General features: G+C 62.7%; 56 protein-coding genes and 2 tRNA genes (2 of these 58 cut by a window edge). 32 read left to right on the top strand and 26 right to left on the bottom strand.

What is annotated here, in order from left to right; genetic code table 11:
- Window positions 1-3,028 carry the 3' portion of a bifunctional proline dehydrogenase/L-glutamate gamma-semialdehyde dehydrogenase PutA gene (gene putA / locus EJ066_RS25230; RefSeq protein WP_126042668.1) on the top strand. The gene continues 584 nt to the left of window position 1, outside the view, so only the last 3,028 of its 3,612 coding nucleotides appear in the window; its start codon lies off the left edge, out of view; its stop codon occupies window positions 3,026-3,028.
- 391 nt (window positions 3,029-3,419) lie between these two features.
- On the opposite strand, the gene EJ066_RS25225 is transcribed toward putA, so the two are convergent.
- The 4 genes from EJ066_RS25225 to EJ066_RS25210 are packed head-to-tail and all read right to left on the bottom strand — an operon-like array spanning window position 3,420 to window position 7,500.
- A complete protein-coding gene (locus EJ066_RS25225) occupies window positions 3,420-3,734 on the bottom strand; it encodes an antibiotic biosynthesis monooxygenase (RefSeq protein WP_126042667.1) in 315 nt (104 codons plus the stop codon).
- A 46-nt stretch (window positions 3,735-3,780) separates the two neighbouring features.
- Window positions 3,781-4,842: a TonB family protein gene (locus EJ066_RS25220; RefSeq protein WP_348629264.1), complete on the bottom strand. Its 1,062-nt coding sequence runs from the start codon at window positions 4,840-4,842 to the stop codon at window positions 3,781-3,783.
- Window positions 4,843-4,894: 52 nt separating this feature from the next.
- Window positions 4,895-5,338 carry a hypothetical protein gene (locus EJ066_RS25215; RefSeq protein ID WP_126042666.1) on the bottom strand — a complete coding sequence of 148 codons (444 nt, stop codon included), beginning with the start codon at window positions 5,336-5,338 and terminating at the stop codon, window positions 4,895-4,897.
- A 5-nt stretch (window positions 5,339-5,343) separates the two neighbouring features.
- A complete protein-coding gene (locus EJ066_RS25210; RefSeq protein WP_245454975.1) occupies window positions 5,344-7,500 on the bottom strand; it encodes a TonB-dependent hemoglobin/transferrin/lactoferrin family receptor in 2,157 nt (718 codons plus the stop codon).
- A gap of 287 nt (window positions 7,501-7,787) precedes the next feature.
- Between EJ066_RS25210 and hemP the strand changes: the two genes are divergently transcribed.
- The 5 genes from hemP to EJ066_RS25185 are packed head-to-tail and all read left to right on the top strand — an operon-like array spanning window position 7,788 to window position 11,952.
- Window positions 7,788-7,994 (top strand): hemin uptake protein HemP, encoded by a 207-nt coding sequence (hemP, locus tag EJ066_RS25205; protein WP_095486642.1) that lies wholly within the window; start codon window positions 7,788-7,790, stop codon window positions 7,992-7,994.
- Between the two features lie 11 nt (window positions 7,995-8,005).
- The gene (locus tag EJ066_RS25200) at window positions 8,006-9,073 is read left to right on the top strand and encodes a hemin-degrading factor (protein ID WP_126042664.1); all 1,068 of its coding nucleotides are present in this window, start codon (window positions 8,006-8,008) and stop codon (window positions 9,071-9,073) included.
- A gap of 11 nt (window positions 9,074-9,084) precedes the next feature.
- Window positions 9,085-9,993 (top strand): hemin ABC transporter substrate-binding protein, encoded by a 909-nt coding sequence (locus EJ066_RS25195; protein ID WP_126042663.1) that lies wholly within the window; start codon window positions 9,085-9,087, stop codon window positions 9,991-9,993.
- Between the two features lie 10 nt (window positions 9,994-10,003).
- Window positions 10,004-11,104, top strand: a complete 1,101-nt coding sequence (locus EJ066_RS25190; RefSeq protein ID WP_126042662.1) for an iron ABC transporter permease — start codon at window positions 10,004-10,006, stop codon at window positions 11,102-11,104.
- A 59-nt stretch (window positions 11,105-11,163) separates the two neighbouring features.
- Window positions 11,164-11,952: a heme ABC transporter ATP-binding protein gene (locus EJ066_RS25185; protein WP_126042661.1), complete on the top strand. Its 789-nt coding sequence runs from the start codon at window positions 11,164-11,166 to the stop codon at window positions 11,950-11,952.
- A gap of 276 nt (window positions 11,953-12,228) precedes the next feature.
- Here the strand turns inward: EJ066_RS25185 and rirA are convergent, their stop codons facing one another.
- A complete protein-coding gene (gene rirA, locus EJ066_RS25180) occupies window positions 12,229-12,690 on the bottom strand; it encodes an iron-responsive transcriptional regulator RirA (protein ID WP_126042660.1) in 462 nt (153 codons plus the stop codon).
- Window positions 12,691-12,904: 214 nt separating this feature from the next.
- On the opposite strand from rirA, the gene EJ066_RS25175 reads away from it, so the two are divergent.
- From EJ066_RS25175 to EJ066_RS25165, 3 genes are all read left to right on the top strand, one after another.
- Window positions 12,905-14,200, top strand: a complete 1,296-nt coding sequence (locus EJ066_RS25175; RefSeq protein WP_126042659.1) for a DUF445 domain-containing protein — start codon at window positions 12,905-12,907, stop codon at window positions 14,198-14,200.
- Window positions 14,201-14,297: 97 nt separating this feature from the next.
- Window positions 14,298-14,726, top strand: coding sequence for a phasin family protein (locus EJ066_RS25170; protein ID WP_126042658.1), 429 nt, complete (start codon window positions 14,298-14,300; stop codon window positions 14,724-14,726).
- A 241-nt stretch (window positions 14,727-14,967) separates the two neighbouring features.
- A complete protein-coding gene (locus tag EJ066_RS25165) occupies window positions 14,968-15,465 on the top strand; it encodes a MaoC family dehydratase (protein ID WP_126042657.1) in 498 nt (165 codons plus the stop codon).
- Window positions 15,466-15,492: 27 nt separating this feature from the next.
- On the opposite strand, the gene EJ066_RS25160 is transcribed toward EJ066_RS25165, so the two are convergent.
- Window positions 15,493-16,896, bottom strand: coding sequence for a PLP-dependent aminotransferase family protein (locus EJ066_RS25160; protein ID WP_126042656.1), 1,404 nt, complete (start codon window positions 16,894-16,896; stop codon window positions 15,493-15,495).
- A gap of 106 nt (window positions 16,897-17,002) precedes the next feature.
- Between EJ066_RS25160 and EJ066_RS25155 the strand changes: the two genes are divergently transcribed.
- Window positions 17,003-17,866: a DMT family transporter gene (locus EJ066_RS25155; protein WP_126042655.1), complete on the top strand. Its 864-nt coding sequence runs from the start codon at window positions 17,003-17,005 to the stop codon at window positions 17,864-17,866.
- A gap of 32 nt (window positions 17,867-17,898) precedes the next feature.
- Here EJ066_RS25155 and EJ066_RS25150 read toward each other — a convergent pair whose 3' ends face one another.
- Together EJ066_RS25150 and maiA are read right to left on the bottom strand one after the other, a co-directional pair.
- A complete protein-coding gene (locus EJ066_RS25150; protein WP_126042654.1) occupies window positions 17,899-18,939 on the bottom strand; it encodes a zinc-dependent alcohol dehydrogenase family protein in 1,041 nt (346 codons plus the stop codon).
- A 31-nt stretch (window positions 18,940-18,970) separates the two neighbouring features.
- The gene (gene maiA / locus EJ066_RS25145; RefSeq protein WP_126042653.1) at window positions 18,971-19,621 is read right to left on the bottom strand and encodes a maleylacetoacetate isomerase; all 651 of its coding nucleotides are present in this window, start codon (window positions 19,619-19,621) and stop codon (window positions 18,971-18,973) included.
- Between the two features lie 143 nt (window positions 19,622-19,764).
- On the opposite strand from maiA, the gene EJ066_RS25140 reads away from it, so the two are divergent.
- The 3 genes from EJ066_RS25140 to EJ066_RS25130 all read left to right on the top strand — a co-directional run bounded on the left by EJ066_RS25140 (window position 19,765) and on the right by EJ066_RS25130 (window position 21,848).
- On the top strand, window positions 19,765-20,448 hold the full coding sequence (locus EJ066_RS25140; RefSeq protein ID WP_126042652.1) for a response regulator transcription factor: 684 nt from the start codon (window positions 19,765-19,767) through the stop codon (window positions 20,446-20,448).
- Window positions 20,449-20,488: 40 nt separating this feature from the next.
- Window positions 20,489-20,866: a VOC family protein gene (locus EJ066_RS25135; protein WP_126042651.1), complete on the top strand. Its 378-nt coding sequence runs from the start codon at window positions 20,489-20,491 to the stop codon at window positions 20,864-20,866.
- A gap of 238 nt (window positions 20,867-21,104) precedes the next feature.
- Window positions 21,105-21,848: a hypothetical protein gene (locus EJ066_RS25130; RefSeq protein WP_126042650.1), complete on the top strand. Its 744-nt coding sequence runs from the start codon at window positions 21,105-21,107 to the stop codon at window positions 21,846-21,848.
- Window positions 21,849-21,936: 88 nt separating this feature from the next.
- On the opposite strand, the gene EJ066_RS25125 is transcribed toward EJ066_RS25130, so the two are convergent.
- Together EJ066_RS25125 and EJ066_RS25120 are read right to left on the bottom strand one after the other, a co-directional pair.
- Window positions 21,937-23,277, bottom strand: a complete 1,341-nt coding sequence (locus EJ066_RS25125; RefSeq protein WP_126042649.1) for a hybrid sensor histidine kinase/response regulator — start codon at window positions 23,275-23,277, stop codon at window positions 21,937-21,939.
- A 9-nt stretch (window positions 23,278-23,286) separates the two neighbouring features.
- On the bottom strand, window positions 23,287-24,282 hold the full coding sequence (locus tag EJ066_RS25120; protein ID WP_245455234.1) for an FIST N-terminal domain-containing protein: 996 nt from the start codon (window positions 24,280-24,282) through the stop codon (window positions 23,287-23,289).
- Between the two features lie 375 nt (window positions 24,283-24,657).
- On the opposite strand from EJ066_RS25120, the gene EJ066_RS25115 reads away from it, so the two are divergent.
- The 5 genes from EJ066_RS25115 to EJ066_RS25095 all read left to right on the top strand — a co-directional run bounded on the left by EJ066_RS25115 (window position 24,658) and on the right by EJ066_RS25095 (window position 30,601).
- Complete coding sequence (locus EJ066_RS25115; RefSeq protein ID WP_126042647.1) at window positions 24,658-25,089, top strand: nuclear transport factor 2 family protein; 432 nt, start codon at window positions 24,658-24,660, stop codon at window positions 25,087-25,089.
- Between the two features lie 256 nt (window positions 25,090-25,345).
- Window positions 25,346-25,846 carry a (2Fe-2S)-binding protein gene (locus EJ066_RS25110; RefSeq protein WP_126042646.1) on the top strand — a complete coding sequence of 167 codons (501 nt, stop codon included), beginning with the start codon at window positions 25,346-25,348 and terminating at the stop codon, window positions 25,844-25,846.
- A 209-nt stretch (window positions 25,847-26,055) separates the two neighbouring features.
- Complete coding sequence (locus EJ066_RS25105; protein WP_126042645.1) at window positions 26,056-28,404, top strand: xanthine dehydrogenase family protein molybdopterin-binding subunit; 2,349 nt, start codon at window positions 26,056-26,058, stop codon at window positions 28,402-28,404.
- 120 nt (window positions 28,405-28,524) lie between these two features.
- Window positions 28,525-29,322, top strand: coding sequence for a xanthine dehydrogenase family protein subunit M (locus EJ066_RS25100; RefSeq protein ID WP_126042644.1), 798 nt, complete (start codon window positions 28,525-28,527; stop codon window positions 29,320-29,322).
- Between the two features lie 259 nt (window positions 29,323-29,581).
- Window positions 29,582-30,601 (top strand): acyltransferase, encoded by a 1,020-nt coding sequence (locus EJ066_RS25095; protein ID WP_126042643.1) that lies wholly within the window; start codon window positions 29,582-29,584, stop codon window positions 30,599-30,601.
- Window positions 30,602-30,611: 10 nt separating this feature from the next.
- On the opposite strand, the gene EJ066_RS25090 is transcribed toward EJ066_RS25095, so the two are convergent.
- From EJ066_RS25090 to EJ066_RS25080, 3 genes are all read right to left on the bottom strand, one after another.
- Window positions 30,612-31,109: a GNAT family N-acetyltransferase gene (locus tag EJ066_RS25090; protein ID WP_126042642.1), complete on the bottom strand. Its 498-nt coding sequence runs from the start codon at window positions 31,107-31,109 to the stop codon at window positions 30,612-30,614.
- A 20-nt stretch (window positions 31,110-31,129) separates the two neighbouring features.
- Window positions 31,130-31,906, bottom strand: a complete 777-nt coding sequence (locus tag EJ066_RS25085; RefSeq protein ID WP_126042641.1) for a copper homeostasis protein CutC — start codon at window positions 31,904-31,906, stop codon at window positions 31,130-31,132.
- A gap of 124 nt (window positions 31,907-32,030) precedes the next feature.
- Window positions 32,031-32,939, bottom strand: a complete 909-nt coding sequence (locus EJ066_RS25080) for a LysR family transcriptional regulator (protein WP_126042640.1) — start codon at window positions 32,937-32,939, stop codon at window positions 32,031-32,033.
- A 127-nt stretch (window positions 32,940-33,066) separates the two neighbouring features.
- Between EJ066_RS25080 and EJ066_RS25075 the strand changes: the two genes are divergently transcribed.
- From EJ066_RS25075 to EJ066_RS25065, 3 genes are all read left to right on the top strand, one after another.
- The gene (locus tag EJ066_RS25075) at window positions 33,067-33,570 is read left to right on the top strand and encodes a nuclear transport factor 2 family protein (protein WP_126042639.1); all 504 of its coding nucleotides are present in this window, start codon (window positions 33,067-33,069) and stop codon (window positions 33,568-33,570) included.
- A 68-nt stretch (window positions 33,571-33,638) separates the two neighbouring features.
- The gene (locus EJ066_RS25070; protein WP_126042638.1) at window positions 33,639-34,619 is read left to right on the top strand and encodes a CocE/NonD family hydrolase; all 981 of its coding nucleotides are present in this window, start codon (window positions 33,639-33,641) and stop codon (window positions 34,617-34,619) included.
- Window positions 34,616-35,170: a nuclear transport factor 2 family protein gene (locus EJ066_RS25065; RefSeq protein ID WP_126042637.1), complete on the top strand. Its 555-nt coding sequence runs from the start codon at window positions 34,616-34,618 to the stop codon at window positions 35,168-35,170. The genes EJ066_RS25070 and EJ066_RS25065 overlap by 4 nt, the downstream gene beginning before the upstream one ends.
- A 48-nt stretch (window positions 35,171-35,218) precedes the next feature.
- Here EJ066_RS25065 and EJ066_RS25060 read toward each other — a convergent pair whose 3' ends face one another.
- Complete coding sequence (locus EJ066_RS25060) at window positions 35,219-36,007, bottom strand: AraC family ligand binding domain-containing protein (RefSeq protein ID WP_245454974.1); 789 nt, start codon at window positions 36,005-36,007, stop codon at window positions 35,219-35,221.
- Between the two features lie 105 nt (window positions 36,008-36,112).
- On the opposite strand from EJ066_RS25060, the gene EJ066_RS25055 reads away from it, so the two are divergent.
- Entirely contained in the window at window positions 36,113-37,285 is a 1,173-nt protein-coding gene (locus EJ066_RS25055; RefSeq protein ID WP_126042636.1) for an amidohydrolase, read from the top strand.
- A gap of 105 nt (window positions 37,286-37,390) precedes the next feature.
- On the opposite strand, the gene EJ066_RS25050 is transcribed toward EJ066_RS25055, so the two are convergent.
- On the bottom strand, window positions 37,391-37,846 hold the full coding sequence (locus EJ066_RS25050; protein WP_245454973.1) for a hypothetical protein: 456 nt from the start codon (window positions 37,844-37,846) through the stop codon (window positions 37,391-37,393).
- Between the two features lie 61 nt (window positions 37,847-37,907).
- Window positions 37,908-38,207, bottom strand: coding sequence for a DUF1236 domain-containing protein (locus EJ066_RS25045; protein ID WP_126042635.1), 300 nt, complete (start codon window positions 38,205-38,207; stop codon window positions 37,908-37,910).
- Window positions 38,208-38,684: 477 nt separating this feature from the next.
- On the opposite strand from EJ066_RS25045, the gene EJ066_RS25040 reads away from it, so the two are divergent.
- Complete coding sequence (locus tag EJ066_RS25040; protein ID WP_126042634.1) at window positions 38,685-40,094, top strand: sensor histidine kinase; 1,410 nt, start codon at window positions 38,685-38,687, stop codon at window positions 40,092-40,094.
- Window positions 40,094-40,768, top strand: a complete 675-nt coding sequence (locus EJ066_RS25035; protein ID WP_126044035.1) for a response regulator transcription factor — start codon at window positions 40,094-40,096, stop codon at window positions 40,766-40,768. Before EJ066_RS25040 ends, EJ066_RS25035 begins: the two co-directional genes overlap by 1 nt.
- Window positions 40,769-40,822: 54 nt before the next feature.
- Here EJ066_RS25035 and EJ066_RS25030 read toward each other — a convergent pair whose 3' ends face one another.
- The 3 genes from EJ066_RS25030 to EJ066_RS25015 all read right to left on the bottom strand — a co-directional run bounded on the left by EJ066_RS25030 (window position 40,823) and on the right by EJ066_RS25015 (window position 44,291).
- The gene (locus tag EJ066_RS25030) at window positions 40,823-41,368 is read right to left on the bottom strand and encodes a hypothetical protein (protein ID WP_126042633.1); all 546 of its coding nucleotides are present in this window, start codon (window positions 41,366-41,368) and stop codon (window positions 40,823-40,825) included.
- 512 nt (window positions 41,369-41,880) lie between these two features.
- The gene (locus EJ066_RS25025; RefSeq protein WP_126042632.1) at window positions 41,881-43,128 is read right to left on the bottom strand and encodes a flavin-dependent oxidoreductase; all 1,248 of its coding nucleotides are present in this window, start codon (window positions 43,126-43,128) and stop codon (window positions 41,881-41,883) included.
- A gap of 908 nt (window positions 43,129-44,036) precedes the next feature.
- Window positions 44,037-44,291 carry a DUF982 domain-containing protein gene (locus EJ066_RS25015; protein WP_126042631.1) on the bottom strand — a complete coding sequence of 85 codons (255 nt, stop codon included), beginning with the start codon at window positions 44,289-44,291 and terminating at the stop codon, window positions 44,037-44,039.
- A gap of 667 nt (window positions 44,292-44,958) precedes the next feature.
- Between EJ066_RS25015 and EJ066_RS25005 the strand changes: the two genes are divergently transcribed.
- On the top strand, window positions 44,959-45,465 hold the full coding sequence (locus EJ066_RS25005) for a hypothetical protein (protein WP_126042629.1): 507 nt from the start codon (window positions 44,959-44,961) through the stop codon (window positions 45,463-45,465).
- Window positions 45,466-45,495: 30 nt separating this feature from the next.
- Here EJ066_RS25005 and EJ066_RS32440 read toward each other — a convergent pair whose 3' ends face one another.
- Complete coding sequence (locus tag EJ066_RS32440; RefSeq protein ID WP_281035439.1) at window positions 45,496-45,630, bottom strand: hypothetical protein; 135 nt, start codon at window positions 45,628-45,630, stop codon at window positions 45,496-45,498.
- Window positions 45,631-45,735: 105 nt separating this feature from the next.
- Window positions 45,736-45,945 carry a DUF2934 domain-containing protein gene (locus EJ066_RS25000; protein WP_126042628.1) on the bottom strand — a complete coding sequence of 70 codons (210 nt, stop codon included), beginning with the start codon at window positions 45,943-45,945 and terminating at the stop codon, window positions 45,736-45,738.
- A gap of 323 nt (window positions 45,946-46,268) precedes the next feature.
- On the opposite strand from EJ066_RS25000, the gene EJ066_RS24995 reads away from it, so the two are divergent.
- Window positions 46,269-47,306, top strand: coding sequence for a Gfo/Idh/MocA family oxidoreductase (locus tag EJ066_RS24995; RefSeq protein WP_126042627.1), 1,038 nt, complete (start codon window positions 46,269-46,271; stop codon window positions 47,304-47,306).
- Between the two features lie 249 nt (window positions 47,307-47,555).
- A complete protein-coding gene (locus EJ066_RS24990) occupies window positions 47,556-47,840 on the top strand; it encodes a hypothetical protein (protein WP_126042626.1) in 285 nt (94 codons plus the stop codon).
- Window positions 47,841-50,214: 2,374 nt separating this feature from the next.
- Here EJ066_RS24990 and EJ066_RS24975 read toward each other — a convergent pair.
- From EJ066_RS24975 to EJ066_RS24960, 4 genes are all read right to left on the bottom strand, one after another.
- Window positions 50,215-50,385 (bottom strand): PIN domain-containing protein, encoded by a 171-nt coding sequence (locus EJ066_RS24975; protein WP_126042625.1) that lies wholly within the window; start codon window positions 50,383-50,385, stop codon window positions 50,215-50,217.
- On the bottom strand, window positions 50,382-50,651 hold the full coding sequence (locus tag EJ066_RS24970; RefSeq protein WP_126042624.1) for a hypothetical protein: 270 nt from the start codon (window positions 50,649-50,651) through the stop codon (window positions 50,382-50,384). Before EJ066_RS24970 ends, EJ066_RS24975 begins: the two co-directional genes overlap by 4 nt.
- 17 nt (window positions 50,652-50,668) lie before the next feature.
- Window positions 50,669-50,941 (bottom strand): hypothetical protein, encoded by a 273-nt coding sequence (locus EJ066_RS24965; protein WP_126042623.1) that lies wholly within the window; start codon window positions 50,939-50,941, stop codon window positions 50,669-50,671.
- 103 nt (window positions 50,942-51,044) lie between these two features.
- A tRNA-Asn gene (locus EJ066_RS24960) sits at window positions 51,045-51,119 on the bottom strand.
- A gap of 225 nt (window positions 51,120-51,344) precedes the next feature.
- On the opposite strand from EJ066_RS24960, the gene EJ066_RS24955 reads away from it, so the two are divergent.
- The 5 genes from EJ066_RS24955 (at window position 51,345) to EJ066_RS24935 (ending at window position 55,442) form a co-directional block, all read left to right on the top strand.
- The gene (locus tag EJ066_RS24955; RefSeq protein ID WP_126042622.1) at window positions 51,345-51,605 is read left to right on the top strand and encodes a hypothetical protein; all 261 of its coding nucleotides are present in this window, start codon (window positions 51,345-51,347) and stop codon (window positions 51,603-51,605) included.
- A gap of 333 nt (window positions 51,606-51,938) precedes the next feature.
- Window positions 51,939-52,012, top strand: a tRNA-Cys gene (locus EJ066_RS24950).
- A gap of 107 nt (window positions 52,013-52,119) precedes the next feature.
- Window positions 52,120-52,788, top strand: a complete 669-nt coding sequence (locus EJ066_RS24945) for a protein-L-isoaspartate O-methyltransferase (RefSeq protein ID WP_126042621.1) — start codon at window positions 52,120-52,122, stop codon at window positions 52,786-52,788.
- Window positions 52,789-52,972: 184 nt separating this feature from the next.
- A complete protein-coding gene (locus EJ066_RS24940) occupies window positions 52,973-54,364 on the top strand; it encodes a TolC family outer membrane protein (protein ID WP_126042620.1) in 1,392 nt (463 codons plus the stop codon).
- A gap of 259 nt (window positions 54,365-54,623) precedes the next feature.
- On the top strand, window positions 54,624-55,442 hold the full coding sequence (locus EJ066_RS24935; protein WP_126042619.1) for a PopZ family protein: 819 nt from the start codon (window positions 54,624-54,626) through the stop codon (window positions 55,440-55,442).
- A 68-nt stretch (window positions 55,443-55,510) separates the two neighbouring features.
- On the opposite strand, the gene EJ066_RS24930 is transcribed toward EJ066_RS24935, so the two are convergent.
- On the bottom strand, window positions 55,511-55,558 hold the final stretch of the coding sequence (locus EJ066_RS24930; protein WP_126042618.1) for a VOC family protein. 597 nt of this gene lie beyond the right edge of the window; only the last 48 of its 645 coding nucleotides appear in the window; the start codon falls outside the window, past its right edge; its stop codon occupies window positions 55,511-55,513.

The following is a 55,558-nucleotide window of genomic DNA, read 5'->3' as shown; positions in this document are numbered from 1 at the left end:
CGACATGCTGGGCGAGGCGGCCCGCACGGAGGCCGACGCCTTGCGCTATCTCAAGGCCTACGCCGACGCCATTTCCTCGCTCGATGCCGGCGCCAACGGTCCCGACATCCGCCAGAACCATGGCATCTCGGTCAAGCTGTCGGCGCTGCATCCGCGTTACGAAGTGGCGCAGAAGGAAAAGATGCTGCCTGTCATGGCCGAGCGGCTTTTGTCGCTGGCGCTGGCGGCGCGCCATTCGCGCATGGGCCTCAACGTCGACGCCGAGGAGGCCGACCGTCTCGACCTGTCGCTCGACGTCATCGAACGGGTGCTGGCCGAGCCGGAGCTTGCCGGCTGGAACGGTTTTGGCGTCGTCGTCCAGGCCTATGGCCCGCGCGCTGCCTTCACCATCGACTGGCTCCATGCGCTGGCGAAGAAATATGACCGCACCATCATGGTGCGGCTGGTCAAGGGCGCCTATTGGGACACCGAGATCAAGCGGGCGCAGACGCTTGGGCTCGACGGCTATCCGGTCTTCACCCGCAAGGCCAACACTGATGTCTCCTACCTGGCCTGCGCGAAGAAGCTTTTGTCGATGACCGACCGCATCTATCCGCAATTCGCCACCCACAACGCCCACACGGTCGCCGCGATCCTGTCGATGGCGACGAACCGTGACTCCTTCGAGTTCCAGCGCCTGCACGGCATGGGCGAGGCGCTGCACGAGACGGTACGGCGGGCCGAGGGCACGCGCTGCCGCATCTATGCGCCGGTCGGCGCGCATTCCGACCTGCTTGCCTATCTGGTCCGCCGGCTGCTCGAAAACGGCGCCAACTCCTCCTTCGTGCACCAGCTCACCGATGAGGAGGTCGAGCCGGAGGAGATCGCTCGCGACCCGCTCGAAACGGTCGAGAAGCAGGGTCCCGCCGCCAACCCGGCGATCGCCCAGCCGTCGGCGATCTTCGGCGCCGGCCGCCGCAATTCGAAGGGGTTCGACATCACCGACACCGTCACGCTGGCTTCGATCGAGACGGCCAGGGCGGCGTTCGCAGGACCGGATCGCTGGCACGCCAAGCCGATCACGCGGGCCGCCGGCTACGGCAAGCAGTGCCCGGTGGTCAATCCGGCAAAGCCCGACGAGGTGGTCGGCACGGTAACCGAGGCCACCGCCAAGCAGGTCGCGACCGCCGTGCGCATCGCCGTGGAAGCGCAGCCGGCATGGGCGAAGCGTGCCGTTGCCGAGCGCGCCGCCATCCTCAACCGCGCCGCCGATCTCTATGAGGCGAACGCCGTCGAGTTCTTCGCGCTCGCCACCCGCGAGGCCGGCAAATCATTGGCCGACGGTGTCGCCGAAGTGCGCGAAGCGGTCGATTTCCTGCGCTATTACGCAGCCGAAGCCGCCAATGCCGAACCGGGCACGCAAGCGCGCGGTGCGATCGCCTGCATCTCGCCGTGGAACTTTCCGCTCGCCATCTTCACCGGCCAGATCGCGGCGGCACTCGTCACCGGCAATTCGGTCATCGCCAAGCCGGCCGAGCAGACGCCACTGATCGCCTTCCGCGCCGTCGAATTGCTGCGCGAGGCCGGCGTGCCGGAAGACGTCATCCAGCTTCTGCCCGGCGACGGCCCCTCGGTTGGTGGCCCGCTGACCGCCGATCCGCGCATTGCCGGCGTCTGCTTCACCGGCTCGACCGAGGTCGCCAAGCTGATCGAAAAGCAGTTGGCCGAGACCGCCGCGCCCGACGCCATGCTGATCGCCGAGACCGGCGGGTTGAATGCGATGATCGTCGATTCCACCGCGCTTCCCGAGCAGGCGGTGCGCGACATCCTCGCCTCGGCTTTCCAGAGCGCTGGCCAGCGCTGCTCGGCACTGCGCGTGCTCTATGTGCAGAAGGACGTCGAGAAGAAAATGCTGGAGATGCTGAAGGGCGCGATGGAAGCGCTCAGCGTCGGCGATCCCTGGCAGATCTCCACCGATGTCGGCCCGGTCATCGATGGCGAGGCCCAAAAATCGATCCGCGACTATTGCACCAGGATGGGCCTGCAAGGCCGGCTGATCGCCAAGCTCGAAGCGCCGAAGAACGGCCGCTTCGTCGCGCCGCATGTCTTTCGGGTCAAGGGCATCGAGGACATGGAGCGCGAAGTGTTCGGGCCGGTGCTGCATGTCGCCGCGTTCGACGCCGACGACGTCGATGCGGTCATCGCCGCGATCAACCGCAAGGGTTATGGCCTGACCTTTGGCCTGCACACCCGCATCGAAGGCCGCGCCCAGCATTTTGTCGACGGCATCCATGCCGGCAACATCTACGTCAACCGCAACCAGATCGGCGCCGTGGTCGGCTCGCAGCCGTTCGGCGGCGAAGGGCTTTCCGGCACCGGACCGAAGGCCGGCGGGCCGCACTATCTCAGGCGCTTCCGCAAGGGGCCGGAAGCGGGCTCGCCTATCCTTGACGGCCGCAAGGTGACGGCGACCGAACTCGCCGACAATCTGCCGGATCCGGCGCTGGGCGACTGGTCGACGCGGGCGGACCGCGTGGCCGTGCTCAGAAAGCACTTGCGCGGCAAGGGTGCTGCGGCCGTCGGTGCCGCCGCCGGCATCGATTTCGGCCAGGTCGACCTGCCCGGACCGACCGGCGAGGCCAACACGCTGTCGCTGTCGCCGCGCGGACGTGTGCTCTGCCTGGGGCCGGACGCCGACACGCTGCTTGCCCAGGCGATCCAGGCGCTCGCGGCCGGCAATGCGGTGCTGGCCGTCGCGCCGGGTGCGCCGGCGGCACTGTCGGCGCTGACCGGCAAAGGCCTGCCGCTGGCGGCCATAGACGGCCGCCCCGACCCGGTCGAGGCGCGCTCGCTGCGCGTCGACGTCGTCGCCTTTTCCGGCACGCCCGAGGCCGCGCGCATCGTGCGGAAAGTTATCGCCGACCGCGCCGGCCCGATCGTGCCGCTGGTCAGCGAAGTGCTCAACCCGGCGGCTTATGCTCATGAAAGGGCTGTCTGCGTCGACACCACGGCCGCGGGCGGCAATGCCAGCCTGCTGGCCGCGGCCTGAGGTTCAGCCAGCTATGTTTCGTTGCTCGTAGGGCATGGCAATTACGTCGCCGGCGAAACTGCCAATCCCCCGGGAGAGGGGGTACTGTCCAGGGTGCTGTCCCTCCGACTTCTCAAGACCTGGGTTCCTCGCCCCCGCCAAAGGCGGGGGAGAGGTGGCCGCGAAGCGGCCGGAGAGGGGGCTTTCGTCGGGCGCGGTTCCCCCTCTCCGTCTCGGCTTCGCCGAGCCACCTCTCCCCCACTTCGTGGGGGCGAGGAACCCAAGCTGGAATGAAGCCGCGATCCTCCCCTTGCCCTGCCGGACATTTCCCCCGCAAGGGGGAGATCGGCAGCTTCGGCCTTCGCCAACCGTTCGGCAAAGACCCGAGGAACCATGGGTCGCCTGAGACTGCTTACGCGCCCTCGACGACTGAAAAACCCTCGAACTGCGGATGGCCGAGATAGTGCACCTTGCTGGTGCCGGCGTTGCGGTGCGCGGCGCGAAAATTCTCGGATTTGGTCCAGGCGACAAAATCCTCGTGGCTCGCCCACACCGTGTGCGAGGCGAACAGCGTGTAGCCTTCGGCTTCGTTGACCGGACCGCGCAGCAGATGAAACTCCTTGAAACCTCTCATCTCCGAAAGGCTTGAATCACGGCCCTTCCAGACGTCCTCGAAGGCGTCCTCAGAGCCGGTCTGGACCTTGAAGCGGTTCATGGCGATGTACATGGTGATCCTTTCACGTGAGCTATGATGATTGTGGGTGCTTTGAGGTTCAGAACGGGCCGATGGCGCCCTCGAACAGCATGCTCTTGCTTGCAGCCTGCGGTGGAATCGGAGGGAACGGAGCTGCCTTGCGTACGAAACCAAGAACGGCTTGATCGAAAGCTGCGGATCCCGAGCTCTCCAGGATGCGCAATTCATCGATATTGCCCTTGCTGCCGATGACGAGCGTGACCACCGTATTCTTGCGAGCTGTCCCTTGCACCGACGGTGGAACAGCGCGATTGACGCGGCTGAGCTTTCTTAGGACATCGCCGCGATAGCTGGCTTCCGCAGCGATGCCTGCCTCGTTCTGTTTTTTGCCTTTGCTGGCCGCCTGCGCAAACTGCTCCTGGCCATCTGCCGTGCCGCGCTTTTCGTTCGTTTCACTTGCGGGCGCGGCTGCAGGACTTGGTCTGGGGCTGGGGATGGGCGGCTGCCCGGTAAACACCGCAGTCGTTTCGGTGCTTTCGGGCGGAACGACCGGCTGTGCCGGTATTTCGGTCTTGCGATTCACGCTCCGATCATCTGGGCGTGGCGCGTCGGCCACCAATATGTCCGGTGTGACCGTTGGCTGTTTGACAGCTTCCGGCGAAGGCTTGGGGGCCTGCGCCGTCGCTTGCGTGGCGGGCTGAGGAGGCTCGACTGGCGGCACAGGCTTTGCCGCCTCAGTCCTTGCCGCTTGCGGTTTGGCCGGCGGCGGGCTGGGCACCAAGGCAACCTTCACCGCCGGCGTCTTGTGATCGAGCGCGCTGCCAGTCACGTCGGCGCCGGATCGATCGCTGCCTTCCGCCTGCGCCCCATCCTCGAAATCGAATGTCCCTGAAGGCGAGATCAGAAAAACAGCCGCCACCGCGGCATGGAGCAGGCAGGAGATGACGATCGCCGCCGTCCATTTGCGGTTCTGGGCCGATGGCCGCGCGGGAGTAAGCGGCTCGGTTGGCGTTATCGCCAGCTCGCCGCCGGCGTCGGGGAGGGGACCGATTTCCTGCATGTCTCGGGACGAGACCTGCAGTGACAAGCGCGAAATTGTCAAATCAAGATCATTTGCCCACGGCGGCAAGACGCCGGCCAACGGCCATGCCACGATGTTCCGTCCGAGTGCGGGCTCCAGTCCCACTGTCTTCTCAGACCCCGAACGCGATGCCGGTCTTGGTCTCGGTCTTCAGCCCGCGTATGCAGGCGTCCGGCTCGATGCCGGTGCCCGCGCATTCCGTCGCGCTGTTGATCAGCACGCGGCTGACCTTGGCGCAGTCGGCGCCGGCAAGATCGAAACGCGTCACCTTGGTCTTGCCCGCCGGCAGGTCCTTGAAGTCGAGCACGCTCAGCCGGTCGACGACGCCGGCCTCGTTGAACAGCGCGATCTCGAACGCCGCCTTCGAGAGGTCGGCGCCGAGAGCGTTGTTGACCACGAATGTCAGGCGGCAGCCCTTTTCGGAGGCTTGTGCGCCGTTGAGCTCAAGTGTGAGAGCAGGGACCGGCGTGGACTCCTGCGCCCACGCCGGACCCACTACAAGCGGCATTGCCAGCACCGAGGTCAGCAGGCGAAGCGATGCCGTCAAGCTTGCCATTGTCGTCAGCCTCCAAACCGCATTGTCGCCGCCAGCTTCAATGTGATGCCTGGCTCGTAAACTACACTCGTGGCCGATGCATTCAACGGATTGGTGTATTTCACGTCGAACAGATTGTCGGCGCGAAAATCGACCTTGAAATTGTCGGTCGCCTGGTAGCTGGCGAAGGCATTGACCAGCGTGTAGTCCTTGGCCACTGCGTTGCCCTTCGGCTTGCCATTGTACTGCACCTCGCCGCCGACGGTCAGCCTGTCCTCCAGGAAGCGGAAGCCGAGTTGCGCGGTGACCTGGGAGGAGGGAACGGTAACGAGGTCTGCCCGCTCGCCGTCATAAGAGATGGTGTGGCCATCGATGATCGAGGCCGAAAGCCCGGCGAAACCCCAGGCGGCGTCATAGACGCCTTCCATTTCAAAACCGCGGATCTTGGCTTTTGCGAAGTTCTGATACTGGAAGCAGATCGGGATGCCGGGGCCGAACGGACAGCCGCTGGTCGGGTCGAAGGCCGACAAGGTGACGCCATCGATGTAGTCGTCGACATCGTTGTTGAAGTAGGCGGCCTTGAAACGAAACGCGTCGCCGGCTTCGAGGATGTCGTCCTGCTTGTAGTTGACGCCGAATTCGACCGTCTTGCCGGTTTCGGGCTTCAGATCGGGATTGGGGAGAAACGGAAAGCTGACGCCTGCCGGATGGTTGCCGCTGATGAGGGTTTCCGACAGCGACGGGGAGCGATAGCCCTCCGCATAGGTGCCGTAGAATTGCAGTCCCGAAAGGCTGGCGGTTTCGAATGGCGAGACGCCGACGGTGATGCGCGGCGACAGCCGGTCGCCGGAGGTTTCGCCGACATCGCTGTCGAGCTTGTAACTGTCGTAGCGCAGGCCGGCGATGACCTCGAGCCAGTCCCAGGTAAGCTTGTCCTGGATGTAGGCGCCGGAAACGTTCCGCTTGCCCGAAGGGGTATAGAAACTGTCGCCGCCCGCGGCGCCGCCCGTATCGACGTCGTCGCCAACCCAGTCGCCACCATAGGTCAGTTCGTGCGCAATGCCGGCCGTCTCGAACCGCGAGGTGTTCCAGATGTCGATGCCCGAAGTGCCGATATCGAAGGTCGACAGCGAACCCGCCGGCAGGACGACGGGAAGACCGGTGACCGGATCGAACCGGTTTTGAGGGACAAGGGTCGTCAGATCGAGATTGGTCTTGTTGTAGGAGGCGTTGATGTGCAGATCGAGCCAGCTCTTGTCTTCGTCGGTGATGTTGTAGCGGGCGGTGAAGGTGTTCGACTTCAGGTCGGCGTCGTTCACCGGGACGCCACCGCTGGTCTCGTTCCATCCGTCGCTCGTGCCATTCCAGCCGAGCTTCAATTCGCTGTTTTCGCTGGGGCGGATGGTCGTCTTGAGCAGGCCGCTCAACACGTCGAAACCGGTTCCGTTGACCGTATCGCCGTCGCCATCCTTGTAGTCGTCATAGTCGCGGTAGACGATGTTGCCCAGCACATCCCAGTTCTCGTTGAAACGGTAGGCACCAGCGGCGCTGGTGGTCCAGCCCTCGCCGTTGCTCTCGTAGCGTCCGGTCGCGGAAGCCGCCCATGTCTCGCCGTCGCGAAGATAGTCGTCCGCGTCCTTGGTCTCGAACAAGACGACGCCGCCGATGGCGCCTGAACCATAGGTGTTGGCGACCGGGCCGCGGGTCACGTCGACGGATTTGATGAGCTCGGGATCGATATAGAAGGTGGACTGCGTGCCATGGTCGGAGCGCTGGAAATTCTGTCGCGCACCGTCGACGATCACGGCGACGCGGCCGAAATCCTGCAGGCCACGGATGTTGATCGAGGAACTGACGCGCCTTGCGTCGGCCTGGACCGCTACTCCAGGCACACCCAGCAGCATCTCGTTCGGCGTCGTCGCCATGCGGCGTTCCAACTGCTCCTGGTCGACATGGCTGGTCGAAGACAGGGATTCGATCGCCGTCTCGCCGGTGCGGCTGATGACCAGGATCTGGTCGAGCAGCGTTGCGCCTGCCCGGGCCGGCCCGGCCGCTTCAGGCGCCTGCGCCTGTTCGGCCTGCTGGTCTGTTGCCGGTTGAACGGCCTGTTGAGCGTTGGCCGGCGGCGTAAGCAGTGCGATCGCCGCAGCACCCGCCAGCAATGCGGCCATTCCCTTTGCCATAGACCGGTCCTTTGCCATAGACCGGTGTGCCTGGCCCGCGTTGCTGTCCGCCAGCCGTCCCCAATTCGCCAACCCCATGCCCCAACTCCAAAAATCCAGGTTCGATGCTGGCTGGCTTGAGGCTTGCTGGCATTTTTGATCGTGTCCGGCGTCTTAAATGTTGACTCACTTAGTCCGGTATTGCACTGACTAGTAAACATGATTATTCAAGTCAAGAAATGAATCGGCATTTCACGCAAGCGTCGAGCCAGCTGACCAAGCCCCGGCCCAGGAAAGGGATCGAACAGATGAACACGCACAATCCCAGTGACTTTCGCTATCGCGTCCGCCGTTCAGACGACAATTCGGCTCGTTTCGATCGGGTTCCGTTGACCGTGAGGACCCTGTCCAGCAACACGCTGTTCCAGGGCGAGCACGAGATCGGCATCGAGCATCACGGAGCGCTCTACCGGCTGAAGATTACCCGCCAGGGCAAGCTCATCCTCAACAAGTAGGTATCAAGACTATGGACCAGCGCGTAAAACCCGCTCCGCACGAGATCCGGCGGGCGCGGGCAGACAATCCGAAGGCGCGCGAGCGCGATCTCGCCGCCCAGCTTGGCATTTCGGAGGCCGAGCTGGTCGCCGCGCATTGCGGCGACGGCGTCGTCCGCGTCGAGCCGCGCGTCAACGATCTTTTGACCGGCCTCGAGGCGGTCGGCGAGGTCATGGCGCTGACCCGCAACGAAAGCGCCGTGCACGAGAAGATCGGCGTCTACGACAAGGTCGTCACCGGCAAGCACAATGCCATGGTGCTTGGCGAGAACATCGACCTGCGCATCTTCCCGAAAGTCTGGGCGCACGGCTTTGCCGTCGAAAAGCGCGACGGCGGCGATATCAGGCGCAGCCTGCAGTTCTTCGATGCGGCAGGCGAGGCGGTGCACAAGGTGCATCTGCGGCCCGCGTCCAACCTCTATGCCTATCAGAAGCTGGTGGCCGAGGTCGAATCGCCGAACCAGGAGCCAACGGTCGCGATTGCAGAAGCGGAGCGCGGGTTTGACTACAAGGCCGAGGCTTCCGACGCTTCCGCTGATGTCGACGATCTGCGCGACCGCTGGAGCCGGCTGACCGACGTGCATCAGTTCTTCGGCATGCTGAAAACGCTGAAGCTCGACCGCCGCCAGGCGATGCGCATGGTCGGCCAGGATTACGCCTGGCTGCTCGACAACGACGCCGTCGGCGCCATGTTCCATCATGCCGCCGAGGGCGAGATGCCGATCATGTGCTTTGTCGGCAATCGCGGCTGCATCCAGATCCATTCCGGCCCGATCAAGTCGATCAAGCCGATGGGGCCATGGATCAACGTGCTGGATGAAACCTTCCACCTGCATTTGCGAACCGACCATATCCATGAAGTCTGGGCCGTGCGCAAACCGACCAAGGACGGCCATGTCACGTCGCTCGAGGCCTATGGCGCCGACGGCAAGATGTTCATCCAGTTCTTCGGCAAGCGCCATGAAGGTGAAAGCGAGCGCGAGGATTGGCGGTTCCTGGCAGAGAACCTGCCGCGCATTCCAAGCCCGACCGCGGCCTGAGGACGACGACAATGGCTGCTTTGCGTAAACGGGCGCGTGTTTTCACAATGGCGCTTGGGCCGGCGATCGGCCTTTCCCTGGCTTTTGCCGCATTGCTGCCGGCCCGTGCCGCCGAGGGCACGCAGGTTTTTGCGGACCCGTCGAAGATCGCGGCCATCGGCGGTTCGATCACCGAGATCGTTTTCGCCCTCGGCGAGCAGGATCGGCTGGTCGCCCGCGATTCGACCAGCCGATATCCCGAGGCGGCGCTCAAGCTGCCTGATGTCGGCTACATGCGCCAACTGTCGCCGGAAGGCGTCCTGTCGGTCAATCCCTCGGGCATCCTGGCACTGCACGGCAGCGGGCCGAAGGAAGCCGTCGACGTGCTGAAGAAGACCAGCATCCCGTTCATCGAGGTGCCCGAGCGCTACGATCATGAAGGCATCCTCGAAAAGATCCACATCGTCGGCAAGGCGCTTGGCGCGGACGCCAAGGCCGATGCGCTGGCAGCCGAGATCGACGCCAAGCTGAAGGCCGCCGAAGAACAGACCGCTTCGATCGAGGACCGCAAGCGCGTCCTGTTCGTGCTGTCGATGCAGGGCGGCAAGATCCTCGCTTCCGGCAGCGATACCGCCGCCGACGGCATCATCAAGCTCTCGGGCGGCGTCAACGCGATCGATGGCTTCTCCGGCTACAAGCAATTGTCCGACGAGGCTGTCATCACCGCCAGGCCTGACGTGATCCTGATGATGAACAATGCCGGTCCCGCCGCATCGGATGACGAATTGTTCGCGAACCCGTCCATCCTGTCGACACCGGCGGGTGCCGCGCGCAAGGTCGTCCGCATGGATGGCGGCTATCTGCTCGGCTTCGGGCCGCGCACCGCCGACGTCATCCACGATCTTGCCGCCTCGCTTTATGGCGGGCAGGCCGCGGACTGAGCAGGACATCATGGCCGATCAATCGATCGCTGGTGCGGGCATCATGGCGACAGCATCCGACGGCGACCGTTCGGCGCGGGCGCGCGTCGTCATCCTGCTTTTGTGCCTGGGGCTTGCCGTTGCCGTCCTGTTGTCGCTGACATCAGGCGCATCCGATGCCTCGGCCATCAGGGTCGTTGGCGACTGGCTGTTGGGCGCAGCACCCGGCGATGAGGCGCTGAGCGCGCGCGACCGCCTGATCGTCTACGACATCCGCCTGCCGCGCGTCATCCTCGGCGTGCTGATCGGTGCTGCACTTGCCGTCTCCGGCGCGGTCATGCAAGGGCTGTTCCGCAACCCGTTGGCGGACCCCGGCCTCATCGGCGTTTCGGCCGGATCGAGCCTCGGCGCGGTGGCCGTCATCGTGCTTGGCGCCACGGTGCTGGCGCCGTTCACCGCGGCGCTGGGCACGCTGGCCTTGCCGCTGGCCGCGTTCTGCGGCGGGTTGGCCACGACATTGGTGCTCTACCAGGTCGCCACCAGGCAAGGCCGAACCTCAGTCGCCACCATGCTGCTTGCCGGCATCGCGCTGGCGGCCTTGGCAATAGCGCTGACCGGTATCCTGATCTTCATGGCTGATGACCGTCAGTTGCGCGACCTGACTTTCTGGCAGCTCGGCTCTCTTGCCGGCGCGACCTGGCAGAAGATCGGTTCCGTCGGGCCGATCATCGTGCTGGCGCTGGCGGCGATGCCGTTCCTGGCGCGCTGCCTCAACGCGCTGGCGCTGGGCGAAGCCACCGCCGGCCATCTCGGCATCCCGGTGCAGCGGCTGAAATATACGGCGATCGTCGGCGTTTCGGCGGCGGTCGGGGCGTCCGTCGCCGTCAGCGGCGGCATCGGCTTTGTCGGCATCGTCGTGCCGCACCTACTACGCCTGGCTATCGGCCCGGACAACCGTTATTTGCTGCCGGCCTCGGCCCTGCTTGGCGCTTGCCTGCTGCTTCTGGCCGATGCCGTCGCCCGCACCATCGTGGCGCCGGCCGAGCTGCCGATCGGCATCGTCACCGCGATCGCCGGCGCTCCGTTCTTCCTCTGGATCCTGCTGCGCAAGCGTGGGGTCATTGACCTGTGAGAGGGAGGGGACCTGTGAGAGGGGACCTGTGAGAGGTTTTTCATGATCGAGGCGCGGGCATGATCGAAGCGCGGGATGTGTCGGTGGCGATCGGCGGCAAGCGTATCGTCGCCAATGTCGATTTCGACGTGCGGCCCGGCGAAATCGCAGCCATCGTCGGCCCCAACGGTTCGGGCAAGACGACTTTCTTGAGGGCGCTGTCCGGCGACCTTGCCTATTCGGGAGAGGTCACCATCAACGGCCGCGACCTGTCGGCGATGAAGCCGGTCGAGGCCGCCACGATGCGCGCCGTACTGCCGCAGGCGACGACACTGTCCTTTCCCTTCACGGTGCGCGAGATTGTCAGGCTCGGCCTGCTCGGCGGGCGCTCGGGCGCGCTGCCCGGCGAGGACGAGCGCCTGCCCGAACGGGCGCTGGCGCGGGTCGATCTCGACGGCTTTGCCGGCCGTTTCTACCAGGAGCTTTCGGGCGGCGAGCAGCAGCGCGTGCAGTTGGCCCGCGTGCTCTGCCAGGTCTGGGCGCCGGTTCTCGACGGCAAACCGCGCTATCTGTTTCTCGACGAGCCGGTTTCCAGCCTCGACATCAAGCACCAATTGATCATCATGACCATCGCCCGCGATTTCGCCAGACGGGGCGGCGGCGTGGTCGCCATCCTGCACGACCTCAATCTGACGGCCATGTATGCCGACCGGATTTTCGTCATGCATCGCGGCCGGCTTGCCGCCACCGGCTCACCGCAGGACGTGCTGAGCGACGATCTGATCGAAAAGGTGTTCGATTGCCGGCTGAGGGTCGGCGTGCTGCCGGCCGGAGACATGCCGTTCGTCCTGCCGCAGTCCGCGGCGTAAGCCGGCCTAGCTGCTCCTCGACGCAGACGTTTGATGGGTGTGCTTGCCTTGGCGATTAGCGCAGACGCCCATCGCTTCGTCATCCTGGGGCGAAGCAAGGAGCGAAGCGACGCGGCGTAGACCCCTGGATCCATGCCGCGACTTCAGAGCGCGGCTGCGGTGCAGAATTCTGTTCCGCTGCACTCTTCGGCTAAGGTTACGGCATGGATCCCAGGGTCTGCGCGACGGAGCTTCGCTCCTGCTCCGCCCTGGGATGACGAAGGGCGGTTATGCCACTCAGGCGGCCGGCGCCCGGCGTTCGAGCATGTCGATGCCGAGAAGGTTGCGCACATTCGGGCGTGCCGCCACCATGTCGGCGATCGTATAGCGCGCAAGCACGGCGAAGAAGGCGTTGAGTGCCTCGCGCAGCGACGAATTCAGTGCGCAACTGTCGACCAGCGGACATTCGGCGGCGTCGTTCTCGAAGCATTCGGCCATGGCGAAGCTCTCTTCGGTCACGCGCACGACGTCGAACAGGCTGATGGATTCGGCCGGGCGGCCGAGCCTGACGCCGCCGTTCCTGCCGCGCACCGTCTCGACCAGACCATGCTCGACCAAAGGCTGCAGGATCTTGAAGAGAAAAAGTTCGGACACCGAGTAGGCGGCAGCGATCTCTGGGATGCGGCTCAGCCGATCGTTATTGGCGGCGCAATACATCAGGATGCGCATGGCGTAGTTGGTCTGGCGTGTCAGCCGCATTTTGTCCTCACGAAGCAGTAGCTCAGGCCTAATATGGCCTATACCTTGGAATAATTCCAGACAAGCATCGCATAATAGATGAATATTTTTGTCAAGTTTGTGTGCGGGGTCGTGCAAAACATCATCCTGGTTCGGCGCGCATTGGGGTGGGCGGAGCACTAGATTAAATCCGCGAGATCGACCAGGAGCAGTTCACCCCAGGAGCAATTCATCCATGTCACTATCAGCACCGACTTCGGCATCCGCCCGGTTCGATGCCGACGCGGACGCCAAGCTTTCGGCGCTTCGGCGCACCAAGTTCGTCGCCACCGCGGCGCTGGGGCTCTGCGTCCTCATCTTTGCCGTGGCCAAGTCGTTCGAGGGCAGCCATGCGTGGCTGGGTTTCGTCGCCGCCTTCGCCGAGGCGGCGACGATCGGCGGGCTGGCCGACTGGTATGCGGTGGTGGCGCTGTTCAGACGGCCACTCGGTCTGCCGATCCCGCACACCGCCATCATCCCGGAGAACCAGAACCGCATCGCCGACAATCTCGGCCGCTTCATCGAGGTCAATTTCCTGGCGCCCGAGCCGGTGCGCGAAAAGCTCGCCGAGGTCGATTTTTCCGCGCTCGTCGCGGACTGGCTGGCCGACCCCAACCGCGCCGCCGACCTGTCGCATTTCGTCGGCCGGCTGGTGCCGCAGACGCTGGCGGCCGTCGAGCAATCCGGCCTGCGCGGCTTCGTCACCAGCCGCATGCTGGAGCAGGTCGAAAAGGTGCCGCTGGCGCCGCTCGCCGCCGAGTTGCTGTCAGCCTTGACCGACGATCGCCGCCACCAAAGACTGTTCGACGAATTCACCAAGGTCGTCGGCCGCTTTCTGAGCGACGAGCAGGCGCTGGCGACGATGCGCGAGAAGATCCGCGAGGAGCTGCCGTCGCTGTTCAACCTGTTCCGCGCCGACGCCTATCTCTTGAAGAAGATCGTCGCCTCCGCCGGTTCGCTGCTCGACGAGGTCAGGGCCGATCCCGATCACCCGATGCGCGCCGAGTTCGACCGTTTTGTCCAGACCTTCGTCGAGCGGCTGAGGACGTCCAAGCAATACGCCAGGCGCGCCGAGAAGCTGAAGCGCGATTTCCTCGCCCGGCCGGAGCTGAAGGCGCTGGCCGGCGACATGTGGGAAAGTATGCGCCTGTTCATCGAGCAGGACGCCAAGGCACCGAATTCGATGATCCGCGCCCATCTCGCCAACATGTTCGTCGAGGTTGGCCGCCATCTTGCCAGCGACGCGCAGATCAGGGCCGACATGAACCAGGGTTTTGTCGTGGCGCTGTCTTCCTTCGTCGAAAGCCAGAAGAGCGGCGTGTCGAAATTCATCGCCGATCAGGTCAAGCGCTGGGACCTTGCCCAACTCACCAGGCTGATCGAGATGAACATCGGCAGGGACCTGCAATATATCCGCTTCAACGGCATGGTCATCGGCGGCCTTGCCGGCGTCGGGCTCCATATGGTGGAACGGCTGTTCCTGGTCAATTGAGCCACGATATGTTGCACCTGCGAATGGACCGTGAAGCTCGGGTGCCCTATTCTTCTCTTCAGGTGAGGCATTCGCAGCAACAGGAGAGAAAGCCACCATGGCAAAGCAACCGGATTCCGACTCCTTCTTGGACATGTTCGGCAGGTTCGGCCGCGACCTGAAGCTGCCGAAGGTCGATGTCGAGGCGATCCTCAGCCATCATCGCAAGAACCTCGAAGCACTGGAAAAATCAGCCAGGGCAAGTGCCGCCGGAGCGTCGTCGCTATTCTCCAGGCAACGCGAGATGCTGCAGGACACGCTGCACGAAATCGCCGACATGGCGCAGGGCTACAGGCCGTCGGGCGATCCTCGAGAGTTGATGGCCAAGCAGGCGGCGTTCGCCAGGAAATCCTTCGAGACCGCGCTTAAGAATGCCGGCGAGGTGGCCGAACTGACCAGGAAATCCGGCACCGAATCGGTCGAGATCCTGCGCGACCGGATCAAGGAGGCCATGGAGGAAATCCGTACCGGCTACGACAAGAAGTAGACCGTCCCCAAGCCACGGATTTTCTCCCGTCTTTCCGGCTTCTGAAAGCCCGCGCTGTCGATCCTCGGTCCTGGCGAGGCGCAACAAAATTTCTCTTGGCTTGGATAAAGCTGTTTCCAGTGCTGGGCACAGGTATTGATGCGATCCGGCCGAAGATGCGGGATCGGAATCGCGCATCGCGAATTGACAGGGGCGGCCGGTTCGTGGTCCGGAGGCGGGGCAAGCGATCGGGAAAGCAGGAATGACGCAAACACGGCTGAGGACGCCGCCGACCTACGAGCAGCTCAGGACAATGACGGGGCAGGAGCTTGGCGTGTCGGACTGGACGACGGTCGACCAGAGCCGCATCGACCAGTTTGCCGAATGCACGGGCGACCGCCAATGGATCCATGTCGACCCAGAGCGGGCGAAGCGGCAAAGCCCGTTCCGCACCACCATCGCACATGGCTATCTGACGCTGTCGATCATCGGCGCGCTGGCGCTCGACATGGGCATCGTGCCCGAAAACACGCAAGCCGTGTTCAACTATGGCTTCGACAAAGTGCGGTTTCTGGCGCCGGTCAGGGCCGGCGCACGCATCAGGCTGCGCATCACGCTTTTGTCGATGGAGGACAAAGGCCCCGGCCAGTATCTGATGAAGGCCGCCAACATCGTCGAGATCGAAGATGAGCGGAAGCCGGCGCTGACGGCCGAAACGCTCGTCATGCTTTACGAACGGCGCAAGCGGGCAGGGGCGTGAGGGGCGAAGCGCCAGGGCCTGCACTTTTCAACGCGACATCGCCTCTTCGAGCGTCCTGAAAATCCTATCGTCCGCCGATTGCGCGACGTTGAAGCGCAGGAAACGGTTGGCTGTTTGGGACAGGCTGAACGCATTGCCGGGTGCCAGCACGACATTGGCTGACAGGGCGCGGCGGGCCATATCCGCCGCATCCACGCCTTCCGGCAGGCTGCACCACAAGAACATGCCGGCCGGCTGGTCGATCCACGGCGAGATGCCGATCGCCTTCAGGCGTGTGCTTGTCTCAACCATGGCGCGTAAAAGCCGCGCGCGCAGCAAATCCATGTGCTTGCGATAGCTGCCGTCCTTCAGCAGCGTCAGCACCAGTTCGGAGGCAAGCCGCCCGCCGCCGAAGGATGTCGCGATCTTGAGGTCGGTCAATCCTTCCATCCAGTCGCGCGGCGCCGCGATGAAGCCGCAGCGCACCGACGCCGAAAGCGTCTTGGAGAAGCTGCCGATATGGACGACGCGGCCAAGGCCGTCGAACGCCGCCAGCCGGGGCGCGGGCGTGTGTTCGAAGTCGGCAAAGATATCGTCCTCGATGATCGTCAGATCGGAGCGATCGGCGAGCTTGAGCAATCGATGGGCAACGACCGGCGACAGAATTGCACCCGTTGGATTGTGAAGCGCGGAATTGGTGATGTAGAGGCGCGGCTGGTGCTCGGCCAACGCCTGCGCGAACAGCTCGATATCCGGCCCCGAGGGCGTATAGGGAACGCCGACCACCTTGGCCCGGTGGGCGCGCAACAGCGCATGGAAGTTGAAATAGCAGGGATCGTCCACCAGCACCGTGTCGCCTGGCTCGAGCAGGAACCGGCACAAAAGGTCGATGGCCTGGGTGCCCGATTCCGTCAGCATGATCTGGTCGGGAGATGCCTCGATGCCGTGCTTTGCCATGCGCCGTGCGAGCAGATGACGCAGCGGCGGCAGCCCGAGAGGAGTGCCGTAATCCGTCAGCGCGACGTCATCGCCGCGTGCCATTGTCCGCAGTGCCCTGCGCAATCCGGCCTCCGGCATCCACGAGGCAGGCAGCCAGCCGCAGCCGGGCTTGAGCACACTGTGGCCGGCTTCCAGCGACTGGCGCGAAACCCAGAGCGGATCGACCGCTCGATCGAGCCTGGGGCCGATCTCGGCCAGAGACAAGGGAGCCAGCGGCCCGGCCGCATAAAAACCCGAACCTGGACGCGAGCGGATGATGCCCTCCGCTGCAAGACGCTCATAGGCTTCGACCACGGTGGATTTGGAAACCCGCATGGTCTTGGCGAAGGCCCGGATCGAAGGCAATCGTGTTCCCGGTGTCAGGCTGCGCGCGGCGATCCTGTGCCTGATCGTCGCCATGACGCTTTCGACAAGCGTCCCGCTGCCCTCAGTTGCCATCGTCTGATCGTCCATCCGTACTGCTCAACTCACCATAACAGTTTTGTCAAATTGTACCTCATTGTCTCTGGTGGCGCCATACGTCCGGCCCGATAGAGGGCGAGAATATCAGGAGCGTGCGATGGACAAGACGGCGGGTGGCTGGATCAACGGATTCGTAGGCGTCCTGATTTTCAGCGGATCGCTTCCGGCAACGCGCGTGGCGGTGATGGATCTCGATCCGGCGTTCGTAACCGTCGCCCGTGCTGCCACGGCGGGCATACTCGGCCTGGCGCTCCTGCTTGTTTTTCGCCAGAAGCGCCCGGAGCGGCGGGATCTGTTGTCACTGGCCATCGTGGCGCTCGGCGTCGTGGTCGGCTTTCCGCTGCTGACGGCGCTGGCGCTCAAGCACATCACCTCGGCCCATTCCATCATCTTCATCGGCCTGTTGCCGTTGGCGACCGCGATCTTCGGGGTCATTCGCAGCGGCGATCGCCCCAAGCCGGCTTTCTGGCTATTTTCGTGCCTTGGCAGCGCTCTTGTCGCCGGTTTTGCGGCGACGCAAGGCATCTCGGTCGCGCCGCTTGGCGACATGCTGATGCTGGCCGCTATCATCGTGTGCGGACTGGGCTATGCGGAAGGCGCCAAACTGTCCCGCAAACTCGGCGGCTGGCAGGTGATCTCATGGGCGCTGGTGTTGTCGCTGCCGGTCATGCTGGCGCTGACGCTCGTCACCATGCCGAATTCGTTTGCGGGTGTCGGCGAGGCCGCCTGGATCGGCCTGGCCTATGTCTCGCTGTTCAGCATGCTGATCGGTTTTGTGTTCTGGTATCGCGGACTGGCGCAAGGCGGCATCGCCGCGGTCGGGCAGTTGCAGCTTCTCCAGCCTTTCTTCGGCCTTGGGCTGGCGGCAACGCTGCTGCATGAGCAGGTCAGTCCGGCCATGATCGCCGTCACCGCCGCCGTGGTGCTTTGCGTCGTCGGTGCGAAGAGATATGCGCGATAGGCGCCGGCCGGCAGGCAGGCCAAGACGCCAGTCTAGAATGTTGTCACCACTCCGATCCCGATACCTTCGAAGCCGCCCATCGCCATCAAGGCCGCGGGCGCTTCTTCGAGGCTGATCTTCTTGCCGACCAGCAGTTCGGGCTTCAGCTTGCCGGTGCGGATCATCTCCATCATCGCCTGGTAGCGGTACGCCTGCATGCCGTGGCTGCCGCGGATTTCGAGTTCGAAGGCGATCACCTTGTCCATCGGGATCTGCGGCCTGGACTGATCGCCAAGCATCAGGCCGACCTGCACATGGCGGCCGCGCCGGCGCAAATTGGCGATCGAGTTGAACGAGGTCGTGGGATGGCCGAGCGCGTCCATCGACATATGCGCGCCGCCATTGGTGATCTGCTTGACCGCCTTGACCACGTTCGGCGTCTTGGCGGCATTGATGGTCGCTACGGCGCCGATCTTGCTGGCGAAGTCCAGCTTCTCGTCGGTCAGGTCGATGGCAATCACATTGGCGCCCATGGCGCTGGCGATCATGATCGCCGACAGGCCGACGCCGCCGCAGCCATGCACGGCCACCCATTCGCCTGGTGTCACCCGGCCCTGGTCGACGATGGCGCGGAACGAGGTGACGAAGCGGCAGCCGAGGCTGGCGGCGGTGGCGAATTCCATCTCGTCGGGCAAGCGGACCAGGTTGGTGTCGGCATGGTCGATGGCGACATATTCGGCGAACGAGCCCCAGGCGGTGAAGCCGGGCTGGGTCTGGTGCTCGCAGACCTGGTGGTTGCCGGAGCTGCATTCGAAGCAGCGGCCGCAGCCGACCGCGAACGGCACGGTGACGCGCTCGCCGGCCTTCCAGCGGGTCACCTGGCTGCCGACGGCCACCACGACACCGGCAAGCTCGTGGCCCGGCACATGCGGCAGGCGGATGCCTTCATCGTGGCCCATCCAGCCATGCCAGTCGCTGCGGCAAAGACCGGTCGCCTCGACCTTGATGACGACGCTCTCCGGTGCCGCCTCCGGATCGGGAACGGTCTGGATCGTCGGCGTTTCACGGAATTTTTCGAAGACGACGGCTTTCATTGGCAATTCCTCATGCTTTTATTCAACTGCTCTATTCGGCATCGATCTGGTTCCCGGGTGCGGCCTTTTGGAAGACCGGCAGCGCCATGCAAGCGGCGTGGATGCGTGCGATCGTCGGGTAGGGCGTCATGTCGAGGCCGAAACGGGCATTGCTGGTGACCTGTGCAGCCAGGCAGATGTCGGCCAGCCCCGGCATATCGCCATGGCAGAATGTCCCGGTTTCGGACGACGAAGCCAAAATCTTTTCAAGCGGCTGGAAGCCTTCGTTCACCCAGTGCCGAAACCAGTTGGCGATGTCCTCGTCGCCGGCGCCGAACAAAGTGCGCAGCGAGGTCAGCACGCGCAGATTGTTCACCGGATGGATGTCGCAGGCGATCATCTGCGCCAGCATCCTGACGCGGGCCCGGCCAAGCGCGTCCTGCGGCAAAAGCGGCGGTTCAGGCCTGGTCTCGTCGAGAAATTCGATGATCGCCAGCGACTGCGTCAAAAGCGTGCCGTCGCCCAGGATCAGTGCCGGCACCAGTCCTTGCGGGTTGACCGCGAGATAGGCGGGCTCCAGATGCTCGCCATGGCGCAGATGATGCGGCACGTATTGGTAAGCCAGGCCTTTCATCTCCAGCGCGATTCGCACCCGGTAGGAGGTGGAGGAGCGGTAGTAGTTGTGGAGGACGATGTCGCTCATCGCGGCACATTCGGCCGATTTGAACGAGCGGGCAAGGCATGGTGGTCGGAATTCCTTCGGCCAGGGATGGCGATGTACTATTTGGCAATAATCTGGCCATGGTCGCTGGGCTATTCTATCCTGCCTGGAATGAAACGAACGCCATGACCGCAGTCAACGATAGCGCCCGGTTTCTGATCATCGACGATCACCCGCTGTTTCGCGAGGCGCTGCACAGCGCCGTGCAAATGGCCTATCCGGACGTCGACACCGTCGAGGCGCGTTCGATCACCGAGGCATTCGAGCTTCTGGCGGATGCGAAGCCGTTCGATCTCGCGCTGCTCGACCTCAGCATGCCTGATGTGCATGGCTTCGACGGGCTGCTGCAGCTTCGGACCCGCTACCCGCGCCTGCCGGTGGTCATCGTTTCGGGACATGAGGAGCCCAAGATCATTGCCGAGGCGCTATCCTATGGTGCTGCCGGTTTCATCCCGAAATCGGCGCGCAAGAGCGATCTGGCCGCCGCCATCCGCTCGGTGATGGAGGGTGCGATCTACGTGCCCGAAACCTATGAAGGCCAGCCGCCGGACGCCGAGAGCACCGACCGTGCCGAGATGGTGCAGCGCCTTGCCAAACTGACGCCGCAGCAATTGCGGGTGCTGCAGATGCTGCGCCAGGGGCTGCTCAACAAGCAGATCGCCTACGAACTGCAGGTCGGCGAAACCACTGTCAAGGCGCATGTCTCGGAGATACTGCGCAAGCTCAACGTCTACAGCCGCACGCAAGCCGTCATCGAGGTCTCGAAGCTCGACAGTGCCGAGCTGTTTCGGGGGCAGGCGGGGTTTTAGCGCCGGCCGCGGACAGGCGTTCCGCTGAAGGACCTCCACGATGAAAGTCACGGCGATCGATCATATCGTTCTTGCGGTCGATGACGTCGAGCGCACTTGCCGGTTCTATGAGCGGGTGCTTGGCATGGAACCGCGGCAGGAGAGGCCCGACAAATGGTCGCTGCATTTTGGCGCCAACAAGATCAGCCTTCAGGACGCACGCGCCTTTCCCGATATCGCACGCAATACGGTGCCTGGCAGCGGCAATTTCTGCGTGCTCACCGATACGCCGATCGATGAGGTGGTGGGGCGGCTCTCGGCGGAAGACATCGAGATCGTCGCAGGGCCGGGCGAACGCTCTGGAGCCGTCGGCGCCATCCTGTCGGTCTATTTCAAGGACCCCGACGGGAATCTCGTCGAAGTCAGCAACCAACTGTAGAATTCGAATTAGAATTACGGTGACAGTGCACTATTTTTCTTTCGCTGCCTGCTTCGTTTTTCTGGCTTCACGGCGACATACCGGGAAGGACAACGCGGGCAAGGCGGGCCATGCGGTCAATCTACACGCAATGACGGCTATACAAACGTAAAAGGTGCTGTCACCGTAATTCTACGGCAAGAAATTGACGCTCTCAAAGCTCGGGTTGTGGCGCTGGAGAAAAAACCAGGGGGGACCGATGTATTCTGACGATACGCTGAAAGAGCTATCGCAAAATAAAAAGAAATGGTCGTCATCCGCTAACGGTCTTTTCCTGCTGTTCTTAGATCGCAAATATAAAACAGATCCAGCATCCGAGTATGCAAGGCACGGTCTTTCCCGACGCATTCAGGCTTTGGTGCATTTGACTGATCGCGTGTTTGCGATCATCCCGCCGAACTCGGAAAAGTCGCCCTCAAAGGAGGTGCGCCACGACGCCGAAGCATTTGTTCAATCGTTCCTAGTCAACGTCTATGGAGCGATAGACAACATGGCTCGGATTTGGTGCGTGGAAACCGATCTACGGAATGCGAAGGGTGTCCCGATTTCGGATGGCATGATTGGGTTTGGGCCGAAGAACATTCGTGTGCGGGAGAGCCTGCCGGACGATTTGCGTGACTATCTGGTGAAGTGTGATCCGTGGTTCGGGTATATCGAAAACTATAGGCACGCGGTAGCGCATCGCATTCCCGTCTATATTCCGCCGGCCACGCTGAATGACAAAGATGCTGAAGAGTATCGGCGCATAGAGGATGAAATCGGCAAAGCTATACGTGCGCGCGATTTTGAACTCTGGAGCGAATTGATGGCTAAACAGAGAACACTAGGCACCTTCAAGCCAGTAATGATGCATTCCTATGGCGAAAATGCTCGTCCGGTCACCGTCCATGGACAGATGATTTGTGACATTGCGACGGTAGTGGAGATAGGGAGCATTTATTGAAGGCGCTCCCCGATCCATAAAGTGTCACCCTCTGCGGAATTACGGTGACATTTCTCCTGCCGCTCGCCACTGTCTTTGGGAGAAGGGATCAAGCCAACAAATGCGCCAGCAGCGCGCGCAGTTGTGCCGGTTTCAGCGGCTTGCGCATCAGCTCGATGCCGGCCGTGCGGGCAGCTATGGCAACGGTTTCGGAGCCGTCAGCGGTGACGATCAGCGCCGGTACGGCGCGGCCGAGATAATCGCGGACCTCGGCGATGGTCGTGGTGCCGAGATCGCCGCCGTCGAGATGCTGGTCGGCGATGACGATGTCCGGCACCCAGTCCGTATCGCCAAGCATGTCGAGCGCATCCCCGGTCGAGGTGGCGGGGCGCACCAGGCACTGCCAGCGCTCGAGCAGGAACGTCATCGCCTGCAGCACCTCGATATCGTTCTCGACCAGCAGCACCTTTGTGCCGAACAGACCGTAGCCGCGCGGCCGCTCCATGTCGGCGGCGTTGGCGATGACGTCGGCCGTGGCGCCGATCCCGACCGGAACGTCGATATGGAAAATCGTGCCGTGCCCGACCTTCGACGAAAACGTCACGGGATGGCCGAGTGCGGCGGCGATACGGCGCACGATGGCCAGGCCCAGGCCCAGCCCGCCGCCGGCAAGCCCGGCATCGCTCGAGATCGTGCCGCGGTGGAATTCCTCGAACACGGCCTCGCGCTGGTCGTCGGGGATGCCGCAGCCGGTATCGGCGACATCGATGCGGATCGTGTCGCCGCGATGCCTGGTGCCGACCAGCACGCCGCCGGAGCGGGTGTAGCGCAGCGCGTTGGAAAGGATGTTCTGCAGGATGCGCCGCAGCAAGGTGCGGTCCGAGCGCACGACGGCGTTGACCGGCCGGAATTTCAGCGTCAGGCCCTTCATCTTCGCGACCGGCTGAAAGTCCGAACGCAGCGACGAAAACAGCGTCTCCAGGCTGACGTCGCCGATGTCGGGCTGCACGACGCCGGCGTCGAGCTTGGAAATGTCGAGCAGGGTGCGGAGCAGATCCTCCATCGTCTCCAGCGACCGCTCAACCTGCCGGACCAGCTTCTTGCCCTCGTCGCTGGTTTGCACTTCGGCCAGCGCCGAGACGGAGAGATGCGCGGCGTTGAGCGGCTGCAGCACGTCGTGACTGGCGGCCGCCAGGAACCTGGTCTTGGACAGGTTCGCCAGCTCGGCGCTTTCCTTGGCAGCACTCAGGTCGATGTTGGATTGTTCCAATCTACGCAGTGTCGAGTGCAGTTCCTCGGTGCGCGTACGCACTCGATTCTCAAGGGAGATCGCGGTCTGGAACAGCGAGAACGCGTTGCCCTGCTGGTCCATCGAGCGCTCGACGCGGCTGACAAGGGCCGCGTTGATCTTCTTCAGCTTCTCCAGGTCGTTGATGTCCCTGAGCGGCATAAGAACCTCCTACTCCGCCGCCTGCCGCTCTCCGAAGGCGATGCCGGTGAAGGTCTGGTTCAGATGCATCGACCGGTACTGTTCGCCATAGGTGCCGAAGCCGATGACGTTGTTGACCTTGTAGAGTTCCGAAATCTCTCGAAAGACCTGCCGGTTGCGCGCGTCGAGCCGGCGCAGCACGCAGTCGAAGCCGAGGATCATGTCGATGCCGCCAAGCCTGTCCTCGACGTCCCTGAGGGCGGCACGTGTCGATTCAACCATGCCCTTGGGCTGGGCGATGGAAAGGACGACGCCATCGTCGATGGCGCAGAAGAACGACAGCGAGCCGTCCGCGTGCATCTTCTGGATCGAGCGGCAGTAGAATTCGCCGCCCACTTTCACCACCACCGGGTGCGAGGCAAAACTGAGCGGCGTCAGCATCTGCGGGATGACGCCGACCGAGGCGGCATATTCCTCCGCGGCATTGGTGGCGTTGAATTCGCGCACGGTGCGCTGATCGGGATCGGACGCGGTCACCACCAGCTTCTCGTCGGTGGGGACGAAATTGTCGGTCTTGAACACGTGGAAAGGAATTTCCGTGGTGATCAGCACGATGATGGCGCTGTCGGAGGTAACCCTGCCGTTCGAGATCAGCCGCGTCGTCTCGAACTTCAGATCGTCTCCGGCCGAACCGCCGATCAGCGGAATGTCGTCGAGGCCCCAATGGATGGCCGAGGTCACCGCTTCCTCGGCATAGGATAGCCCGTCGATGAAGCAGAGCGCGAAGGTGGTGTTGGTCCGTTCGTACCCGACGCGGCCCTGCAGCGAGCGGCGCAGCGCCCCGACTTCATCGGTGATCCTGTCCATGCCCGACGAAGAGAGACTGTCGACCATGGTGCTTGCGACCGAAAACGACGCCGACGGAAGCAGCAAGGCGAGGATCTGGCCTTCCTCCAGACCGCGCGGCGTGATTTCGCCGGCGGTGGAGCAGCCGGCATAGGCAAGTGCCGGCGCGTTGATCTTCAGCGCGTCCGAGAGGGCGGCCGCATCGACGAGGCTCTGGGAGAAAAAGAGCAGGGCGAAGCCGGCATCGATGGCCGCGGCTTCGGCCGCGATCGCCCGGGTAAAGGCATCGGCGTCGGGCTCATCCGTGGTGAGCGCCGACAGGCCGCATGCATAGCGCGTCCGTGAACTGGCCAGCGGCTTCCTCCTCCATTCCTCCGACGCTCTTTTTGTGCGCGGCTCTTTTTGTGCTCCTGGCGCGCCGGCGTCGACGTCATTGTTGTCTTCAAGTGCTACTTTGGCAATGAGCCAACATGATGGATTTGAAGTTTCCTGCTATTTCGACGGCATCGGCGCTCGGAAACTTCAACCCCAAACCACACCGGAAGGGAGCGATCCATGGAAGCCCAGGTCCAGAAGCTGTTCGAAAGGTACGAGCAGCTTTTCCAGAAATCCCTCGCCGGCGGTGCCGACATGGATGAAGTCGCATCGGTCTACGCCTCCGCCTTCATCGCGGCGTCGCCTACCGGCGTCATGGTCGGAAAAAACGACGACCAGCTCAAGCAGGCTATGGAACAGGGCTATGCTCATTATCGAGCGATCGGCACCAAGGCGATGCGGAAACGGGATGTTCGCATCTCGCCGATAGACGAGCATCATTGCGTTGCCCACGTCGCCTGGACGGCGACCTATGCCCGTAAAGGCCAGCCGGACGTCACGATAGATTTCGACGTCCACTACCTCGTGCAGAAGCTGGGCGGAGAGCCCAAGATATTCGGATGGGTGTCAGGCGACGAGCAGGAGGTTCTCAGGAAACACGGCATCGGCTGAGATCGGCTCGCAGCCGCTCATGGCCGGAAGGCGGCATTCGCACGGCGATCGAAGCTCTCGCTTCATCGTGCCGTTTCCGCTGTCTTTGCGTGACCGAAAGTACAATATGCGGATTCTGGGACGAACTGCATTCTCGCAATCCCGGCATTTCGCGGCACTTTTTCCCGTGCATAATGCGGTATAAGAATGGCGGACAGACAGAGGGCTCGGGCACCACCGACGCCAAAACGACCAAGGTAGCACCCAGGGAGGTTTTATGTCGGACATATCGTTGACGGTGAACGGAAGGCGGGTCAGCGGCGCTGCCGAAGACCGTACGCTTCTGGTTCATTTCTTGAGGGAGAATCTCGGCCTGACCGGGACGCATGTCGGCTGCGACACCTCGCAATGCGGCGCCTGTGTGGTCCATGTCGATGGCAAGGCGGTTAAATCCTGCACGATGCTCGCGGTGCAGGCTTCCGGGTCGAGCGTCGTGACGATCGAAGGGCTGGCCGACGGCGCCGACCTGCATCCGGTGCAGGCGGCGTTCAAGGAGCATCACGGGCTGCAGTGCGGTTTCTGCACGCCGGGCATGATCATGGCGGCGACGGACATGATCGCCCGCCACCCCGAAGGCCTCGACGAGGCCACGGTGCGCGCCGAACTTGAAGGCAACATCTGCCGCTGCACCGGCTACCACAACATCGTGAAAGCGATCCTCGCCGCATCGAAGACGATGGCCAAGGGATCGAAGGGCAAGGCCAGGCAAGCTGCGTGAAGGACTTAAGGGAGTAAGGGAGTAGGGCAGTAAGGCAGTAGGAAGGGAGCCGATTTTCCCCTACTGCCTTACTCCCCTAATGCCCTACTCCCCTACATTTTGGGAGTAAGGGAGTAGGGCAGTAAGGCAGTAGGAAGGGAGCCGATTTTCCCCTACTGCCTTACTCCCCTAATGCCCTACTCCCCTACATTTTGGGAGGAATTTCTGCGATGGGCATTGAGGGTGTTGGCGCTCGTGTAGCGCGCAAGGAAGACAAGCGGTTCATCACCGGCGCCGGGCGCTATGTCGATGACATGGTGGTTCCCGGCATGAAGCATGCGGCCTTCGTGCGCAGCCCGCACGCGCATGCGCAAATCAAGAAGATCGATGTCAAAAAGGCGAAAGGCATGCCGGGCGTCATCGGCGTGCTGACCGGCAAGGAGCTCAAGGCCGACGGCATCGGCAATCTCATCTGCGGCTGGATGATCCATTCCAAGGACGGCACGCCGATGAAGATGGGGGCGTGGTCGCCGCTGGCCTTCGACAGGGTCCGCTATGTCGGCGACGCAGTGGTCATCGTGGTCGCCGAAACCAAGGGCCAGGCGCGCGACGCGGCCGAAGCGGTCGACATCACCTACAAGGAGCTGAAGGCGGTCGTCGATGCGCCGAAGGCGCTCGAGAGGAGCGCACCACAGATCCATCCGGAAGCCGACGGCAATCTGATTTTCGACTGGGAGCTCGGCGACAGCACGGCGACCAATGCGGCGATCAAGGCCGCTGCCCATGTCACCCGCATGAAGATCGTCAACAACCGGCTGGTGCCCAACGCCATGGAACCGCGTGCCGCGCTTGGTCATTACGACAAGGCCGAGGACCACTATACGTGCTGGACGACCTCGCAGAACCCGCATGTCGCGCGGCTGGTGATGAGCGCTTTCTACAATGTCGCGCCTGAAAACAAGCTGCGCGTCATCGCGCCGGATGTCGGCGGCGGCTTCGGCTCGAAAATCTTCATCTATCCCGAAGAAATCATCTGCCTGTGGGCCTCGAAGAAGACCGGCGTGCCGGTCAAATGGGTTGCCGACCGCACCGAGAGTTTTCTCACCGATGCGCATGGCCGGGACCATGTCTCGACAGTGGAGATGGCCTTCGACAAGGACAACAGGATCACCGGGCTGAAGGTCGACACCATCGCCAATTTCGGCGCCTACATGTCGCTGTTCTCGTCCTCCGTGCCGACCTATCTCTACGCGACGCTGTTGTCGGGCCAGTACGATATTCCGGCGATCCACGCCAATGTTCGCGCCGTCTATACCAACACCGCGCCGGTCGACGCCTATCGTGGGGCAGGGCGGCCGGAGGCCACCTATCTGCTCGAACGCACCATGGAGACAGCCGCCCGCGAATTGGGCGTGTCGCCGGCGGAGCTTCGTCGAAAGAACTTCATCACCTCGTTCCCGCACCAGACGCCGGTCATCATGAATTATGACGCCGGCGATTATGGCGCCTCGCTCGACGCGGCGATGAAGGCTTCGGACTACGCCGGCTTTGCCAAGCGCAAGGCCGCTGCAGCCAAGAAAGGCAAGCTGCGCGGCATCGGCATGAGTTGCTACATCGAGGCCTGCGGCATTGCGCCGTCGGCGGCTGTCGGCAGTCTTGGAGCGGGTGTCGGTCTTTGGGAAAGTGCCGAGGTGCGTGTCAACGCCGTCGGCACGATCGAGGTGCTGACCGGTTCGCACAGCCATGGCCAGGGCCATGAGACGACCTTCGCACAACTGGTCAACGAGCGCTTCGGCGTGCCGATCGATAGCGTCTCGATCGTCCACGGCGACACCGACAAGGTGCAGATGGGCATGGGCACCTATGGCTCGCGCTCGGGCGCCGTCGGCATGTCGGCCATCGTCAAGGCGCTCGACAAGGTCGAGGCCAAGGCCAAGAAGATCGCCGCTCACCTGCTCGAAGCCGACGAGGGTGACATCGTCATCGAGAACGGCGCGCTGAAGGTCGCCGGCACCGACAAGAACGTGCCGTGGTTCCAGATGGCGCTTGCGGCCTACACGGCCCACAATCTGCCTGGCGGCATGGAGCCCGGGCTGAAGGAAACGGCATTCTACGATCCGTCGAACTTCACCTTCCCAGCGGGCTGCTATATCTGCGAGGTCGAGATCGATCCGGAAACCGGCGTGACGGAGATCGTCCAGTTCGTTGCCGCCGACGATTTCGGCAACATCATCAACCCGATGATCGTCGAAGGCCAGGTGCATGGCGGTATTGCGCAGGGCGTCGGCCAGGCCTTGCTGGAGGGCACTCGCTACGACGCCAGCGGGCAGCTTTTGACGGCGAGCTACATGGACTACACCATGCCGCGCGCCGACGATCTGCCGTCGTTCAAGATATCGACCTCGAACACGCCGTGCCCGGGCAATCCGCTCGGCATCAAGGGCTGCGGCGAGGCCGGCGCCATCGGCTCACCGCCGGCGGTGATCAATGCCATCACCGACGCCATCGGCATCACCGATATCGCCATGCCGGCATCGCCGTCCACGGTCTGGGCAGCGATCCGGGCGACGAAACATTGAAACAGGAGTGAATGGTGAATGGTGAATGGGAGGACACTTCGAGAAACTCGGCGCCAATCCAACCATTCACCATCGACCATTCACCATTCACTACTTCACCATTCACCACGGGAGCATCCCATGTACGCAGTCAACTATCACCGCGCCGCCTCCGTCACTGAGGCCGCCAAGCTGCTCAAGAGCGGCGATGCAAAGCTCCTGTCGGGCGGCATGACGCTGATCCCTGCCATGAAGACGCGGCTTGCCGCGCCTTCCGATCTGGTCGACCTGTCGCGGATCAAGGAACTGCAGGGCGTCAAGGTGTCGGGCAAGACCGTCACCATCGGCGCTGCCACCACGCATTACGACGTCGCCAGCGATGAGAAGCTAAAGAAGGCCTGTCCGGCGCTCGCCCATATGGCGTCCCTGATCGGCGATCCGGCGGTGCGTCACAAGGGCACGATCGGCGGTTCGATCGCCAACAACGATCCAGCGGCCGACTATCCGGCAGCACTGCTTGCGCTCGACGCCACCATCGTCACCAACAAGCGTGAGATCGCGGCCGGCAAGTTCTTCACGGGCCTGTTCGAGACGGCGCTGAAGGACGGCGAGATCATCACCGCGGTAACCTTCACCGCGCCGGCCAAGGCGGCCTATGAAAAGTTCCGCAACCCCGCCTCGCGCTACGCGATCGTCGGGGTGTTCGTGGCCAAGGGCAAGGACGGCGTCAGGGTCGCCGTCACCGGGGCCGGCGACGACGGCGTCTTCCGTTCGAAGGACATCGAGGCAGCGTTGACCAAAAGCTTCATGGCTGCCGCGCTCGACGGCGTGAACGTTTCGACGAAGAATTTGATGAGCGACCTCCACGCGTCGGCCGACTACCGGGCCAACCTGATCGCGGTGATGGCCAAGCGCGCGGTGACCGCCGCCAACGCCTGAAGGCATCGATTACCGGTTTTGGGATTACCGGTTTTGGGGTTGCCGGTTTTGGGATTGCCGGCTTTGAGGAAGGGGCCTTCGCGGCCCCTTTTTCGTCGCACTCGGGTCTGACGGCCGGACATGCGAGTGTCGCCAATCTCGCGCTTGCGCAACGCTCTATTGCGCCGCAATATGCCTGGAGGAATGCGAGCGGGGGCTCGAAGCGTATCGTCTTGGCCTGCAGCCCTTTCGCATTCGTTCAAATGCGAGGGGGGCGGGCATGACGGATATTTCCGCGACGCAGCTTGTCGTGTCCCGGTCCGCCGGCACATCGTCAAGAACAAGGCTGTCCTATCTCGACGGATGGCGCGGCCTGTCGATCGCACTGGTGCTGATCGGCCACTTCTTTCCCATTCCCGGAATCAACCTCGGCGTCATGGGCGTCGAGTTCTTCTTCGTGCTCAGCGGCCGGCTCATGGCCGAGATTCTCTTTGTCGAACGCTATCCGCTCAAGGCATTCTTCAAGCGCCGCTTCTCCCGCATCTATCCGGCGCTGCTGGTTTTCGTCGTCGCTTCGATGGTTGCCTTGTCCGGCACGTTTGTCGCCTTCAAATGGAAGGCGGCGCTGACGGCGCTGACATTCACCTACAATTATGCCGGAATTCTCGTCAACCGCGCCGGCGCACTGGACCATATCTGGTCGCTGTGCGTCGAGGAACACGCCTATGTCATCCTGGCATTGATCAGCTTTGCTGTTTCGGGGCGTGCCCGCGTCGTCATGCTGCTCGGCGCGCTGTCGGTGCTGGCCATGGCGAACGGCGCCATTTCGTACTGGGTCCTCGGAATGGATTACGAGAGCACCTATTGGCGAACCGATGTGCACATCGCCTCGATTCTGCTGTCGGCGGTGATATGCCTGCTCAGGGCCGACGACAGGCTGCCGGCCTTGTTCAAGGGGCCGCATGTCGCGGTTGCGGCGTCCGCCGGTGCGGTTCTTCTGTTCCTGGAGTCGGTGCCGACGCCGATCCACTATCTGGTCGCGGTGCCGCTGTTGGCGCTCGCCGTCAATTCGCTCGACTTCGGCACCCGCTACCTGACCGGATTCCTGTCCTCCTGGCCGATGGCTATGCTGGGCCTGTGGTCGTATTCGCTCTATCTATGGCAGCAGCCGTTCTACAAATTCGTCTATTCGCAGGGCAGTGCGCCGCTGCCGATGCTGGCCGGCGTGTTCGCTTGCGCCCTGTGCAGCTATTACATCGTCGAAAAGCCGGCCCGCACCTGGCTGAACCGCAACTGGTAGGGCTGTCGCCTCAGCCGGTGATCCGCCTGGTATAGTAGCGCACCGCCTTCTTGCCGCCGTGGATCACCGCGTCGCCGACCTCGACGAAGCCGAGCGCTGCGTGAAAGGCATCCGAGACCGGGTTGGGCGGGTCGGCATTCACCTCGCAAGTGACGATGGTCTGGCCGGCGCGCGAGACATGGTCGAACAGATCCTCATAGAGCCTTCGGGCATGGCCGCGGCCACGCGCTTCTCCCGCGACGACGACACGGTCGACATAGACGAAGCGCTGGTAGCGCTCGCGGAACCACAGGAAATTCGGACTGTCGTAGCGGGCGTTCTGATCGAAGGTCATGATGAAGGCTTCGAGCGCACCGATGCGGCGTGCATAGAAGGCCTCACCCAGCAGGAAGGACAGGCGTTCAGGCTCGAGCCACGACAGTTCGGCCGCGTGCTCGTTATTGAGGGCGAGGATGGCGGGCTCGTCCTGCGGCGAGATCCGCTCGATCGGCAAACGCGCTTCCGTCATGTGTTTTCTTCGTTGCGGGATCATGCTTTCGCCGCCGCAATCGTCGTCGCCACCAGCGCCGCGTCGGTTACGGTGTTGCGGTACTCGCGGTCGAGGTCGGTGCCGCCCATCCCGACATGGGGATTGCGGTAGCGCATGGCGCTCGGCACCTCCTTGAGTGCGGCGAAATGCATTTCGGTCAGTCCGGTTCTTTCCCGTACCTCGGCGATATTCCCGGGATCCAGCCCGCCGCAGCCGAGGATGACGATGCGCTTGCCGGCCTGCCGGACGAGGCCCGCCAGCAGGGCCACGCCCTCCAATGCGGTGTCGCGCTGGCCGCTGGTCAGCACGCGGCCGACCTTGCAGCGGATCAGCGTTTCCAGCGCCTCGGCCGGATCGCGCGTCATGTCGAAGGCACGGTGGCAGGTCACGTTCAAGGGCCCGGCCGCCTGCACCAACTCGCCCATGCGCTTTTCGTCGATGGCGCCGTCGGCGTTCAGGCAGCCGACGACGACACCGGCCACGCCGAGCTCGCTCAGCGCACCGACATCGGCGAGCATCGAGCTGTACTCGGCGTCGCTGTAGAGAAAATCGCCGCCGCGCGGCCGCACGATGACGTGGAACGGGATCGTTGCCAGTTCGAGGGCCACGCGCACGGTGCCAAAACTCGGCGTGATGCCGCCCTCGACGAGGCTGGCGCAGAGCTCGACCCGATCGGCGCCGGCTGCTTGCGCGGCCAGCAGGCCGTCTATGCCTTCGACACAGATTTCAATCAGCGGCAGGCGAGGGCGTTCGGCGTCGGTCACAGGGCGATCCATTGGTCAATTCGGCTGATCCTGCCCTAGCATTGGGTCCATTGCCGTGAAAGCCGGAACTGTTGGCTCAGCCGGCGCTTTGGCTTGAGCGGGACCGGCTCGCGATCCGCGGCAGCGCAATGACACATCAGATCCGCAAACTGTGAGCGTTCGCGCGCACGAAGTCGATGAAGGCCCGCAGCTTCGGCGGCACGAGGCGGCGGCTGGGATAATAGAGGTGGAGCGGTTCGTAAGTGGGACAGAAAGGCTCCAGCACCTTGACCAGCGCGCCTGAGGCGAGAAGCGGCGCAGCGAGGCCTTCGACGGCGAAGGCAAGGCCATGCCCTTGCGCGGCAGCGGTAATGCAAAGCGGAAGTGCATTCGCGATCAGACGTGCGTCGGGCGTGAACTCGACCTGGCGTCCATCCACGACGAACTCCCAGGGCGAGATGGCGCGGGTGCGGGTAAAGGCGAATGCGATGCAGCGGTGGGCGGCGAGATCCGCGGGCTGCTTCGGCGTGCCGTTACGCGCCAGATAATCCGGGCTGCCCAAAACGACCGTCTGCAGCGGCCCGCCCAGGCGCGCGCCGATCATATCCTTATCGAGAAGCTCGCCGATCCGCAGACCGGCGTCGAAGCCCTGGGCGGCGATATCGACGAAGCTGTCGTCGAAGATCAGGCTAAGCCGCACTTCCGGGTAGGCGTCCATGAACGGCCCCATCAGCGGCTCGATCAGCAGCGGCGCGGCGATCCACGGCAGGCTCAGGCGCAGCGTGCCGGCGGGGCGATCGCGGGTCTCGCGCAGCGCCGCGCCCGCCGCCCAGACCTCTTCGGCCGCCGGGCGCACGTGGTCGAGGTAATAGGCGCCCGCCTCGGTCAAACCGACGCTGCGGGTCGTGCGGTTGAGGAGCCGCACTCCCAGACGCTCCTCGAGCCCCTTGACGGCCTCGCTCAACGAGGCAGGAGCGACGCCGAGCTCGGCGGCGGCGCGGGTGAAGCTTTTGGTCTGCGCGACCTTCACGAAGGCGACGATGCCGCTGAACTGGTCGAGGCGCATTGTGAGGATATTCCAAATAGCCTTGTCGAACTATACGGGTTTTTCCAGCGAACAAAAAGCCTCATCTTGGACTCGACGAATGGGTCTCGCTCCCGCGACGGCTCAAACTGACGAGGAGACAGAACCGATGACCAGGCTCGTTTCGCTCGCTGCCGGCGCTTTCCTGGCTGCCGCCACAGCCCCCGCGAGCGGCGGTCCGCAAGAAGACCGCAATATCCAGCTCATCAAGGACTATTACGCAGCTTACGCGACCGGGAACCCGGATGCCGTCCGGCCCTTCCTCGCGCCCGACATCGTGTGGCGCATTCCCGGTCACCATCCGCTCGCCGGCGACAAGCGCGGGGCAGACGAGGTGGTCGCCTTCTTCCACGGCCTGGCCGACGGCAAGTTCAGGGCCGAGCCGATCTTCTTCCAGGCGCAGGGCGACCTCGTCGTCGACGTCCATCGCGGTTGGTCGAACATCGGCTCGGATCCCGAGGTCGACCAGCTCTATGCCCTGATGTTTCGCATCGAGGATGGCAAGATCGCCGAGGCACAGAATTTTTTGACCGACATGTATCAGTCGGACGCCTTCTACTGGGCGCACTACAGGCTGAAGCCACTGCCCGGCCGGCTGGCGGACGACCGCTGAGACGGCGGCCCTTCCCAAATCCGTCGCGCCGCCGCACTTCTCGCCTCCCAAGCCAAAGGAGACTTGCGATGCTGAAAACCCTGACGCTAGCCGCGGCAACCGCCGTCGCGCTCGCCTCCAATGCCGTCGCCGCACCGCGCGGCGAGCGCGTCACTTTCGCCTCGCACGGTGAGCAGATCGTCGGCGACCTCTATCTGCCCGAGGATATGGACGCGGCGAAGCCTCGGCCTGCGCTGGTCGTGACCGGCGCCTGGATGACGGTGAAGGAACAAATGCCGGCCCGCTACGCCCGCGAGATGGCCGACCGCGGGTTCGTCGCCTTGACCTTCGACTTCCGCGGCTGGGGCGAGAGCGGCGGCGCCCGGCGCCAGTACGAGGATACCAGCACCAAGATCGCCGATATCGAAGCGGCGGTCGCCTATCTCGCGACCCGGCCCGAGACCAGCAAGGACCGCATCGGCGGGCTCGGCATTTGCGCCAGCTCCGGCTATATGGTCACGGCCGCCGCTAAGGATGCCGCGATCAAGTCGGTCGCGCTTGTCGCGCCCTGGCTGCACGATGCCGAGGTGGTCGAGCAGACCTATGGCGGCAAGGACGGCGTGGCCAAGCTTGAAGCCGCGGGCGATGCAGCCGAGGCCGCGTATCGCCGCACCGGCAAACAGGCATTCCTGCCGGCCGCCAGCCTGACCGACGACCGCGCGATCATGTTCAAGGTGCCTTACTATACCGAGCCCGGTCGCGGGATGATCCCGGCCTGGCGCAACGAGGCCGATCCGGCCTTCTGGCGGGGCTGGCTGACGTTCGATGCGATCCAGGCTGCTCCGCGCCTGCATCAGCCCTTTCTGATGGTGCATAGCGAGGCGGCTGCCATCCCGCAGGGCGCGCACAAATTTTTCGCGCGGCTGACCACTTCCAAGCAGGAGCTGTGGCTCGACGACGTCACCCAGTTCGATTTCTACGACCGTGCCGCGCCGGTGAAGGTGGCGAGCGACGCTGTCGCCGCGCATTTCCGCGCCACGCTGGGCAATGCGGGGGAGGCGGGGCAATGAACCCGGTCACCCGTCGGCACGTCTTGGCCTCGGCAGTGTTCACCGCGACGCTTGCCGCCATTTCCGCGCCGGCCTTGAGCGCCTCGCGGGCTGCGCTGACGGTCGAAGACAGGGTCGCTATCGCCGAGGCAGTTGCCGGAATCGGCCTCTATGCCGACCTGCGCGAATGGAACCGGGTCAGGTCCTATTTCGCGGCCCGCGTGACGACCGACTATACCAGCCTTTTCGGCGGCGAGGTCGCGACCAGCGACCGCGACGCGTTGATTGCCCAGTGGCAAAGCCTGCTGCCGGGCTTCGACGCCACCCAGCATGTCATCACCAACATCGTTGTCGAAGGCACGGAGAACGATGCGATTGCGCGCAGCCATGTCCGCGCGACCCACTGGATCGGCGCGCGGTTCTGGACGGTCGGCGCCAGCTATCTCCACCGGCTGGTGCGCACGTCAGAAGGCTGGCGCGTCCGCGCCATCGCCATCCATCGTTTGTACGAGGAGGGCGACCGCGCCGTGCTGGTTACCGCTGCGGATCGGGTGAACGCGAGGAGGGAATGAGCCGTCGGCTGGTGAGCGCTCAGCTGCCTCTTCTGAACATGCCAGGCGTCATGCCGCGCGTAGCCCGGAACGTGCGGGAAAGATGGCTCTGTCGGCGAAACCCGCCGCGATTGCCGCGTCGGCGAGGCCAAGCCCCTGTTCGATCAGCAAGCTGGCGCGACGCAATCTGCGGTCGCGGATATAGGCGGCGGGCGTCAGGCCAATCGCCTTCTTGAAATCCCGTATGACCTGGAACCGGGTGACGCGCGCGGCGTCGGCAAGCCGCTGCAAGTCGAGCCGCGCACCAAGTCCGCTATCGACAAGGTCCTCGTAGAGCGAAAACCTCTGCGGCGATCCGGAGGGTTCGACCTCGTCGGCCCGCCCGCTCCAATCGCCATGCCGAACGATGAGGCGCCTCAATGCGACGAGAAGCGACGCCTCCGCTTTCGTCGCATCCTGGGACGTCGAGCCTTCATGAGCCGCCGCCAACGCCGCGGCGAGATGGCTGTCCTCGACGATCGCGCGTGAGAAGACCGGAGCGCGGTTCTGGCCCAGCTCGCGGGCGACCGCCGTCATCAGCGGCACCGAGGGATAAAACGTGCGGTAGGCCCAGCCTTCATCGGCACCTTGTTCCCCGTCATGCCACTCCTCGGGATTGACGACGGCAACGGTGCCTGCCGGAGCGACAACGGTATGGCGGCCGATGCGGATGCGTTCGCAGCCAGCCGTGATCAGCGCGATCACATAGGTCGGATGCGTGTGCAGTTCGTAGCGATGCTTGGCGAAGCGCGCCTTGAACAGGCCAAGGTCAGGAAAGCAGGGATGGCGCCAGTATGTCCGGGTCTCCGTTGCGTGCACGTCTTTCGTCCCTGCTGTGGTCAATCTGGTTCAAGACGCCTGTTGTGCAACCTTCTAATCCTGCTCCTGGATCAACCGCCTTTGCCGGCGCGGAAGGAGAGCATCATGCTGCATAATGACCCCATCGCCGCTTTGACGCCAGAGGTCATAGCCTGGCGTCATCATATCCATTCCAATCCCGAACTCGGATTCGATGAGCACGAAACGGCACGTTTCGTTTCCGAGAAACTGCGCGCCTTCGGCTTCGACGAGGTTCATGAGGGGATCGGCGGCACCGGGGTCGTCGGTGTCCTGCGCAGTGGCACGGGCACGCGCGCCATCGGTCTTCGCGCCGAGCTGGACGCGCTTCCGGTGGTGGAGAAGACCGGCTTGCCCTATGCGTCCCGAAACGAGGGGGTGATGCACGCCTGCGGTCATGACGGGCACACCGCCATGCTGCTCGGCGCCGCAAAACTGCTCAGCCAATCGCGCGCCTTCGACGGCACCGTCTATTTTGTCTTCCAGCCAGCCGAAGAAAACGAAGGCGGCAGCATGCGCATGATCGAGGACGGTCTGTTCGAGCGCTTCCCGGCCGAGGCTGTGTATGCCGTCCACAACTGGCCGGGCGTCAAGCTCGGCACGATCGCCGCTCGCGTCGGAGCGCAGATGGCGGCCGTCGACAATTTCGAGCTGACCTTCGAGGGTCTTGGCGCGCACGCCGCCATGCCGCAGCTTGGCGACGACCCGATCCTGGCCGCGGGGGCATTTGTCCAGGCTGTCCAGCGCATCGTCAGCCGCTCGGTCGATCCGCAAACCGCGCTTGTCGTCAGCCTTACGCAGATCCACGGTGGCAATGTCGGCAACATCGTGCCGGGCAAGGTCCGGCTGCAAGGCACCTGCCGCTTTTTCGAGCCCGGTCATTCCGATCACTGCCAGACGCTGATCGGCGAGATCGCTCGGGGTATTGCCGCGGCCCATGCGCTCAGGGCCACGCTCGATTACAAGAAGGGCTATCCGCCGCTCATCAACACGGCTGACGCGACGGCCCGCGCCGTCGAGGCGGCGGCCGCCACCGTCGGGAGGGAGAACGTCTCGACCGAGTTCAGCCCGAGCCTCGGCTGCGAGGATTTCGCCTTCATGATCCGCGAGGCCGGCGGCTGCTACGCGTGGATCGCCGCCGGCGATGTCGGCCCAGGCGAGGGGCTGCACGGCGATCGCTACGTCTTCAATGACGAGATCGTGCCGACCGTGATGCGCTACTACGTCAATCTGGTCGAGCAGACGCTTCCAGCCTTGTGAGCCGTTAGTCCCAGAGGGAAGACTGAAGGCGCTTCGTGGCCACAGGCTGGGAAATGCAAGCTTCGCACGTCAACGCCGGTCTCGCGCGTACCAGCCCGGCGCATCTCACCCGGCCGTGGCCACGAGTTGCCTTACGTGAGCGGGACGTTCGAGCACTGCCTGCGCGATGCCAGCCTGCTTTTCATCGACTTGCACCATCACAAAAATGACGCCTTGTGCAACATTCGGCTCATCCGGCTTTTTGGCAGGATCGGCGGATGCCCGGAGAAGCCTGCCGGCAAAGCTGCCGCAGGCCGCGCCGACGAGAACCATGCCAGCCGCTGCTCCGACAGGATCAACGCCGGTGGCTCCAAAAGCACCCAGGCCGATCAACAGACCAGCCGCCGCGCCAAAGGCAGTACCGCCCGGACCGCGCAAGACTGCGCCGATTTCGTCGTCGTAAGGTCCGATGACGCTGATCTGTTCGTGAGAAACTCCTGCCGCCTGAAGCGCGGCAACGGCATGCGCTGCCTGGTCGCGGGAATCGAAAAGCTTGCTGATTGTTCGCATTTGACGGCCCATAGCACAGACGTCGCCCGCCGCTCATTTCGAAGCGGCGGGCTCTCCTCCCCACGTGTTCGGGTCACTCAATGATTTTGACGATTCTGCGCGTGCCTGGATCAACGATGACGGTTCGATCGTCGACCACAACGTAGCGGTATTCGACATCGGGAACTTCATAAAGCTCGACCGTGTCGGGCAGCGTTGAGCCGATATTGAGCTCCACCCCAGGGATTTTCACCGATGCGAGCGGCTGCTTTTCCACATACTGTCTGATGACGGTCTCCTGTTCAGGCGCGATGATCACGTCCTGAGCGGCAGCGGCGCCGACACCTGCCAGCAGCAGAACCCCAGCGGCTGCAGTGGAAAGACGCATTCTCATAATTGCCTCCTGTTATGTGATCTCTCTTGGCATCATCTTCGCGCCAGACCCACTCAACATGAGACCGCTGCAAACGTTCCTTGGCTGGGCTTCGGTCCCATCCGCGACGTCTTGCCGTTGGACTTAGGTCTGGCCTGCTGCGCGCAATGGGTCCGGATATCGAGCCGTCCGGAACCGCGATCGGACTCGAGCGGTGAGGGCATTGCGCGACCGGAAGTGAAAAAACCGCAGCACCTTTCGCCGCGATGGGCGATCAGGCGTTGCACCATCATCCATGCCGGTAGACCGAAGCATCGGAGCTGGCATGTGATGGCCTGCTGCCTCGCTCAACAAGAGCGGTGGAACTTGCGCAAAAAACCGCCTCGACCGGTTTCCGTCCGGTCCATAAGCCCTAAGTTCCTAGCAATAGATCGGTTGCAACCAACGAGGGCGTCGCTTAGCGTCGCTCGACAACAGATTGGCCGGTTCGCTGCGAATATGGCGCCATACAGAGCGACAAGACTGGTCGACCGATGGAATGCACTGTCGCTGGCCACTCAGTTTCTGCTCGCGGGCGGACTGTTCTCGCTGTCGGCGATGATCGTGGTGGGCATGTCCGTGACAAGCCAGATAGAAGCCGCGGTCACCCGGAACTCGGCTTCCGCTACCGCCCTTTACGTCGACAGCGTTATCGCGCCACTGCTTCCCGACATGCGCAGGAGCGAAGTGCTGGAGGAGAGTGTCGCCCATGCGCTGGATGAAACGCTGGGGCAAGGCGCACTCGGCACGAGGCTCCAATCCTTCAAGCTCTGGCGCCGCGACGGAACCATCCTCTATTCAACCGATAAAGCCTTGACCGGGAAGCGCTTTTCACCCAGCGACAACCTTCGGACTGCGTTCGCAGGTCGCATGGTCTCGGAGTTCGACAAGCTTGATGACCTGGAGAGCCAGGCTGAGAGAGACAGTGGTTTGCATCTTCTTGAAATCTACAATCCGGTGCTTCAGCCGTGGTCGGGCGAAGTCGTAGCTGTTCTGGAATTCTACGAGATCGCCACCGATTTTGAAAAGGACCTCAGGCAGGCACTCGTTCGAACTTGGTTCGATGTCGCTGCCGTTACCGCTATTTTCTTCCTCGGGCTTTCGGCGATCGTTTTTCGTGGCAGCCGTACGATTGACTCCCAGAGCCGCTCATTGAAGCAGCGCATTGCCGAACTTTCCGATCTGCTTGCTCAAAACAGACTGTTGAGGTTGCGGGTGCAGCGCGCTTCGCAGCGCGCCACGGCGCTTAACGAACGTTACCTCAGGCGCATCGGTGCGGACCTGCACGACGGGCCGGCGCAACTGGTTGCCCTCGCTGCACTGGGGATCGACAGCCCCGTGCTTGCCGATCCTGCCACGCCGGCTGCGGCGCGCGCCCGGGAATTGCGGGCCGTCAAAGCCAATTTGGACGACGCCATGCGCGAAATCAGGAACATCAGCAAGGGCCTTGTGCTGCCGCATGTCGAGAATGCGGAGTTGACGGAAATCCTTGGGCTTGCCGTGCGAGCGCACGAAGAGCGGACTGGCGTCAAAGTAATGCTGTCCACGGCCGGGGGGCACACACCCTTGTCACCGGCGGCCAAGATCTGCATCTTTCGCTTTATCCAGGAGGCGCTGAACAATGGCTTCCGCCACGCCGGGGGTGCCGGTCAATCGGTCGCGAAACATTTCGACGGGGAGCGCGTTTTTATCGAGGTTTCAGATACCGGCCTAGGTTTCGACCCAAAGATCGTCCATCCTGAAAGGCTCGGGCTCGTCGGGCTGCGTGAGCGGGTAGAAAGCCTTGGCGGCCAATTTGCAGTAACATCTTCACAGAATGGCACAGTGGTGAAAATGGTTCTCAACATAGCTGAAATGGGACAGGCATGATGCCAGCGGCCATAAAGCTCGCCGTCATCGACGATCATCCGCTGTTCAGGGAAGGCGTCGTGCGCACTCTCGATCAGATCGGCGGATTCGAGATCGTTGCCCAAGGCAGCAGCAGGGACGACGCCTTGCGGATATCGGAAGACCAGCAGCTCGATATCCTTCTGATGGACATCTCGGTGCCTGGAGGGGGGCTGAGCGCGATCGAGCCGGCTCTGCAGCGGAACCCGGATCTGAAAATCGTGATGCTGACCGTCTCGGAGGAAAACCAGGACGTCGTGACCGCCTTGCAGAGCGGAGCAAGAGGCTATGTCCTGAAGGGTGTCGGGTCGAGAACACTGGCCGCCATATTGCGCACGGTGGCGTTGGGCGAACGGTATGTTTGCCCGCAATTGTCGGCGCGTGTGCTGGTCGACTTGTCTGCGCAGTCAACCGCAATAGCGAAAGCCGACGTGCTGGCCGAACTCACCAGTCGTGAAAGAGAGATATTGACCCTCGTTGCCGCGGGATTGAGCAACAAGCGGATCGGTCTTCAGCTGAACCTGCATGAGAAAACCATAAAGCATCACATGACGCGCATTCTCGCCAAGCTCAACGTGAGCAACCGGACCGAAGCCGCGATGACATTGCGCGACGCGACCGAGCGTCTGCATTCGCCTGTCCGCCATCCTGCATGAAGTACGGCAGCCTTGCGGTGCGGCCAGATGGCTTGCCGCTTGTAAAACCTGCCATCACTCGATCATGGCGAGCAGTCTTGACCGGTCGGAGCGTGTTGCCGCGCGCCGAATGATGGTGCGGCCCTTAGCATCGCGCATTTCATAGTGGCCGTCGTCGATGCGCTCGCTGAGCCCGTTGGAATGCACCACGCCAAGGCTCGATCCGCGCACCTCAATCCGATCTCCCGTAGTCGCGTTGATATACAGTTTTGGCTTGCCCTTGGGGGTTATCACGGTGACCGGAGTTTGAGGGGGACTGTCTTCCGGTGATTTTGCTTTGTTCTTGCCCGCATTGCTGTTGGAGTTCGAATTCCCAGCATTTCCAGAATTCCCGGCGTTTCCGGAATTCCCAGCGTTCCCAGAGTTTCCGGAATTCCCAGAGTTTCCCTGACCACCATCCTTTGCCCATGCGGCCTGCGGGCCGAGCGTCGGTGACAATCCGTATTGTGCTACACGGTAGGGACTCATGGTGAGAATGGAGGTCAGTGCAGCAAGGCAGATGGCAGCCCGAACCCTTGGTTGCCGTGTGGCCGGTGCCTTCAATAAGCTTGCCAACAGCATGTTAGAATATCCTCTAACCGTTACCGCGCGTTGCATTCTGCCTGCTGTTTCGAATTCGCCGAGCCATCCTCTATGCTCAGCGCTGACACGCTTCCTTCATCATCAGGCGGTGTCAAGACCCACCAGTCTCATGGGGGGAGAGACCGGTGGGTCTAGCTGGCGCAGGAAGGGACTAATTGCTGCGCAAGTGTGTAACTTCAACGATCAGGCCCCAATCAGCCGACAACAAGCCCGACGGCCGCGACCCCGAACACCAAGCCAAATACTGGAAAAAGCAGCCAACGTGCCTGGTGAATGCTGAGGGTCCATTGCAGCCTCCTGTCACAGGGTCGGCATCGCAACGGCACCTGCAGGAGATCGGTTCCTGAACTTCCCCGCCTAGGGCTTTTGCGATAGCAGTTTCGGACCAAAGCACTGCCTGCGCCGGCCCATGGTCGGCCAGCTCACAGACTGAAGTCCTGCCTTGGACTCTTTTTGGAACATGAAGCGCACCGTCGAAGAACTGGCCAGGCTCAGCCCCGGTTCACCTGGTCGCGCGCATAGCCGGCCATCGATGCGTATCCACGCACGATCGCCTCGCGCTCGGGATAGCTCGCGACCTCATCGATGTCGTCGAAACCGTCTGGAGCCCGCGCCTCCACGACATCGATAACCCCTTCCGGTCCGCCTTTTCGGTTCGCCAGTACGATCTCCCCCGTCGGCGGCCGCCGCTCGGCATCGTAGGCGGCCAACGCCTCCGGCACCGACGCCGCCGATGCGAGATAGCGTGCCAATGCGCGCGCATCCAGTATGGCCTGGCTGGCGCCGTTGCTGCCGACCGGATACATCGGATGGGCGGCGTCGCCGAGCAGCGTTGCGCGGCCGAACGACCAGCGAGCCAAGGGATCGCGGTCGCAGCAGGGATATTCGTAGAATGTGCCGGTCGTCTCGATCAGGCTCACGGGATCGACGAATCCAAGGCGGAAGCGGTCGCGCACGAAGGGCAGCGCCTCGTCCAGGCGTCCCGGACGGCTCCAATCCTCGCGCCGTGGCGGTGGAGCTCTGCCGTCGCCGATGCGCGCCATGACTGCCCAGTTGGTCAGTCGGGTCTTCGGTTTCGATGGATCGAAATGGATGGGGTAGATGACGAATTTGGCGGCATTCCCGCCGGCGATCATCATGGTCCGGCCATCGGCATAGACCGGCCATTCGGCCGCACCCCGCCAGAGCATGAAGCCATTCCATGCGGGCGGGCCCTCATTGGGGTACAGTATCGAGCGGACCGTCGAGTGGATTCCATCCGCGCCGATCAGCGCATCGCCGGCGGCTTCGATACGCTCGCGGGTGTCACGGCGCTCGAAGGCCGCGACGACCCGATCTGTCCGCTCGTGAAAATCCACCAGCCGGCAATCCGTATGAATTCGCGCCGCACCCAGCCGCTCCAACGTGGCGCGAAGGAGCACGCCATGCAGCTTGCCCCGATGGATGCTGACCTGCGGCATTGCATATCCGGCATCGGTGCCACGCAATTCCTGCCAAACGGTCTGGCCGAGCCGATTGGCATAGACGAGCTCGCGTGTGCGGACGCCCGCGAGATCCAATGCGGGCAGCAAGCCAAGCGATGCCAGCTCCTTGACGGCGTGCGGCAGCATGTTGATGCCGACGCCAAGCTCGCGCAGCTCGCGCGTCTGCTCGTATACCTCGGCTTCCACGCCGAGCTCGTGCAGGGCCAGTGCCGTAGCCAGGCCGCCGATGCCGCCCCCAACGATTACTATCTTCATGGCAACTCCATCGAAAAGGCAACTCCGGATTCAGCTGTTCCCCGGAGAACGCCGGTCATTGGCCGCTCTCAAATCAGCGAAAGGGCAGGGCGAGACTGAAACTGAGCGCACCTGCAGGTTTCGCCGGGCACGCCACAGGCGCGGTCCAGCCGACATGGTCAAAGGACCTGAAGGGACGGGTATGGTCTTCACTGCTGTTGGGGGGTCGTACCAGAGGGGCGTTCGGCTGTTGGCGATGTGCCTGCTGTGTTTGCCGGGAACAGGTACGTCGCCGCAGCGCTCAGGATGAGCGTAGCCGCGGCCTGGATTTCCGGCGAAGTCAAATTGGGCGGCAAGGCGTATTTCGAGCCGAGCCAACCCACTACGCCCAACGATTGAACCGATCAGTTTCGAGTAATTTCCCATGATGACCCTCTCTGCGCGAAAATCAGACAACCGTCGTTAACGCGCGTCCGTCCGTGAGGTTGCACAGCACAACGAACATCGCCTCGCGGCGAGCCGTCAGGGCAGGACCGTCGGCAATCGATCATTCACGGATATCGTGACCACGGATTTCACGGGGTAGCGGTGGCGTGTCGGGATACCCGATGCGAAAGATGGCCGGCGCCGCAGGGGCGGGGGAAGGTGGGGTTGCCTAGGTGGCGCCGGCCACGCCGCGTTGGGATTCGCCGCGAAGAAAGAATAGCAAAATTCGCCGGATTGATTATGGCGTGATCGCGGAAGTTCACCTAGCCTAGCCTGCCATAGCAGACGTACCTCGACCCCTTATGACGTAGGACGATAGCCCGCCGATTGCGGTGGTTTGTCCGGTGAGCCGTGGCCGGTCTCAGACAGGTCGACTGCTGACGGGCCAGTTGCTCGCCCGTCGGCTGTAATGCCTGAACAAGGCCCGACCTGACCGCGCCGGTCTAGACCTGTTCGCCGAGCAGGATCCTTGCATCCTTGGCCGCGATGATGAACGCTTGGCGCGCGACCCTTGGCGGCTTCTCGCCGCGGATAACGGCAAGGCAGGCTTCGATCGCGGCGAGCCGCGTCTGCGAGGCTGGCGCCGGCCAGTCCCTCAGCAGCACTTTGGCCGCGTCGGACACCGACAAAACAACCCTGTCGCGATCGATCCGGCCAGGTTGAACGACTATCGGCTTTCTGAAACGTCTCGTACGCACGATACTCTCCAAAGCAACGATACGTTAGCTGCGTCTGATCTTTTTCGCCACCCCAAATATTAAATGCCGTCGGACTTGCCGCTGCGCTGTGCAAGGTGACGCTAAGAAGGTGATCTCCCAACCACATTGTCGGCTGGATTTGGCTATCAGGCGCCAACCAAGGAGCAGACCGACGCTGTGCTTCAAGGAGGCCAGGCAATCTTATGAAATCACTGATTGCGGCAGCAGGCTGCGTGGTTCTGTTCGTGTCGGCTTGTACCTCATCCGATGAACAACAACAGAGTATATCGAGCACGCCGGTGAAATTGGCGGAGCCGCGGGTCGTGATCGAGGCCGACCCTGCGCCGCCGTTCACGTATTGGGCGCCGGAGGGCTCCACGATACGCAACCATCCGCGAAATCCCGCGATTTGGGTCGCGCAAGTCGCTGGCCAGCCGGAGCGATACTACTACGGAGATCAGTGCCAGGCGTCCCGTTACCAGCATCTTCTCGGCCGACCGCTCACTGAAATGCCGGATCCGCCGGAGGAAGCTATCTGGCGCACCCACTGCTCGAAATGCGCCGAGCGCCGGCGAGACCGAGGCAAGCTGGAGCCGCTGCTTGCCTGGCGGATGGAACATCTGCCGATAATTGCCGTTGATATGCTCATCAGGCGAAAGGGCTGCATATGTCAAAACTTCAGGCGGCAACCCCAGAGCAGTTGCAGCGGCTAAAGCTCGAGGCGTCGGCTTACTTTGGCCCAAAAATGCTCAACGAAGCACTATTGCGCCTTTGCCAGGCTTGCGGAAGCGATAGCCTTGGCCAGTTCGAGAAAGCAATGGTCGACCGTATCGAGGCAATGCATGATGACGGTAGAGCCAACTTCGAAACACTGAAGGAATTTGCCATCGAACAGCTTTATGCCTGTGTTCGAGAGGTCAAGTCTTCACCGACGATGAAACAGCCGCCGAAGGAAACAAAAGCCCGAAGGACACCTGGTCGGTCGGAAGAGCCGGAAATCTTGGAAGACCAGTTGCAGGCCGGCCTTGAGGATTCCTTCCCCGCGAGCGACCCGCCTGCCGTGGTGTCCACAACGATATCCGGCGGGTCGAAAAAGCTGGTCGGGACTGACGAAGTCCTGAAAAGGCAGCGAGAGCAGGCGGCTAAGAATAACGGAGGGTCATCTTCGGGGTAGCGGGAGATCGCGGCCACCCGGCCGTTCGCCTCATTCGCTCTGATCTATCGCATGAGGCGCCGGCTGGCTTTCGCTGCTGTCGGGTCTTTCGTCGCGCCCGATCCAGATCCAGGCGGCAAAGACCACCACCAGTACAATCACAATCCAGGTGACGAGACGAGGCATTGGCTCTCCTTTCGGTCAAGAACAGTCCGGCCGGTCAACAGCGAGACCGATGACGAAGCAGGCCGGCACGCCATTTTGCGCCGATTTCGCCGATGTCGGATCGCGTCATTTCCGAGGTTTGGCGCCACGCAGGTCCGGGTCGGAGCCGGCTCCGACGGCCGGATCGGGTACGACCGGGCCGCGTTCGTCTTCGGAACCCTCTGCCTCGATCTCCTGCACCGCCTGATCCCAATGCTCGCGCTCCCTGCCTTCCGGTCGGCCTTCGCGCTCCCAGATTTCATGGGCTCGCCGCCTGATGCGCTCTATACGGTCCATGATCATGCCTCCTGATGTCCTAATTCAGCGATCGGTGGTTTGTTCCGTGGGAGAAGTTGCCATTCCGGGCACGTTCGCCTGGATAGGCTTCACTGCGCGTTGCGGAAGGATCCCTCGACACGGCGATGTCGTCGATTGGCTCAAGCCCGACCAGGCTCGGTTCGGCGCAGGCGGTGACGATCGCACTCGGCTGCATTGTCATCGCTATGGCGGCTTGTATCATACCGGCATGGCGCCATACGGCAGCTTCGACGCGGTTGCGCAATCGCCCGCACCGAGGGTATCGGCACGCCTCGCCGTATCGAAACAAGGACCATCCTCCCGTGAAGAAGACGCGCATCGCAATCGTGGGCCTCGGCATGGCGGTGACGCCGCATGCCCGCGGCTTGATGGACCTGTCGGACAGGGTCGAGGTGGTCCACGCCTTCGCTCCGAGCGAGGCGCGGAGACGTGCTTTCGGCGAGAAGTTCCCGTTCCCGCTCTGCGACAGTCTGGACACCATCCTGAATGACGGCAGCGTCGAGGCGGTCGCCGTCTTCACGCCCGCCAACACGCATCGCGACATCGCGATCCGCTGCGCCGAGGCGGGCAAGCACGTGCTGATGGAAAAGCCGCTCGACATTACGACCGCCCGCGCCGAAGAACTCGTCGCCGCCTGCCGTAAGGCCGGCGTCAAGCTCGGCGTCGTCCTGCAGCACCGCTTCCGGCCGGCGGGAGTGAAACTGGCCGAGATTCTCGCGTCCGGCGAACTCGGCGCGATCGTCGGCTGCTCGACGGTGATCCGTCTTTGGCGACCGCAGAGCTACTACGACGAGCCGGGGCGGGGCTCGTTTGCGCGGGACGGCGGCGGCGTGCTGATCTCGCAAGGCATCCACACGCTCGACCTGATGCTGAGCCTGGTGGGACCGATCGCCGAGGTGAGAGGATTCGCGGCGACCACGCCCGTTCACAGCATGGAGACAGAGGACATGGTCTGCGCGGCGGCGCGCTTCGTTAACGGCGCCTTTGGCACCATCGACGCGACGACGGCCGCCTATCCCGGCTTTCTCGAGGAGATCGTGCTGACCTGCGCCAAAGGCACGGCCCTGGTGCGCGGCACCGAACTCTTGGTGCAGTTTCAAAACGGCCAAAAGATCGTGATCGAGCCGGACCGCTCAGGCGGTGGCACCGGCGCCGATCCGATGGCCTTTCCACACGACCACCACCGCGCCGTGATGGCCGACTTCGTCGAGGCGATCCGCGGCGGCCGCGCGCCGAAGGTGACCGGCGAGGAGGCGCTCAAGGTGCACCGGCTGATCGATGCGCTGATCGAAACCGGCAAGTCGAGCGGTTCTGTCCGCGTTGCCGGGGCGCAAGCATGAGCCGACCGTCCAGCAATCGTGAGGGGATTGAAAGCGGCGGCGGTTGGGGTGGCATTCTAATCCAATTCATGCGCTTCTGCTAATATAGTAGGGCGGTGCGGCGTGCGAGATTCTTCTCCCATTGCAGGTGGCGGCTACCCCCAATCTCCAAGTTGATCAAACGACAGTTTCTCCCTTAGCCTGCAAAAATTGCAGGGTGTAACGCCTGGTGTTGGAATCCGGCAATTGGGGCAGTTGGGGAGACGCATCATGACCGATCCCATCATGGACTTAGTCGAAACGGCCATCATTCCTGATGTCTTCATTTCAGGGATGGCCGACATGGAAAATTTGGGAGACGGGAATTTCCGGTGCACATTTTACAGCCGGCAGCGAGCGATCTACGAGCGTGGAAAGTTCGAGCACGTGATTGTGTGCCGCCTCGTCATGTCGGCTGGCGCGGCTCATGCGATGCTGAAACAAATCGCACATGCCGTTGAACGAGGATCGGATAACACGGATTCCATCGGCTTTCCTGGTGGGGCACTGCAATGACAATCCTTCGTCTGCACTTCGCCATTAGGTCTCACTTGGCCTAAGCATGGGTGCGCCATCATTCGGCTGAAGGCCCGGCCCGCGGATCAAAGGGCGGCCGCAGAATGCGCCTGGCATTTCAGCGCGCTCTCACGCGGCGCGCGCAGGCCGGCCCGGGGCCGCGCATATAGTGGAGCTCTGGCCGGTAGCGCGGTGCAACGAATTCGCGAAAGGCTGATGCCAACCGAGTGATCAAAGCCCACCGCTCCATGACACAATCTCTGCAACTCGCCGCTGCAGGAAGCGGTTCATTTCCGATTTTTGTCTGGGCTATCCACAGTCTCGCGGCCATCGAAGCGCTCCCTATGACCTTGTGACGGCCGTCGGACATGAAGGCAGAGTCCGCGACGTCGACGCCGATGCGGTCTCTGCTGATAGACCGCTTGAACAAAAGACCGAATCGGATTGGGTCGCAGTCAGAAATCCCCATGAGGTCTCGGACGACCAGAGGGCTACTCCCACGGCCGCGGCCAAGAACGCTACGAGAAGGCCGAACAGAAGCTTACGCGACATCATTTGTCCCAACCTCACAGGCCGGTATCGATATGGAACAGCGTGTTTTTTGCGCCCGGCATGTCTGAATCTGTGGAAGCAAGAACCGTGCCACGCTTGACTGCTCCATTGCACCGGGAAGGCGGATCAACTCATCGCTCATCGGAATGTTGTCGCTTCAGTTTGGGCTAGTTCTCTGCGTCAAGCGATTTGCGCGCCAACTGCCATTCGACCCACACGTTCTCAGGATCAATGTCGTCGTAGCCCCGAACTTTTATGACTGCCCGATATGCATGCGCGGGCATCGCGATGGACGGAGCATGATCTCTGAATCTGAAGGACTTCTCCTTCTGTTAGGCGCGCCTTTTCCCGTTCCGCAGCCAGAAGAGTCGCTACCAGCGCCGGGGACAATGAACAATTTTTCCGCCTGATCAGTCATTAGGTGTCGCTGTCAGCGAGGCCTGGTCCACCAACCGCTGGCACGGGCGGCCGCGAAGCACACTTTGCTAGGGTCAGGCCTTAGCCCGGCTTTTAAAGAGGCAAAGCCACGCTCGTACAAGGTGACGCCAAGCGCCAACGCAGCAAACCGACATGCGAGCAATACGAACGTAGTTCATTGTTTCCTCCCCGGACCACAGAAGACTGCCGCAACCGTGGCGCGCGCAAGCATTCGCCCCCGCACACGGCGCGCTTGACGACTTCGCAGGGGGCAGCGGGGGGCTGGGCAGTAAACGGATGATCGCATCGAGGGTTCTGCAATTTGCGGTATGCTCAATTCTATGCGGGTTCCTGTTACAATCCCCCATGGCCGTCCGAATAGTGGTTGTCCTGGCGCTTCTTTTCGCCTTCGCCTACGGATTCGCAAAGCTCGTGGAACGTTATGGCGGCGTTAGCGATCAGCCCTCTCCGTGTGAACAATTGGCAGACGTTGATTGCGCCGATCCGAATGCGCCGCCTCCTGAGCCTGAGCCTTCCTGAGCCTTGCGCCTGGACCGCGGCCATTCTCCGGGATGAATTTCCCAACCCAGTATAGCCCGCTGCCACGGTGGCGGGCTTTTTAACCGTGCACCGGAACGGAAGAGCTGGCGATACGGTTTCAGGATTGGAGGAAACCGAACCATGCAAGGCAAAATCAAAGATCCGCTGCCAAAGCCAAAGCCGAAGCCCCCCGAGCGTCGTCCCGACAAGGAAGCATCGCCAGAGCCTAAACATATCGATCCGCCACCGCGAGACGTGCGAGAGGCACCGGCACCAAATCCAAACGGCGATAAGAATTCTTAACCGCGCCCAGTACGCGGCTACCCAGCGCCTGCTGCCTCACGGTGGCGGGCTCTTCACCAGGCAGGGAAAACCCATTGCCACGGGTCGGCAGCATTCGAGTTCCGAGAGGCCGGGCCGAAGAAGCCTTAATGAACGAGGTAATTTTTGACTATGGTCATCAAGCAGACCAGTGAAATAACTCCAGCGATCGCTGCTTGAGCGCGCCCAACCTGGATGATCATCTCCTCCGTCCAGCCGGCCTCTTTTGAAACCCCTGAAATGGTCCTCGAATTTGGCCCGACCGTAACGGGTAAAAAAGACCATGATGAGCAGGAATATCGTGCAAACAACGCTTGATTCAGAAGGCTCGTCATGATTCCGGAGGACAAAGGTAAACACCACGCCGGCCGAAAAGCAGGCTATCGAAAAGAAAAAACCGATATCCTGTGGCCATCTTCTGTTGGCGGGTCGGGTTGTCATGGGCGCGCTCGCGCTTCCTCAACGCTAATTATCCATATCCACGTGGACCTACCGATAGTCGCGGGAAGGAGCAGAAATGCAAGAAAGCAGCAAGGGGGCCGGTCTACGGTTTGGTGCGAAGGTCGCGTACAGCGCAGCCGTTGACCGTGGCTACCTTTGTCAGCGCTTGGTCATTTGTGATCAGGAGAAAGCCGTTCTGGAGGCAGGTATCGGCGATCAGAGCGTCATTCGTGTTGCTGGGGCGCTTCTTCTCGGCATCCAGTTGCGTCTTCAAGGTATTGTACTGCGAAGCTGGACCTGCCCACTTAGCCTCTCCCCATCGAGATGTGCCCCACGCTGCCGATTCGGTCGCACCTTAACCGTCACGACGGCGATGACCATGGCTTGCAGAGCTTTGCGCTTTGAAGGATCTGCAGTTCTTTCGATCTCGTCGTTCTGAAGATGCGTGATTACCGGCTCCCAGTCGCTAGGAATCGAGGCCGGATCGATCGACCCTTCAACCAGATGGTTGAAGACGTTTGTGTCCAGCATCACTTTCACGAGGCGGCTACCTCTTTTCAGTGCGTGATCCAGCCCGCCGCGCGTCCCGCCTCGATGACAGCCATGACACCTGTGGCGATTGTAACCGCTAACGCCAGTCGGCGCTCATAATTGGCGAGACGTTTCTCAGTGACCACCGCTTGCCCGTCCCAATATAGTTCGCCGGTGCTCTGATGGATGCCGAGCAAGGTGACACCTTCAAGGCTTATGGCTTTGACGCCTGCTGGCCACTCAGGTGGCGAGGATTCCGTGACATGGCGGAACTTTCGTACCTGGTTCCAATCGATCATTTTCCCCTCCCGAAGAGTCGCAGTTGTTGCCCCAGATGTTGCCCTGGCGCCAGTATCGGCAAATTTGCCGAACCTTCAAAATCAGTTAAGTCTTTGAAATTGTTGGCTCCCCGGGCCGGATTCGAACCAGCGACCAACCGGTTAACAGCCGGTTGCTCTACCACTGAGCTACCGGGGAACAGAGGCTCTCATGTGAGTGGCGCAGCCTATAGCAAACCCGTTTCGGCTTTGCAAAGAAGCATTTCGTATTTTTTTTCGACGCTTTTTCGCCGGGCGCTTTCTCGCAATCGCGTGCTGGCGCCCTCATATTAGCCGTCTGGCGGGGAGCGCGGAACCGAAAACGCGGTTGCGGCTTTCGTCAGGTGGTGTTTTTTACTTTGCCCGAAGGGACCGCCAACCAGACATGAGCGCAGCAAGCCACAACCATCCACCGGCACGGAAAATATCGGTCTTCGGCCGTCAGTTCACCATGCCGCGCTCGCGCGGCCTCAGGATTGCGATCGGCGCGGTGCTGATCTTCGGCGGCATTCTTGGCTTCCTGCCAATCCTGGGTTTCTGGATGATACCAGTTGGGTTGCTGGTGCTTTCCTACGAGTTTGCCTTGGTGCGCCGCCATCGGCGCCGGCTCGTCGTGTGGTGGGAACGACGGCGGCGGCCGAACTGACGGGGTTTGTACGTGGCAAGTGACAAGCCTATGGGAAGGGACGGTTTTCCGGCTTGACTCAATCTGGGCCAACGCCGGGGTGCTTTTCCAGGCGCTCGCAAATCTCCTTGGGAATGGCGGCCCTCCCGCTTCCCCAGGTAAGGTCCATGCCCAGCGCTTCCCGTCGCCATATTCTACTTAACAATTAACTAATATATTAATTGCAGCATACGTATCGACGATTCGACGTGTGGCAACGTGGACCCTGAGGAAACCGTCCGGAATGCACCATGGCCGCTTGACGGCATTTTCGCCGCAACCTATTGGAACCGGGTGGAACGCCGGGAGCAATGAGGCCTCGTGGCGGAGTGGTTACGCAGAGGACTGCAAATCCTTGCACCCCGGTTCGATTCCGGGCGAGGCCTCCAAATGCTCAAGCTCCCGCGCACCGGCGCCGGGGGCTCGAGTTTCCGGTCGAAACGAGTCGCGGTCCTGGCGCGGCAAACAGATTGGTTTTGGGCGGATTGGTTGGAACATGAGCGCTGATTTTGCCGAACGTCGGGTGAAAATGGTCGATGGCCAGATCCGCACCACCGACGTGACCAGCGCGCCGCTGCTCGAGGCGATGCTTGTCGTGCCGCGCGAGGCCTTTGTCGCCCCCGGCCAGCGCGATCTTGCCTATATCGACGAGGACATCCGCATTGCCGATGGAGCGGACGGCCCACGCTACCTCATGGAGCCTTCGCCGCTGGCCAAGCTGATGCAACTGGCCGAGATCGGTCCTGGTGATTCGGCGCTCGATGTCGGCTGCGGCACAGGCTATGCGGCGGCGATTCTGTCGCGGCTGGCAAAGTCCGTCGTCGCGCTGGAAAGCGACCCGGTGTTGGCCGAAACCGCCATGTCGACGCTTTCGGCGCTGGGCTGCGACAATGTCAGCGTGGTCGAGGGACCGTTGCCGGAAGGCCATGCCGCGCGGGCACCCTACGACGTCATTTTCATCGGCGGCAGTGTGGAGAAAGTGCCGGGCTCGCTGCTCGACCAGCTTGCGGAAGGCGGGCGCCTCGTCGCCGTCGAGGGGCAGGGGAATTCGGGTGTCGCCCGATTATTTATTAAAACAGGGGGGGTTGTAACCGGAAGAGGCGCATTTAATGCGGCAATTAAGCCACTACCCGGATTTGAACGTATTCGTGCGTTCGAGTTCTGAGTGATTTTGGCTTGCAGCCGAGGCGTTGTCATGTTCGCTTGGGTTTGAACAATCGTTGCTGATCCGCATGACTGGGGTACTCTTGGGGGCTGACAGCAGGGAACCTGAAACACACCGCGCCGGCCGCTCGAATGGGAGAAGCCGGCACGGTGTGGTTCCCATGCAAAACGAATGAGGGAATTACGTGCCGTCTTTACGCAAGAGTCTTTTTGCCGCCGTCCTTGTTTCGGCGACCGCGCTTTCTCCAGTGACCGCCTCGGCGGAAACTATCCTTGGCGCACTTTCTAAGGCCTACCAGAACAATTCCTCGCTCAACTCGGCCCGCGCCGGCGTCCGTGTCACCGACGAGGGCGTCGCCATCGCCAAGTCTGGCTGGCGCCCGACCATCACTGGTTCCGCGAGCATCGATTACTCCAGCAGCCATAACAATCGCTCGAATCGAAGCACCGCCTTGACCACGGGTAATTTTGGCGTCCAGATCGACCAGACCCTGTTCGACGGCTTCCAGACCAGGAACAATGTCGCCGCCGCCGAATCGCGGGTCCGCGCCTCGGTCGAGAGCCTGCGCAACACCGAAGAGAACATATTGTTCAACGCGGCAAGCGCCTACATGGACGTGATTCGCGATCGGCAAGTGGCGGTATTGACGGAGCAGAACCTGCAATTCCTGACCGAGCAGGCGCGCGCGGCGCGTTCGCGCTTCGAGGTCGGTGAAGGCACCCGCACCGACGTGGCGCAGGCCGATGCCGAGCGCTCCTCCGCCGTAGCGCAATTGGCTGCGGCCCGCGCGCAGGCGCTGGCGAGCGCTGCGACCTATCGCCAGATCGTCGGCGACGAGCCGGGCAAGCTCAGGGGCGCTTCGCCGCTGTCGAAGCTGTTGCCGCGGAACCTCGATGCGGCGGTCGCGATCGCATCCAGCGAGCACCCCGCCATCCTTGCCACTCAGCATCTGGTCGACGCGGCGGCGTTTTCGGTGAAATCGGCCGAAGGCGCGCTGCTGCCGCAGCTCTCGGCTTCCGCCGGCGTTTCGAGCGCCTACCGCAACACCGTGCCGGGTGTCATCAATTCGGGGCAGGAGGGCACAACCAATTCGGCCAGCATCGGCGCCACGTTGACCGTGCCGATCTACTCCGGGGGGCGAACCTCGGCGACGGTGCGCCAGAACAAGGAATCGCTCAGTCAGGCGCGGATCGAGGTCGACGTCAGCCGCGATACCGTGCGGCAAGCCGTGACCTCGGCGTGGACGCAGTACACTGCCGCCCAGCAAACCGTAGTGGCCAACAGGCAGGTGATCGCCGCCGCGCAGCTTGCGTTGAGCGGCGTCATCGAGGAGCGCAATGTCGGCCAGCGCACCACGCTCGACGTTCTCAACGCCCAGGCCACCCTCATCACCGCCAAGATCAACCAGGCCAGTTCGGAACGTGATTTGGTGGTGGCGAGCTATGCCATCCTCTCGGCGATCGGCCATCTTTCGGTCGATCGTCTCGCCCTTCAGGTGACGAAATACAGACCCGAAGAGCATTACAATGCGGTCAAGGACAAGTGGATCGGCCTGCGTACGCCGGATGGCCGCTGATCGCATCAGCAGTTTCAAGTTCCGCCCAGATTAGAAGTGCTGAAACGCCGCGTGTCCTAAAGGACGCGCGGCGTTTCAGTGTATGGATTCAAGCCAGGCCGGCTGAATATCAAAATACCCTAATCTGTTGAAATCCAATCTGCTCTCAGATTGGGGATTCTCGTAGGGCGATCCGTCGGTTACGCTGTCGCCATGATTCGAATCCGGTTTTTGCCGGACAGGAAATCTGCAACGAGTCACAAGGGCGGCGGATGTGACGATGGCTACGGCAAGCAGCGTGCAGCGCGAACCTTCCATGGAAGAGATACTGGCTTCCATCAGGAGGATCATCGAGGACAGCGATACCGGCCGCAAGCTTCCGGACGAAGCGGAAGACCTGCGCCAGGATCTGGAGCCGGCGCCGGCGGTCGTGCCGGCACCGAAGGTCGATGCTTTTCGCGTCGAACTGCGAGCCGCGCCAGACACCGGAAAGCCGGCTACGCAGGCGGAGGCGCAACCATCGGCCGTCGAGCCTGTGATTGCGCGCATGGAGCCGCTGGTGCGCTCCAATCCGACTCCGGCCGAAGCGCCGGTGACGCTTGCGGGTGACAAGGCCGCTGCCAAGTCGGCAGTCAAGCCGGATGCGCCTGCGACGGCAAGGGCAGCGGAGACGACCGATAGCATCGTCGCCGATTGGCGGCGTGACATCGCCGCAGTCGGCGAGGCGATGACCGTGACCAAGCCCGACAGGGCCGAGGTGTGGCAGACACCGGACGCTGAACCGAAGGCCGAGGTTTTCGAGGAAGCGGCCGAACCCGCTTTCGAGCCGGCCCCGCCGCCAAACGCGCCGGCCGGCCCGGCGGCAAGCGAGGCACCGCCGGCTCGTCCGGCGATCCTTTCTGAGCATACGGGCCGGCAGGTTGCCGCCGCCTTCGGCGAGCTTTCCGATGCGTTCGCCAGCCGCAGTAAGAAAACCTTCGACGAGATGGCCGAGGAGATGCTCAGGCCCATGCTGCAGGACTGGCTGGACAACAATCTGCCGACGCTGGTCGAGCGGCTGGTGCGCGAGGAAATCGAACGCGTGGCGCGCGGCGCGTAGTAACAATTTCCGTCGGTCAACGGATGGGAACGCCGCCGCGCTGGCGGCGTTTTTGTTGGCCCCGCGGCTCAGCGGCCCTGGGCCGATGTAGCGAAGGCGATCAGGTTTCCGTCGGG

Source organism: Mesorhizobium sp. M9A.F.Ca.ET.002.03.1.2, assembly GCF_003952365.1.
In the GTDB taxonomy this organism is placed as follows: domain Bacteria; phylum Pseudomonadota; class Alphaproteobacteria; order Rhizobiales; family Rhizobiaceae; genus Mesorhizobium.
Note: the sequence above shows the minus strand (reverse complement) of the source record. Positions and strands in the feature narration are given on the sequence as shown.

Coding starts and splice junctions, on each gene's coding strand:
- EJ066_RS25005 (WP_126042629.1), top strand. CDS start 44,959: ATGTCAAAACTTCAGGCGGCAACCCCAGAGCAGTTGCAGCGGCTAAAG.
- EJ066_RS24955 (WP_126042622.1), top strand. CDS start 51,345: ATGAGCGCAGCAAGCCACAACCATCCACCGGCACGGAAAATATCGGTC.
- maiA (WP_126042653.1), bottom strand. CDS start 19,621: ATGAGCGACATCGTCCTCCACAACTACTACCGCTCCTCCACCTCCTAC.
- EJ066_RS25215 (WP_126042666.1), bottom strand. CDS start 5,338: ATGGCAAGCTTGACGGCATCGCTTCGCCTGCTGACCTCGGTGCTGGCA.
- EJ066_RS25140 (WP_126042652.1), top strand. CDS start 19,765: ATGACCGCAGTCAACGATAGCGCCCGGTTTCTGATCATCGACGATCAC.
- EJ066_RS25065 (WP_126042637.1), top strand. CDS start 34,616: ATGAACCCGGTCACCCGTCGGCACGTCTTGGCCTCGGCAGTGTTCACC.
- EJ066_RS25150 (WP_126042654.1), bottom strand. CDS start 18,939: ATGAAAGCCGTCGTCTTCGAAAAATTCCGTGAAACGCCGACGATCCAG.
- EJ066_RS25130 (WP_126042650.1), top strand. CDS start 21,105: ATGTATTCTGACGATACGCTGAAAGAGCTATCGCAAAATAAAAAGAAA.
- EJ066_RS25225 (WP_126042667.1), bottom strand. CDS start 3,734: ATGTACATCGCCATGAACCGCTTCAAGGTCCAGACCGGCTCTGAGGAC.
- EJ066_RS25035 (WP_126044035.1), top strand. CDS start 40,094: ATGCCAGCGGCCATAAAGCTCGCCGTCATCGACGATCATCCGCTGTTC.
- EJ066_RS25160 (WP_126042656.1), bottom strand. CDS start 16,896: ATGGACGATCAGACGATGGCAACTGAGGGCAGCGGGACGCTTGTCGAA.
- hemP (WP_095486642.1), top strand. CDS start 7,788: ATGAACACGCACAATCCCAGTGACTTTCGCTATCGCGTCCGCCGTTCA.
- EJ066_RS25085 (WP_126042641.1), bottom strand. CDS start 31,906: ATGGATCGCCCTGTGACCGACGCCGAACGCCCTCGCCTGCCGCTGATT.
- EJ066_RS32440 (WP_281035439.1), bottom strand. CDS start 45,630: ATGCCTCGTCTCGTCACCTGGATTGTGATTGTACTGGTGGTGGTCTTT.
- EJ066_RS25165 (WP_126042657.1), top strand. CDS start 14,968: ATGACGCAAACACGGCTGAGGACGCCGCCGACCTACGAGCAGCTCAGG.
- EJ066_RS25000 (WP_126042628.1), bottom strand. CDS start 45,945: ATGGACCGTATAGAGCGCATCAGGCGGCGAGCCCATGAAATCTGGGAG.
- EJ066_RS25125 (WP_126042649.1), bottom strand. CDS start 23,277: ATGCCGCTCAGGGACATCAACGACCTGGAGAAGCTGAAGAAGATCAAC.
- EJ066_RS25040 (WP_126042634.1), top strand. CDS start 38,685: ATGGCGCCATACAGAGCGACAAGACTGGTCGACCGATGGAATGCACTG.
- EJ066_RS25200 (WP_126042664.1), top strand. CDS start 8,006: ATGGACCAGCGCGTAAAACCCGCTCCGCACGAGATCCGGCGGGCGCGG.
- EJ066_RS25075 (WP_126042639.1), top strand. CDS start 33,067: ATGACCAGGCTCGTTTCGCTCGCTGCCGGCGCTTTCCTGGCTGCCGCC.
- EJ066_RS25030 (WP_126042633.1), bottom strand. CDS start 41,368: ATGCTGTTGGCAAGCTTATTGAAGGCACCGGCCACACGGCAACCAAGG.
- EJ066_RS25195 (WP_126042663.1), top strand. CDS start 9,085: ATGGCTGCTTTGCGTAAACGGGCGCGTGTTTTCACAATGGCGCTTGGG.
- EJ066_RS25050 (WP_245454973.1), bottom strand. CDS start 37,846: ATGGGCCGTCAAATGCGAACAATCAGCAAGCTTTTCGATTCCCGCGAC.
- EJ066_RS24945 (WP_126042621.1), top strand. CDS start 52,120: ATGAGCGCTGATTTTGCCGAACGTCGGGTGAAAATGGTCGATGGCCAG.
- EJ066_RS25110 (WP_126042646.1), top strand. CDS start 25,346: ATGTCGGACATATCGTTGACGGTGAACGGAAGGCGGGTCAGCGGCGCT.
- rirA (WP_126042660.1), bottom strand. CDS start 12,690: ATGCGGCTGACACGCCAGACCAACTACGCCATGCGCATCCTGATGTAT.
- EJ066_RS25210 (WP_245454975.1), bottom strand. CDS start 7,500: ATGGCAAAGGGAATGGCCGCATTGCTGGCGGGTGCTGCGGCGATCGCA.
- EJ066_RS24935 (WP_126042619.1), top strand. CDS start 54,624: ATGGCTACGGCAAGCAGCGTGCAGCGCGAACCTTCCATGGAAGAGATA.
- EJ066_RS25135 (WP_126042651.1), top strand. CDS start 20,489: ATGAAAGTCACGGCGATCGATCATATCGTTCTTGCGGTCGATGACGTC.
- EJ066_RS25055 (WP_126042636.1), top strand. CDS start 36,113: ATGCTGCATAATGACCCCATCGCCGCTTTGACGCCAGAGGTCATAGCC.
- EJ066_RS25115 (WP_126042647.1), top strand. CDS start 24,658: ATGGAAGCCCAGGTCCAGAAGCTGTTCGAAAGGTACGAGCAGCTTTTC.
- EJ066_RS25170 (WP_126042658.1), top strand. CDS start 14,298: ATGGCAAAGCAACCGGATTCCGACTCCTTCTTGGACATGTTCGGCAGG.
- EJ066_RS25185 (WP_126042661.1), top strand. CDS start 11,164: ATGATCGAAGCGCGGGATGTGTCGGTGGCGATCGGCGGCAAGCGTATC.
- EJ066_RS25105 (WP_126042645.1), top strand. CDS start 26,056: ATGGGCATTGAGGGTGTTGGCGCTCGTGTAGCGCGCAAGGAAGACAAG.
- EJ066_RS25190 (WP_126042662.1), top strand. CDS start 10,004: ATGGCCGATCAATCGATCGCTGGTGCGGGCATCATGGCGACAGCATCC.
- EJ066_RS25090 (WP_126042642.1), bottom strand. CDS start 31,109: ATGACGGAAGCGCGTTTGCCGATCGAGCGGATCTCGCCGCAGGACGAG.
- EJ066_RS24965 (WP_126042623.1), bottom strand. CDS start 50,941: ATGATCGATTGGAACCAGGTACGAAAGTTCCGCCATGTCACGGAATCC.
- EJ066_RS25025 (WP_126042632.1), bottom strand. CDS start 43,128: ATGAAGATAGTAATCGTTGGGGGCGGCATCGGCGGCCTGGCTACGGCA.
- EJ066_RS25155 (WP_126042655.1), top strand. CDS start 17,003: ATGGACAAGACGGCGGGTGGCTGGATCAACGGATTCGTAGGCGTCCTG.
- EJ066_RS24990 (WP_126042626.1), top strand. CDS start 47,556: ATGACCGATCCCATCATGGACTTAGTCGAAACGGCCATCATTCCTGAT.
- EJ066_RS25045 (WP_126042635.1), bottom strand. CDS start 38,207: ATGAGAATGCGTCTTTCCACTGCAGCCGCTGGGGTTCTGCTGCTGGCA.
- EJ066_RS25100 (WP_126042644.1), top strand. CDS start 28,525: ATGTACGCAGTCAACTATCACCGCGCCGCCTCCGTCACTGAGGCCGCC.
- EJ066_RS25175 (WP_126042659.1), top strand. CDS start 12,905: ATGTCACTATCAGCACCGACTTCGGCATCCGCCCGGTTCGATGCCGAC.
- EJ066_RS25080 (WP_126042640.1), bottom strand. CDS start 32,939: ATGCGCCTCGACCAGTTCAGCGGCATCGTCGCCTTCGTGAAGGTCGCG.
- EJ066_RS25095 (WP_126042643.1), top strand. CDS start 29,582: ATGACGGATATTTCCGCGACGCAGCTTGTCGTGTCCCGGTCCGCCGGC.
- EJ066_RS25070 (WP_126042638.1), top strand. CDS start 33,639: ATGCTGAAAACCCTGACGCTAGCCGCGGCAACCGCCGTCGCGCTCGCC.